This window comes from Micromonospora sp. NPDC047467 (assembly GCF_040643095.1).
Taxonomy (GTDB): Bacteria; Actinomycetota; Actinomycetes; order Mycobacteriales; family Micromonosporaceae; genus Micromonospora.
The window spans coordinates 503782-559781 of the sequence record NZ_JBEYTO010000002.1 but is presented as its reverse complement, the minus strand read 5'-3'; the positions used below and the strand labels follow the sequence as shown (position 1 = coordinate 559781).

The 56000-nt window shown below is 73.0% G+C and carries 56 protein-coding genes and 1 riboswitch (2 of these 57 only partly in view); of the genes, 33 read left to right on the top strand and 23 right to left on the bottom strand.

Annotated features, from left to right (window positions below; translation table 11 throughout):
* From ABZ780_RS06835 to ABZ780_RS06815, 5 genes are all read left to right on the top strand, one after another.
* Positions 1-682, top strand: partial view of a hypothetical protein gene (locus tag ABZ780_RS06835; protein ID WP_357004434.1) — the 3' portion only. The gene continues 233 nt to the left of window position 1, outside the view; only the last 682 of its 915 coding nucleotides appear in the window; the start codon falls outside the window, past its left edge; the stop codon is at positions 680-682.
* Positions 683-693: 11 nt separating this feature from the next.
* Positions 694-1314 carry a bifunctional 4-hydroxy-2-oxoglutarate aldolase/2-dehydro-3-deoxy-phosphogluconate aldolase gene (locus tag ABZ780_RS06830; protein WP_357484821.1) on the top strand — a complete coding sequence of 207 codons (621 nt, stop codon included), beginning with the start codon at positions 694-696 and terminating at the stop codon, positions 1312-1314.
* Positions 1311-2252, top strand: coding sequence for a sugar kinase (locus ABZ780_RS06825; protein WP_357484818.1), 942 nt, complete (start codon positions 1311-1313; stop codon positions 2250-2252). The genes ABZ780_RS06830 and ABZ780_RS06825 overlap by 4 nt, the downstream gene beginning before the upstream one ends.
* Before the next feature lie 48 nt (positions 2253-2300).
* A complete protein-coding gene (locus tag ABZ780_RS06820) occupies positions 2301-3185 on the top strand; it encodes an SMP-30/gluconolactonase/LRE family protein (protein ID WP_357484815.1) in 885 nt (294 codons plus the stop codon).
* A gap of 135 nt (positions 3186-3320) precedes the next feature.
* Positions 3321-3845 carry a YetF domain-containing protein gene (locus ABZ780_RS06815; protein WP_357485326.1) on the top strand — a complete coding sequence of 175 codons (525 nt, stop codon included), beginning with the start codon at positions 3321-3323 and terminating at the stop codon, positions 3843-3845.
* A 30-nt stretch (positions 3846-3875) separates the two neighbouring features.
* Here the strand turns inward: ABZ780_RS06815 and ABZ780_RS06810 are convergent, their stop codons facing one another.
* Positions 3876-4631: a dienelactone hydrolase family protein gene (locus tag ABZ780_RS06810; protein ID WP_357484812.1), complete on the bottom strand. Its 756-nt coding sequence runs from the start codon at positions 4629-4631 to the stop codon at positions 3876-3878.
* Positions 4632-4793: 162 nt separating this feature from the next.
* On the opposite strand from ABZ780_RS06810, the gene ABZ780_RS06805 reads away from it, so the two are divergent.
* Genes ABZ780_RS06805 through ABZ780_RS06795 form a run of 3 tightly spaced genes read left to right on the top strand, consistent with a single transcriptional unit; the run spans position 4794 to position 6150 of the window.
* The gene (locus tag ABZ780_RS06805) at positions 4794-5228 is read left to right on the top strand and encodes a hypothetical protein (protein ID WP_357004420.1); all 435 of its coding nucleotides are present in this window, start codon (positions 4794-4796) and stop codon (positions 5226-5228) included.
* Complete coding sequence (locus ABZ780_RS06800; RefSeq protein WP_357484809.1) at positions 5225-5728, top strand: universal stress protein; 504 nt, start codon at positions 5225-5227, stop codon at positions 5726-5728. Before ABZ780_RS06805 ends, ABZ780_RS06800 begins: the two co-directional genes overlap by 4 nt.
* Positions 5725-6150, top strand: a complete 426-nt coding sequence (locus ABZ780_RS06795; protein WP_357484806.1) for an SAV_915 family protein — start codon at positions 5725-5727, stop codon at positions 6148-6150. Before ABZ780_RS06800 ends, ABZ780_RS06795 begins: the two co-directional genes overlap by 4 nt.
* On the opposite strand, the gene ABZ780_RS06790 is transcribed toward ABZ780_RS06795, so the two are convergent.
* The 7 genes from ABZ780_RS06790 to ABZ780_RS06760 all read right to left on the bottom strand — a co-directional run bounded on the left by ABZ780_RS06790 (position 6113) and on the right by ABZ780_RS06760 (position 15658).
* Positions 6113-6793: a response regulator gene (locus ABZ780_RS06790; RefSeq protein WP_357004413.1), complete on the bottom strand. Its 681-nt coding sequence runs from the start codon at positions 6791-6793 to the stop codon at positions 6113-6115. The genes ABZ780_RS06795 and ABZ780_RS06790 overlap by 38 nt on opposite strands.
* Positions 6790-9339 carry a DUF4118 domain-containing protein gene (locus tag ABZ780_RS06785; protein WP_357004411.1) on the bottom strand — a complete coding sequence of 850 codons (2550 nt, stop codon included), beginning with the start codon at positions 9337-9339 and terminating at the stop codon, positions 6790-6792. Before ABZ780_RS06785 ends, ABZ780_RS06790 begins: the two co-directional genes overlap by 4 nt.
* A gap of 95 nt (positions 9340-9434) precedes the next feature.
* Positions 9435-10316: a potassium-transporting ATPase subunit C gene (locus ABZ780_RS06780; RefSeq protein WP_357004408.1), complete on the bottom strand. Its 882-nt coding sequence runs from the start codon at positions 10314-10316 to the stop codon at positions 9435-9437.
* Entirely contained in the window at positions 10316-12511 is a 2196-nt protein-coding gene (gene kdpB / locus ABZ780_RS06775) for a potassium-transporting ATPase subunit KdpB (protein ID WP_357484803.1), read from the bottom strand. The genes ABZ780_RS06780 and kdpB overlap by 1 nt, the downstream gene beginning before the upstream one ends.
* A gap of 20 nt (positions 12512-12531) precedes the next feature.
* Positions 12532-14187 carry a potassium-transporting ATPase subunit KdpA gene (gene kdpA, locus ABZ780_RS06770; RefSeq protein WP_357484800.1) on the bottom strand — a complete coding sequence of 552 codons (1656 nt, stop codon included), beginning with the start codon at positions 14185-14187 and terminating at the stop codon, positions 12532-12534.
* On the bottom strand, positions 14187-14276 hold the full coding sequence (gene kdpF / locus ABZ780_RS06765) for a K(+)-transporting ATPase subunit F (protein WP_036390805.1): 90 nt from the start codon (positions 14274-14276) through the stop codon (positions 14187-14189). The genes kdpA and kdpF overlap by 1 nt, the downstream gene beginning before the upstream one ends.
* A gap of 341 nt (positions 14277-14617) precedes the next feature.
* Entirely contained in the window at positions 14618-15658 is a 1041-nt protein-coding gene (locus tag ABZ780_RS06760) for an SAM-dependent methyltransferase (RefSeq protein ID WP_357484797.1), read from the bottom strand.
* A gap of 72 nt (positions 15659-15730) precedes the next feature.
* Between ABZ780_RS06760 and ABZ780_RS06755 the strand changes: the two genes are divergently transcribed.
* Positions 15731-16549: a zf-HC2 domain-containing protein gene (locus ABZ780_RS06755; protein WP_357484794.1), complete on the top strand. Its 819-nt coding sequence runs from the start codon at positions 15731-15733 to the stop codon at positions 16547-16549.
* 9 nt (positions 16550-16558) lie between these two features.
* Here the strand turns inward: ABZ780_RS06755 and ABZ780_RS06750 are convergent, their stop codons facing one another.
* Positions 16559-17197 carry a TetR/AcrR family transcriptional regulator gene (locus ABZ780_RS06750; RefSeq protein ID WP_357004394.1) on the bottom strand — a complete coding sequence of 213 codons (639 nt, stop codon included), beginning with the start codon at positions 17195-17197 and terminating at the stop codon, positions 16559-16561.
* Positions 17198-17377: 180 nt separating this feature from the next.
* Between ABZ780_RS06750 and ABZ780_RS06745 the strand changes: the two genes are divergently transcribed.
* The 10 genes from ABZ780_RS06745 (at position 17378) to ABZ780_RS06700 (ending at position 25771) form a co-directional block, all read left to right on the top strand.
* The gene (locus ABZ780_RS06745; protein ID WP_357004391.1) at positions 17378-18538 is read left to right on the top strand and encodes an acyl-CoA dehydrogenase family protein; all 1161 of its coding nucleotides are present in this window, start codon (positions 17378-17380) and stop codon (positions 18536-18538) included.
* A complete protein-coding gene (locus ABZ780_RS06740) occupies positions 18528-19673 on the top strand; it encodes a CaiB/BaiF CoA-transferase family protein (RefSeq protein WP_357484791.1) in 1146 nt (381 codons plus the stop codon). Before ABZ780_RS06745 ends, ABZ780_RS06740 begins: the two co-directional genes overlap by 11 nt.
* A gap of 109 nt (positions 19674-19782) precedes the next feature.
* Positions 19783-20232, top strand: a complete 450-nt coding sequence (locus ABZ780_RS06735; protein WP_357484789.1) for a YbaB/EbfC family nucleoid-associated protein — start codon at positions 19783-19785, stop codon at positions 20230-20232.
* Positions 20233-20236: 4 nt separating this feature from the next.
* The gene (locus tag ABZ780_RS06730; RefSeq protein ID WP_357484786.1) at positions 20237-20578 is read left to right on the top strand and encodes a hypothetical protein; all 342 of its coding nucleotides are present in this window, start codon (positions 20237-20239) and stop codon (positions 20576-20578) included.
* A gap of 257 nt (positions 20579-20835) precedes the next feature.
* Positions 20836-21111, top strand: coding sequence for a hypothetical protein (locus tag ABZ780_RS06725; RefSeq protein WP_357004381.1), 276 nt, complete (start codon positions 20836-20838; stop codon positions 21109-21111).
* A gap of 282 nt (positions 21112-21393) precedes the next feature.
* A complete protein-coding gene (locus ABZ780_RS06720; RefSeq protein ID WP_357484784.1) occupies positions 21394-22638 on the top strand; it encodes a DUF2786 domain-containing protein in 1245 nt (414 codons plus the stop codon).
* A 148-nt stretch (positions 22639-22786) separates the two neighbouring features.
* The gene (locus ABZ780_RS06715) at positions 22787-23143 is read left to right on the top strand and encodes a YciI family protein (protein WP_357485325.1); all 357 of its coding nucleotides are present in this window, start codon (positions 22787-22789) and stop codon (positions 23141-23143) included.
* Complete coding sequence (locus ABZ780_RS06710; protein ID WP_357484782.1) at positions 23140-24384, top strand: DUF6596 domain-containing protein; 1245 nt, start codon at positions 23140-23142, stop codon at positions 24382-24384. Before ABZ780_RS06715 ends, ABZ780_RS06710 begins: the two co-directional genes overlap by 4 nt.
* Before the next feature lie 35 nt (positions 24385-24419).
* The gene (locus tag ABZ780_RS06705) at positions 24420-25046 is read left to right on the top strand and encodes a dihydrofolate reductase family protein (protein ID WP_357484780.1); all 627 of its coding nucleotides are present in this window, start codon (positions 24420-24422) and stop codon (positions 25044-25046) included.
* Positions 25047-25129: 83 nt separating this feature from the next.
* Complete coding sequence (locus ABZ780_RS06700) at positions 25130-25771, top strand: class I SAM-dependent methyltransferase (RefSeq protein WP_357484778.1); 642 nt, start codon at positions 25130-25132, stop codon at positions 25769-25771.
* A 59-nt stretch (positions 25772-25830) separates the two neighbouring features.
* On the opposite strand, the gene ABZ780_RS06695 is transcribed toward ABZ780_RS06700, so the two are convergent.
* The 4 genes from ABZ780_RS06695 to ABZ780_RS06680 all read right to left on the bottom strand — a co-directional run bounded on the left by ABZ780_RS06695 (position 25831) and on the right by ABZ780_RS06680 (position 29531).
* Positions 25831-26004 carry a CsbD family protein gene (locus ABZ780_RS06695; protein WP_357004367.1) on the bottom strand — a complete coding sequence of 58 codons (174 nt, stop codon included), beginning with the start codon at positions 26002-26004 and terminating at the stop codon, positions 25831-25833.
* Positions 26005-26079: 75 nt separating this feature from the next.
* Positions 26080-28329 (bottom strand): heavy metal translocating P-type ATPase, encoded by a 2250-nt coding sequence (locus ABZ780_RS06690; RefSeq protein ID WP_357484775.1) that lies wholly within the window; start codon positions 28327-28329, stop codon positions 26080-26082.
* A gap of 12 nt (positions 28330-28341) precedes the next feature.
* Positions 28342-29307, bottom strand: coding sequence for a hypothetical protein (locus tag ABZ780_RS06685; RefSeq protein WP_357485324.1), 966 nt, complete (start codon positions 29305-29307; stop codon positions 28342-28344).
* A 14-nt stretch (positions 29308-29321) separates the two neighbouring features.
* Positions 29322-29531, bottom strand: coding sequence for a copper ion binding protein (locus tag ABZ780_RS06680; RefSeq protein WP_357004361.1), 210 nt, complete (start codon positions 29529-29531; stop codon positions 29322-29324).
* 151 nt (positions 29532-29682) lie between these two features.
* Here ABZ780_RS06680 and ABZ780_RS06675 point away from each other — a divergent pair, with 151 nt between their 5' ends.
* Positions 29683-29979, top strand: coding sequence for a metal-sensitive transcriptional regulator (locus ABZ780_RS06675; RefSeq protein WP_252416044.1), 297 nt, complete (start codon positions 29683-29685; stop codon positions 29977-29979).
* 6 nt (positions 29980-29985) lie between these two features.
* Here ABZ780_RS06675 and ABZ780_RS06670 read toward each other — a convergent pair whose 3' ends face one another.
* The gene (locus ABZ780_RS06670; protein ID WP_357485323.1) at positions 29986-31944 is read right to left on the bottom strand and encodes a heavy metal translocating P-type ATPase; all 1959 of its coding nucleotides are present in this window, start codon (positions 31942-31944) and stop codon (positions 29986-29988) included.
* 436 nt (positions 31945-32380) lie between these two features.
* Between ABZ780_RS06670 and ABZ780_RS06665 the strand changes: the two genes are divergently transcribed.
* Complete coding sequence (locus ABZ780_RS06665) at positions 32381-33748, top strand: YibE/F family protein (protein WP_357484772.1); 1368 nt, start codon at positions 32381-32383, stop codon at positions 33746-33748.
* A gap of 166 nt (positions 33749-33914) precedes the next feature.
* A riboswitch (cyclic di-AMP (ydaO/yuaA leader) is annotated at positions 33915-34045 on the top strand.
* 4 nt (positions 34046-34049) lie between these two features.
* The gene (locus ABZ780_RS06660; RefSeq protein ID WP_357004355.1) at positions 34050-35069 is read left to right on the top strand and encodes a hypothetical protein; all 1020 of its coding nucleotides are present in this window, start codon (positions 34050-34052) and stop codon (positions 35067-35069) included.
* A 73-nt stretch (positions 35070-35142) separates the two neighbouring features.
* On the opposite strand, the gene ABZ780_RS06655 is transcribed toward ABZ780_RS06660, so the two are convergent.
* Positions 35143-35856: a carbonic anhydrase gene (locus ABZ780_RS06655; RefSeq protein ID WP_357485321.1), complete on the bottom strand. Its 714-nt coding sequence runs from the start codon at positions 35854-35856 to the stop codon at positions 35143-35145.
* A 211-nt stretch (positions 35857-36067) separates the two neighbouring features.
* On the opposite strand from ABZ780_RS06655, the gene ABZ780_RS06650 reads away from it, so the two are divergent.
* A complete protein-coding gene (locus ABZ780_RS06650) occupies positions 36068-36409 on the top strand; it encodes a MarR family winged helix-turn-helix transcriptional regulator (RefSeq protein WP_357484769.1) in 342 nt (113 codons plus the stop codon).
* A 50-nt stretch (positions 36410-36459) separates the two neighbouring features.
* Positions 36460-37695 carry a type VII secretion-associated serine protease mycosin gene (gene mycP, locus ABZ780_RS06645; protein WP_357484766.1) on the top strand — a complete coding sequence of 412 codons (1236 nt, stop codon included), beginning with the start codon at positions 36460-36462 and terminating at the stop codon, positions 37693-37695.
* A 60-nt stretch (positions 37696-37755) separates the two neighbouring features.
* Here mycP and ABZ780_RS06640 read toward each other — a convergent pair whose 3' ends face one another.
* The 6 genes from ABZ780_RS06640 to eccCa all read right to left on the bottom strand — a co-directional run bounded on the left by ABZ780_RS06640 (position 37756) and on the right by eccCa (position 46084).
* The gene (locus ABZ780_RS06640; RefSeq protein WP_357484763.1) at positions 37756-39093 is read right to left on the bottom strand and encodes a WXG100 family type VII secretion target; all 1338 of its coding nucleotides are present in this window, start codon (positions 39091-39093) and stop codon (positions 37756-37758) included.
* A gap of 15 nt (positions 39094-39108) precedes the next feature.
* Positions 39109-39672 (bottom strand): hypothetical protein, encoded by a 564-nt coding sequence (locus ABZ780_RS06635; RefSeq protein WP_357004343.1) that lies wholly within the window; start codon positions 39670-39672, stop codon positions 39109-39111.
* A 40-nt stretch (positions 39673-39712) separates the two neighbouring features.
* Positions 39713-41209: a S8 family serine peptidase gene (locus ABZ780_RS06630; RefSeq protein ID WP_357484760.1), complete on the bottom strand. Its 1497-nt coding sequence runs from the start codon at positions 41207-41209 to the stop codon at positions 39713-39715.
* A gap of 83 nt (positions 41210-41292) precedes the next feature.
* Positions 41293-41571, bottom strand: a complete 279-nt coding sequence (locus ABZ780_RS06625) for a WXG100 family type VII secretion target (RefSeq protein WP_357004337.1) — start codon at positions 41569-41571, stop codon at positions 41293-41295.
* A 25-nt stretch (positions 41572-41596) separates the two neighbouring features.
* Positions 41597-41905: a WXG100 family type VII secretion target gene (locus tag ABZ780_RS06620; protein WP_357004334.1), complete on the bottom strand. Its 309-nt coding sequence runs from the start codon at positions 41903-41905 to the stop codon at positions 41597-41599.
* Positions 41906-42118: 213 nt separating this feature from the next.
* Positions 42119-46084, bottom strand: coding sequence for a type VII secretion protein EccCa (gene eccCa / locus ABZ780_RS06615; RefSeq protein WP_357004331.1), 3966 nt, complete (start codon positions 46082-46084; stop codon positions 42119-42121).
* 164 nt (positions 46085-46248) lie between these two features.
* On the opposite strand from eccCa, the gene eccD reads away from it, so the two are divergent.
* On the top strand, positions 46249-47646 hold the full coding sequence (eccD, locus tag ABZ780_RS06610) for a type VII secretion integral membrane protein EccD (RefSeq protein ID WP_357004328.1): 1398 nt from the start codon (positions 46249-46251) through the stop codon (positions 47644-47646).
* 16 nt (positions 47647-47662) lie between these two features.
* Here the strand turns inward: eccD and ABZ780_RS06605 are convergent, their stop codons facing one another.
* Positions 47663-48850 (bottom strand): type VII secretion protein EccE, encoded by a 1188-nt coding sequence (locus tag ABZ780_RS06605; RefSeq protein WP_357004326.1) that lies wholly within the window; start codon positions 48848-48850, stop codon positions 47663-47665.
* A 159-nt stretch (positions 48851-49009) separates the two neighbouring features.
* Here ABZ780_RS06605 and eccB point away from each other — a divergent pair, with 159 nt between their 5' ends.
* The 8 genes from eccB to ABZ780_RS06565 all read left to right on the top strand — a co-directional run bounded on the left by eccB (position 49010) and on the right by ABZ780_RS06565 (position 55708).
* On the top strand, positions 49010-50596 hold the full coding sequence (gene eccB, locus ABZ780_RS06600; protein ID WP_357004324.1) for a type VII secretion protein EccB: 1587 nt from the start codon (positions 49010-49012) through the stop codon (positions 50594-50596).
* A gap of 87 nt (positions 50597-50683) precedes the next feature.
* Positions 50684-51052 (top strand): hypothetical protein, encoded by a 369-nt coding sequence (locus tag ABZ780_RS06595; RefSeq protein WP_357004322.1) that lies wholly within the window; start codon positions 50684-50686, stop codon positions 51050-51052.
* A complete protein-coding gene (locus ABZ780_RS06590) occupies positions 51045-52334 on the top strand; it encodes a WXG100 family type VII secretion target (protein ID WP_357004320.1) in 1290 nt (429 codons plus the stop codon). Before ABZ780_RS06595 ends, ABZ780_RS06590 begins: the two co-directional genes overlap by 8 nt.
* A 171-nt stretch (positions 52335-52505) precedes the next feature.
* Positions 52506-52859, top strand: a complete 354-nt coding sequence (locus ABZ780_RS06585) for a hypothetical protein (protein ID WP_357004318.1) — start codon at positions 52506-52508, stop codon at positions 52857-52859.
* 249 nt (positions 52860-53108) lie between these two features.
* A complete protein-coding gene (locus ABZ780_RS06580) occupies positions 53109-53906 on the top strand; it encodes a hypothetical protein (protein ID WP_357004315.1) in 798 nt (265 codons plus the stop codon).
* 153 nt (positions 53907-54059) lie between these two features.
* A complete protein-coding gene (locus ABZ780_RS06575) occupies positions 54060-54401 on the top strand; it encodes a YkvA family protein (RefSeq protein ID WP_357004311.1) in 342 nt (113 codons plus the stop codon).
* Between the two features lie 31 nt (positions 54402-54432).
* On the top strand, positions 54433-54840 hold the full coding sequence (locus ABZ780_RS06570) for a TIGR03618 family F420-dependent PPOX class oxidoreductase (RefSeq protein ID WP_357004308.1): 408 nt from the start codon (positions 54433-54435) through the stop codon (positions 54838-54840).
* Between the two features lie 223 nt (positions 54841-55063).
* On the top strand, positions 55064-55708 hold the full coding sequence (locus tag ABZ780_RS06565) for a C39 family peptidase (protein ID WP_357004305.1): 645 nt from the start codon (positions 55064-55066) through the stop codon (positions 55706-55708).
* 9 nt (positions 55709-55717) lie between these two features.
* On the opposite strand, the gene ABZ780_RS06560 is transcribed toward ABZ780_RS06565, so the two are convergent.
* A protein-coding gene (locus ABZ780_RS06560; RefSeq protein ID WP_357004302.1) for an FUSC family protein crosses the window boundary here: on the bottom strand, positions 55718-56000 show its 3' end. 971 nt of this gene lie beyond the right edge of the window; the window shows 283 of its 1254 coding nt (coding positions 972-1254); its start codon lies off the right edge, out of view — the gene reads right to left on this strand; it ends in the stop codon at positions 55718-55720.

Genomic DNA, 56000 nt, shown 5'->3' with positions numbered 1-56000 from the left:
AACCGCCGGTCCCGACAGCGCCGGTCCCGACGCCGCCGGTCCCGACACCGCCGGCCCCGACGCCGCCGGCCCCGACGCGGCCGGGCCGGACAGCGTGGTCATCGAGCGGCCGACGTTCACCCTGACCCGCCGGATCAGCGAATCCGGCGGCGTGGTGGTGGCCGACTACCGACTGGCCGCCGACCCCGGTTACCGGTTCGTCTGGGCCGCGCACGCCCTGCTCGACCTCTCCCCCGATGCCCGCCTCGACGCACCCGCCGGCACCCCCACCCGACTGCACCCGGAGGCCGCGGCCCTGCTGCCGCCGGGCACCTGGCCCGGTGACGACCCCTGGCTGACCGGGCCGTGGCCGGCTCCGGCCGGGCTGCCGCTGGACACGTTCGGCCCGGCCGACGGCACCGCGCTCGGCGCGGTGCTGCTCGACTGCCCGGTGGTCCGGGTGACCGACGGCCCCGACCGGCTGACCCTGGCGCTGGAGTGCGACGGGCAGCCCCGCAGCACCGCGCTCTGGCGCAACCTGGGCGGCTGGCCGGCAACCGCCCCCTACCGCAGCCTCGGCGTCGAGCCGATGCTCGGCGCCGCCTTCGACCTGGCCGACGCCGGCCCGGCCGACGCGGCGATCGTTCCACCCACCGGTGAGGTCGCCTGGCGGCTCACCATCTCCGCCCACCGCATCCACTGAGGACATCCGCGATGAACCTGATCGACGAGCTGCGTACCCACCGGTTGCTGGCCATCGTGCGCGGCCCGGACCCGGCGGCCGCGCTGGCCTCGGTGCTCACCCTGGCCGAGAGCGGCGTCGCGCTTGTCGAGGTCTCGCTGACCAGCGCCGACGCGCTCGGCATCATCCGGAGCGCCCGGGTCGCGCTCGGGCCCGACTTCGCCCTGGGCGCGGGCACCGTGCTCACCGTCGAGGACGCCCGGGCGGCGGCCGACGCGGGCGCCGGCTTCCTGGTCACCCCGGCGCTGGCGCCGAGTGTCACCGAGGCCGGCCGGCTCGGCCTGCCGGTGCTCGCCGGTGCCCTCACCCCCACCGAGGTCGTGCAGGCCGCCAGTGCGGGGGCCACCGCGGTCAAGCTGTTCCCGGCCTCCCTCGGCGGGCCCGGCTACCTGGGCGCGCTGCGTGACCCGTTCCCCGACACCGCGTTCGTGCCGGTCGGTGGGGTCGACGCGGACAGCGTCCGGGGCTATCTGGACCGGGGGGCGGTCGCGGTCGGCGTCGGCTCCCCGCTCCTCGGCGACGCCGTCCGCGGCGGCGACCTGGCGGCGCTGCGCGAGCGGGCGGCCACCTTCCTCGCGGTGGTCCGCTCGTGACCGACCTGCTCACCCTCGGCGAGACCATGGCGGCCTTCCGCACCACCGGCCCGCTGCGACTGGGCGGCACCGCCGGGATCTCCGTCGCCGGGTCCGAGTCGACTGTGGCGATCGGGCTGGCCCGGCTCGGCCATCGGGCGGCCTGGGTCGGGGTCACCGGTGCCGACGAGCCCGGCGAACTGATCCGCCGCACGCTGCGCGCCGAGGGCGTCGACCTGACCTGGGCCCGGGTCGATCCGGCGGCCCCCACCGGGCTGATCCTCTTCGAGGCCCGGGTCGCCGACATCAACCGGGTCACCTACCACCGCGCCGGGTCCGCCGGCTCGCGGCTGCGCCAGGCCGACGTCACGCCCGCGTTCGACCCTTCGGGCCGGCCACCCCGGCTGCTGCACGTCACAGGCATCACCTGCGCGCTCGGCGTCGAGCCGTACGACGCGGTGGTCACAGCGGTGCGGCTCGCCCGCGCGGCGGGCAGCACCGTCTGCCTGGACGTCAACCACCGCAACCGCCTCTGGTCGGTCGACGAGGCAGCGGCCGCGCTGCGACCGCTGCTGCCCTCGATCGATCTCGTGGTCGCCTCCGACGACGAGCTGGCCGTCCTGACCGACGCCGCCGACCCGGTCGCCGCGCTGCGCGAGGCCGGCGTGACCGAGGTTGTCGTGAAGCACGGTGCCGGCGGGGCCACCAGCCACAGCGCGGCCGGCACCGTGCACCGGCCGGCCCGGCAGGTGCCGGTGGTGGACACCGTGGGCGCCGGCGACGCCTTCGTGGCCGGTCTGCTCTCCGGCTGGCTGGACGACGCCGACGTGCCGGCCCGGCTGGACCGGGCGGTCACCACCGGCGCGTTCGCCGTCGCCACCCGGGGTGACTGGGAGGGCCTGCCCGACCGGACGGAGCTGGGGCTGCTCGACCACGGCCCCGGCGGTACGGTCCGCTGACCGGTGCGGCGGCCGGCCTCGGCCGCCCGAGATCGTTGGAGGAGCACGATGGAGCTGACCGAGCCGACCGTCTGGAGCACCGACCGGTTGGAGCTGGGTGAGGGGCTGCGCTGGGTCGACAACCGGCTGGTCCTGGTCGACCTGCTCGCCGGCCGGCTGTTGGAGACCGACGGCGGCGCGCCGGCCCCGCTGCGGGAGCTGCGCCGCCTCGACGTGCCACTCGGCGCGATCGCCCCGGTGGCCGACCGACCCGGTGAGTGGTTGGCCGCCGCCGGCACCGGCGTCACCCTGCTGCCCACCACCGGTGACCCTCGGCCGGTCGCCGACCTGGTCGGCGACGCGTCCGAGCCGACCCGGATGAACGACGCGGTCGCCGACCCGCACGGCCGCTTCTGGGCCGGCAGCATGACGTACGCCGGGCTGCCCGGCAGGGGCACGCTGTACCGGCTTGCCCCGGGCGCGACGCCGGTGCCTGCGGTGACCGGAATGACCATCCCGAACGGGCCGGCGTTCGACACCACCGGCACCACCATGTACCTGGCCGACTCCCCGCGCGGCGAGGTCGACCGGTTCACCGTCGACCCGGCCACCGGCGACCTGCACGGGCGGGAGCCGTTCCTTCGACTGGACGACTCCGACGGCAGCCCGGACGGGATGACCGTCGACGCGGCCGGGCACCTCTGGGTCGCGCTGTGGGGCGGCTCGGCCGTACGCCGCTACCGGCCCGACGGGACGCTGGACCGCCAGATCCGTCTCCCCGCCCGCCAGCCGGCCGGCATCTGCCTGGGCGGCCCCGACCTGCGGCGGCTCTTCATCGGGACCGCCCGGCTCGGGCTCGCGGAGGCGAGCGCGGTCGACGGTGCGCTGCTCGCGATCGACGTCGAGGTCCCCGGCCTGCCCACCGCGACCGCAGCCGCACCCGCCGCGAGCTGAGCCGACCACGGTCGGCCCGCCGTGCTCGCCGTCGAGCAGCGCGGTGGGCCGACCGATCCCCGGCCCACCCGTCCTGCTCCCGGCGTTTCCGGTGGTGGGCAGGCATGGCTGGTCGGCCGGCGGGTAGCCGGTCAGGTGGCCGACTGGGGCAAGGTGTTCATCCCGGACACCCCGCTGTTGGAGATCGTGATCCGGGGCAGCGTCATGTACCTCGCCCTGTTCACGCTCCTTCGGGTCATCCTCAAGCGGGAGAGCGGCACCACCGGCGTCACCGACCTGCTGGTGATCGTGCTGCTCGCGGACGCCGCACAGAACGGCATGTCCGGCGGCTACAACTCGATCACCGACGGGCTGCTGCTGGTCGGGGTGATCATCGGCTGGTCGTACCTGTTGAACGCCGTCGCGTACCGCTGGCAGGCCGCCGCCCGGCTGATCCGGCCCAGCTCGCTGGTGCTGGTGCGGGACGGGCAGGTCATGCGGGAGAACATGCGCCGCGAGCTGATCACCAACGAGGAGTTGCACACCCTGCTGCGGCAGCAGGGCGTCACCGAACTCGCGGACGTCCGCGAGGTGCGGATGGAGCCCGACGGCCGGTTCAGCGTCACCACCCGTACGCCCGGCCGGCACCGCAACGGTCGCAGCGCGAGCGGCTTCGGCTGACGGTCGAACGATTCGGGAGCAGAGGCAGCGTCAGCCGGTCGGCAGGTTCCGGTCCAACAGGTCGAACAGGGCGACCCAGTGCCGTTCGGTGGCCTGCTCGTCGTACGCCGGCGTGTCGGCCATGGTGTAGCCGTGGTGGGCGCCCGCGTACACCTCTGAGCCGTACCGGACACCGGCGGCGTCGAGCGCCTTCTCCAGCGTCGCGATCTGCTCGGGCGTCATCGACTGGTCCGCGTCCGCGTGCCCGAAGTACACCTCGCCGGTGATCGAGCCGACGCCCAGGTGTGGGCTGTCCGGTGCGTCGGTGACGATCCGCCCGCCGTGGAAGCTGGCCGCCGCGGCGATCCGGTCCGGGTGCGCCTCGATGGCCAGCAGCGCGTTCGTGCCACCCATGCAGTAGCCGGTGATCGCGACCGGGCCGGGTCGGACGTCGTCGCGGGCCGCCAGGAAGTCGAGGTACGCGGCGGTGTCCCGGTTGATCACGTCGGCGGTCAACGCGCGGATCAGCGGCATGACCTTCTCGATGATCGCGCCGCGCTGGGCGGGGTCGCCGAGGCGGGACAGGTCGGCAAGTGGCGCCCGGCCCGCCCGGTAGAGCAGGTGGGGCGTCAGCACCAGGTAACCCCGGGCGGCGATCCGCTCGGCCATCTCCACCAGGCGCGGGCGCGGCCCGAAGGCGTCCATGAAGAGGAGCACCGCCGGGAACGGTCCGTCCCCGTCCGGCCGGGTCAGACACGCGTCCGCCACTCCGTCGCTGGTCGGGATGTCCACCGTCGTCGTCTGCACCGGGCCTCCTCGTACGCGATCTTGGTCCGTCCCGAACGTTACCCGCCAGGTCGGCGGGCCCGCCGAGCGCCCGCGTGAACAGGCCGTCAAGAATTCGCGGCGACCCGTCAGAACGACGTATCGGCGGGCGCTGGGCCGCCGCCGGGTGGTGACGATGGGGCCATGAGTCCTTGGCGGATGACGCGCTGGGAACGTGGCAACCTGACACCCGGCGCCGACGACGAACTCCCCGCCCGCGATGGCGGAACCGGCCCGGCGCGACCTCCCGCGTTCGGGACGGACGAGCCGGCCCGCCGGCACGAGGCGCTGGTCAGCGTCCGGCTCGGCCCGTCCGCGCCCGGCAGTCACCTGGTCGAGTACCTGCGGCACGAGCCGTGCGCCGTCGCCGCGTGGTGGATCGCCGCCGACGTCGACGCCGTGGTGCGGCTCTCGGCCGACAGCATGACCGTGCTGCACCGCGCCGTGGCCGACCTGCGCCGCCGCGCCGGGGTGGAGGTGGTGGTCGCGCACTCGATCCTCCGCGCGCTCGACCTGACCACGCCGGCGGACCCGCGGACCCCGCAGGATGCCCCGGCCTGGGTGGTGTCCGCCGCATGAGCCGCCCAGACGTTGCCCGCCGGATCGTGGTGGGCGTCGACCGGTCGTTCGCCGGGATGCAGGCGCTGCGCCGCGCTGTCCAGTTGGCCCGCCGCGACGGCGCGCACCTGGACGCCGTACGCGCGTGGGTCTTCGCGCCGACCTGGCGGCCCGGCACGCTGACCTGGCGCTGGCAGGACGAGTGCGACAGGGCTGCCCTGGTCTACCTGCGCGGTGTCTTCGACGCGGCGCTGGGTGGCATGCCCCGGGACGTGGCCGTACGGCTGGTGGCGACCCAGGGGTACGCCGGGCAGGTGCTGGTCGACCACGCACACCGGGAGTCCGACCTGCTCGTCGTCGGCAGCCCCGAGCGCGGCCGGTTCGGCCGGTCGCCCGGCCACGTCACCCGGTACTGCGTGGAACGGGCCACCGTGCCGGTCGTCGCGGTCCCCGCGCCGTCCTGGGCGCGGGCCGCGACGATCCGCCGCTTCGCCCGTGACCTCGAACGTTTCAGCCGATGACCGCCGCACGTGCGGCACGAATGGAAAGGACCAACCCGACCATGGACGAGGCCCCGATAATTTACGCCGTTCCGGTGCGCGATCTGCCGGGACGGATGGTGCGGACGGTGCGGACCGGCCGGTCACCGCAGGGCCAGCGGGTGGGGATCGCCTTCACCCGGGTCGAGCTGCTGGCCGCTGCCATGGGCGCGGACCAACCGTGGGAGGAACTCTGCGAGTCCGCGCTGCGCGGCATGTTGCGCCCGCTCGGCATCGACCGGATCCAGGTCGACCCGCTGCTGGTGGCGCCACCGCTCGGGGAGGGCGTCGGCGACCGGACGGCACCGACCGCGCCGGGCCGGATTCCTCCCGTACCCGCCCTGGCGGCCGTCGGAGGCGACCGGGTCAGGGGCGGTAGCGGTATCCCATCCCCGGCTCGGTGATGAGGTGGCGGGGGCGGGCCGGGTCGTCCTCAAGCTTGCGCCGTAGCTGGGCGAGGTACTGCCGCAGGTAGTTTGTCTCGTTCTGGTATTCCGGCCCCCACACCTCCTGGAGGAGCTGCCGTTGGCTGACCAGCTTGCCGGGATGCCGGAGCAGCTTCTCCAGCACGCTCCACTGGGTGGGCGTCAGCTTGACCTCGGTGCCGTCGTCCCGCCGTACGCTGTGGTCGGCCAGATCAACGGTGTGCTGGCCGATGCGCAGCGCGGGCACCGCCTCGCTCGACGTGCCGAGCCGCCGGGTCACCGCGCGGATGCGGGCCAGCAGCTCCTCCACCCCGAAGGGCTTGGTGACGTAGTCGTCGGCCCCGGCGTCGAGCGCCGCCACCTTGTCCTCGCTGCCGGCCCGGCCGGAGAGCACGATGATCGGCACGGCCGTCCATCCTCGTAGGCCACGGATCACCTCCACCCCGTCGATGTCGGGCAGGCCGAGGTCCAGCACCACCAGGTCGGGCGGGTGGGTGGCGGCGGCCTTCAGGGCGGCGGCACCGGTGCCGGCGACGTCCACGTCGTACCGGCGGGCACGCAGGTTGATCCGCAGGGCACGCAGGATCTGCGGTTCGTCGTCGACGACCAGGATGCGGGTCATTCCTGCGGCCCCTCCGAGCTGGTCTGCGCGGCGGGCAGCCGCAGCACAAGGGTGAGCCCACCACCGGGGGTGGTCTCGGGGGTGATGCTGCCACCCATCGCCTCGACCAACCCCCGGGACAGGGCAAGACCGAGACCGACACCGGTCTGGTTGTCCCGGTCGCCGAGGCGTTGGAACGGCAGGAAGACGTTCTCCCACTGGTCCTCCGGGATGCCCGGCCCCCGGTCGATCACCCGCAGCTCGACCTGCCCGGCGTGCGCGCTGGCGGTGATCGTGGGTGGCTCGTCGGGCGGGCTGTAGCGCAGCGCGTTGGCGACGATGTTGACCAGCACCCGTTCCAGCAGGCCCGGGTCGGCGGTGGCGGCCGGCAGGTCGGCCGGGATGTCCGTCCCGACGGTCGCGGCCGCCGGGCCAAGTTCGTCCAGCGCCAGGGGTACGGCGTCCTCCAGGCCGATCGCGGTCGCCGTGATGCCGAGGACGCCGGCCTGGAGGCGGCTCATGTCCAGGAGGTTGGCGACGAGCCGGGCGAGACGGTCCAGCGACTCCTCGGCGGTCTCCAGCAACTCCTCCCGGTCCTGCTCGTCGAACTCGATGTCCTGGCTGCGCAGACTGGTCACGGCCGCCTTCGCCGACGCCAGTGGCGTACGCAGATCATGGCTGACCGCGGCGAGCAGCGCGGTGCGCATGCGGTCGGCCGCGGCGAGGGGTTTGGCGGTGGCGGCCTCCTCGGCGAGTCGCTCCTGACGCAGCGCCACGGCGGCCTGGGCGGCGAACGCCTCGACGATCCGCCGGTCGGCGGCCTCCAGTCGTCGGCCGCTGAGCACCACGGTGATCCGCTCGTCGACCGGTACCGCCGTCTCACCACTGTCGGGCGTGCAGGCCGGCTGCTCGCCGACGCTGGCCACGACGCACCAGGCGTGCTCCTCACGGGCGCGCTCGGGGCGCCCACTGGCCTCCTCGGCCAGCTCCAGCACGCTCACCGCCCGCAGCCCAAAGGTCTCCCGGAGCTGGTCCAGCAGGGCGGGCAGGGGACGTTCGCCGCGCAGCACGCCACCGGCGACGGCGGCGAGGGTCTGCGCGTCGGCGGCGGCGCGGGCGGCCTCCCGGGTACGTCGGGCGGCCACGTCGACGACCCAGCTCACCGCCAACGCCACGCCGACGAAGACGGCCAGGGCGAGCAAATTGTCCGCCTCGGCGATGGTCAGCGTGCGAAACGGCGGGGTGAAGAACCAGTTGAGCAGCAGCGATCCGCCGAGCGCGGCGACCAGGGCGGGCCACACCCCGCCGACCAGGGCGACCCCGACGACCCCGGCGAGGAACAGCAGGATGTCGTTGGTCAGCGTCAGATCGGGCAGGGTCCTCAGCAGCAGGGTGAGCAGCGGCATCCCCAGCACGGCCAGGGCGAACCCGAGCAGCCGCCGACGCCGCGACAGCGCCGCCGGCACCGCCGCTGCCCGGCGGCCCTTGCCGGCCTGCTTGTGGGTGACCAGGTGCACGTCGATCGACCCTGAGAGCGCGGTGGTGGTCATCCCGACACCCCGGGCGAAGAACTGCGCGAAGCGGCCCCGTCGGCTGGCACCGAGCACCAGTTGGGTGGCGTTCACGCCACGGGCGAAGTCCAGCAGCGCGGCCGGCACGTCGGTGCCGAGCACCTGGTGGTAGGTGCCACCGAGGCTCTCCACCAGCACCCGCTGGCGGGCGAGCTGGGCCGGGTCCGCGCCGGCCAGGCCGTCGCTGCGCGAGACGTGCACGGCGAGCAGGTCGGCGCCCTTGCTGCGGGCCGCGACGCGGGCCGCGCGACGGATCAGTGTCTCGCCCTCCGGGCCGCCGGTCAGGGCCACCACGACCCGCTCCCGGGCCTCCCAGGTGGCGGCGATGCCCTGCTGGCTGCGGTACCGGTCGAGCTGCTCGTCGACCTTGTCGGCCAGCCAGAGCAGCGCCAGCTCGCGCAGCGCGGTGAGGTTGCCGACCCGGAAATAGTTGCCCAGCGCGGCGTCGATCTTGTCGGGGCGGTAGATGTTGCCGTGTGCCATCCGGCGGCGCAGCGCCTCGGGGGTCATGTCGACCAGCTCGACCTGCTCGGCGGCGCGGACGATCTCGTCCGGCACGGTCTCCCGCTGGGTGGTGCCGGTGATCTGCGCGACGACGTCGTTGACGGACTCCAGGTGCTGCACGTTGACCGTGGACAGCACGTCGATGCCCGCGTCGAGCAACTCCTGGACGTCCTGCCAGCGCTTGTCGTGCCGCGAGCCGGGCACGTTGGTGTGTGCCAGTTCGTCGACCACCGCGATCTCCGGCCGGCGGGCCAGCACCGCGTCCAGGTCCATCTCGGTGAACTCGGCGCCCCGGTAGGTCATCGCGCGGCGGGGCACCTGCTCCAGGTCGCCGAGCATGGCGGCGGTGTGCGGACGGCCGTGGGTCTCCACGAAACCGATGACCACGTCGGTGCCGCGCGCGGCACGCCGCTGGGCCTCCTCCAACATGGCGTACGTCTTGCCGACGCCGGGGGCGGCTCCGAGGTAGATGCGCAGTTCTCCGCGTGGCACGGGAACATCCTTCCTGGTGGGGATCGCCGATGCGGGAGACCGGGCGAGGCCGTCCCCGTGGAACGGCCTCGCCCGGTGTCGTGCTCAGAGCCTGCTCAGCGTGCCGGGAACTGCTTGTCCAGCGCGATGTTCAGCTCCAGCACGTTCACGCCCGGCTCGCCCATGAAGCCGAGCCCTCGTCCGCCGGTGTGCTCGTCCACCAGCTTGCGGACCGCTGCCGGGTCCGCGCCGCGCTCCCGCGCGACGCGGTTGACCTGCAACTCGGCGTACGCCGGGCTGATCTGGGGGTCGAGGCCGCTGCCGCTGGCGGTGACCGCGTCGGCGGGCACAGCCGGGTCGGCGGGGGCGTTGCCGCGGATCGGGGTGACCAGCCCGCCGGCGGCCACGTAGTCCTCGCCGGGTTGGGCCAGCTCCACCGGCACCCCCTCGTACGAGGACACGAACGGGGTGGCCGGGGCGGTCTGGTTGACGCTGACCACGCGGGTGACCGGCCCGGTCAGACCGTCGGCGCGGAAGACCGCGAGCACGGCACCCACCCCGTCGTCGGTGCAGAAGGGGCGACGGCCGTCGACGCCGTCCAGCTCGCCGACGGACTTGCTGCGCCCGCACACCTGGGTGAGCAGGCTCTCGCTGGACTCCTCCGGGTCGGTGGCGATGGTGTCGACCACGCTCTCCGGGCCGAGGTTGCTGGCCGAGGTGGAGGTCGGGTCGTAGCCGTCACCGGCGGCCGAGGGGCGGGACTGGAAGTAGCGCGGGACGGGGTTGCCGTCGGCGTCGGTGAAGGACTGGCCGATCAACGAGCTGCCGATCGTCGTCCCGCCCGAGGTGATCAGCGAGCCGTCGGCCTTGTGGTTGAGGCCGGGCAGCTGACCAACCGCTACCAGGGCCAGCGGGTAGACCAGGCCGAGCAGCACCGTGAAGACGAGTACGGCGCGCAGGGCGGCGAGGTGTTGGGCGATCCAGGTGGGTAGGCGCATCACGAAATCCCCGGGATGAACTGGATGAGCAGGTCGATGAGCTTGATCCCGATGAACGGCACGATGATGCCGCCCAGTCCGTACACCAGCAGGTTGCGGCTGAGCAGCTTCGACGCGGCGGCCGGCCGGTACCGCACACCCCGCAGGGCGAGCGGGATCAGCGCGATGATCACCAGGGCGTTGAAGATGACCGCGGACAGGATCGCCGACTCCGGGCTGGACAGCCGCATGATGTTCAGCGCGTCCAGGCTCGGGTAGAGGCCGGCGAACATGGCCGGGATGATCGCGAAGTACTTCGCGATGTCGTTGGAGATGCTGAACGTGGTCAGCGCACCCCGGGTGATCAGCAACTGCTTGCCGATCTCCACGATCTCGATCAGCTTGGTCGGGTCGGAGTCGAGGTCGACCATGTTGCCGGCCTCCTTGGCGGCCGACGTGCCGGTGTTCATGGCCACGCCGACGTCGGCCTGCGCGAGCGCCGGGGCGTCGTTGGTGCCGTCACCGGTCATCGCGACCAGCCGGCCGCCCTCCTGCTCCCGCTTGATCAGCGCGAGCTTGTCCTCCGGCGTCGCCTCGGCCAGGAAGTCGTCCACCCCGGCCTCGTCGGCGATGGCCTTCGCGGTACGCGGGTTGTCGCCGGTGATCATCACGGTACGGATGCCCATCCGGCGCATCTCGTCGAACCGCTCCCGCATGCCGGACTTGACGACGTCCTTGAGGTGGATGACGCCCAACGCGCGGGCGGGCTCACCGTCGATGTGCTCGGCGACGACCAGCGGGGTGCCGCCGGTGCCGCTGATCGCGTCGACGATCTCGCCGACCTCCTCGGTCGGGTGACCGCCGTTCTCCCGTACCCACTTCATGACCGCCGCGGCGGCGCCCTTGCGGACCCTCCGCGCCGTCTCGACCGCCCCGCCGTCGACGCTGGCGTCCGGCGTCAGGTCGACGCCGCTCATCCGGGTCTGCGCGGTGAACGGTACGAAGGTGGCGTGCGGCATGACGCCGGGCTCGCGCTCGCGCAGCCCGAACTCGTTCTTGGCCAGCACCACCACCGAGCGCCCCTCCGGGGTCTCGTCGGCCAGGCTGGAGAGCTGTGCGGCGTCGGCCAGGGTCGCGGCGGTGACCCCTTCGACGGGTACGAACTCGGCGGCCTGCCGGTTGCCCAGCGTGATGGTTCCGGTCTTGTCCAGCAGCAGGGTGTTGACGTCGCCGGCAGCCTCGACGGCCCGGCCGCTCATGGCCAGCACGTTGCGCTGCACCAGCCGGTCCATTCCGGCGATGCCGATGGCGGAGAGCAGCGCGCCGATGGTGGTGGGGATCAGGCAGACGAGCAGCGAGATCAGCACCACCCCGGTGACACCGGAGTCGGTGATCGCCCCGCTGTCCGGCGCTGCCGCCTGGTACGCCTTGGAGAAGATGGCCAGCGGCTGAAGGGTGACCACGGCCAGCAGGAAGATGATCGTGAGCGCGGCGAGCAGGATGTTCAGCGCGATCTCGTTCGGCGTCTTCTGCCGGTTGGCGCCCTCGACCAGGGCGATCATCCGGTCGATGAAGCTCTCCCCCGGCTTCTGGGTGATCTTCACGATGATCTGGTCGGAGAGCACCTTCGTGCCACCGGTGACCGCGCTGCGGTCGCCGCCGGACTCGCGGATGACCGGGGCCGACTCGCCGGTGATGGCCGACTCGTCGACGCTGGCGATGCCCTCGACGATGTCACCGTCGCCGGGGATGATGCCGCCCGCCTCGACCAGCACGATGTCGCCCTGGCGCAGTTGCGGCGCGGGCACCGCCTCGTCGCGGTAGGTGTTGGCGCGAGCACCGGGCTTCCAGTCGAGCAGCCGGGTGGCGATGGTGTCCTGCTTGGCCTGCCGCAACGCGGCGGCCTGGGCCTTGCCCCGGCCTTCGGCGACCGCCTCGGCCAGGTTGGCGAAGAGCACGGTCAGCCAGAGCCAGACGGTGATCGCCCAGGCGAACACCGACGGGTCGGTCACCGCCAGGACGGTGGTGAAGGCCGCGCCGACTTCGACGATGAGCATCACCGGGTTGCGCCACATGGTGGCCGGGTTGAGCTTGCGTACGGCGTCCGGCAGGGACCGGACCATCTGCTGGGGGTCGAGCAGGCCCCCACCGACCCGGTTGCCCTGTCTGGCAGGGGTGCCGGGGAGTTGCTCTGTTGGCGCGGACGTGACGGACATGTCCTCGTTCCTCATGATGGTCAGAGCCCTTCCGCCAGCGGGCCGAGCGCGAGCGCGGGCAGGAAGGTCAGCGCGACGAGGACCACGGTGACGCCGACGACCATTCCGATGAACAGCGGACGGTGGGTCGGCAGGGTGCCCTCGGACGCGGGGGTGGGTGCCTGGCGGGCCAGCGAGCCGGCCAGCGCGAGCACGAAGATGATCGGGAGGAAGCGGCCCAGCAGCATGCACAACCCGAGCGCGGTGTCCCACCAGGTGGTGTTCACCGTGATGCCGCCGAAGGCGGAGCCGTTGTTGTTGCTGGCCGAGGTGAACGCGTAGAGCACCTCGGAAAGGCCGTGCGGCCCGACGTTGAGCGCGGTGGAGTTGTTGCCGGTGGCGAACGCCGCCGCCGTGCCGACCAGCACCAGGATCGGCGTGATCAGGAAGTACAGCGAGGCGAACTTGATCTCCCGCGAGCCGATCTTCTTGCCCAGGTACTCCGGGGTGCGGCCCACCATCAGGCCGGCCACGAAGACGGTGATCACCGCGAGGATGAGCAGGCCGTACATGCCGGAGCCGGTGCCACCGGGGGCGACCTCGCCGAGCATCATGTTGAACATCGGCATCATGCCGCCGAGCGGAGTGAACGAGTCGTGGAACGAGTTCACCGCACCGGTCGAGGTCAGCGTGGTGGCGGCGGCGAAGGTGGCCGAGTTCGACACGTCGAACCGGACCTCCTTGCCCTCCAGCGCGGCGCCGACCGCCTGCGGCACCGTGCCGTGGCCGGCCAACTCGAAGACGTTGGTGATGACCACGCTGGCGAACGCCAGGATGCCCATCACCGCGGCGATCGCGTAGCCCTGCCGGTTCTGCCCGACCATCCGGCCGAAGACCCGGGGCAGGCTGAACGGGATCAGCAGGATCAGGAAGATCTGCAACCAGTTCGTCCAGGTGGTGGGGTTCTCGAACGGGTGGGCGCTGTTGGCGTTGTAGAAGCCGCCGCCGTTGGTGCCCAGCAGCTTGATCACTTCCTGGCTGGCGACCGGACCACCGGTGATGGTCTGGGTGCCGCCGGTCAGGGTGGTCACGTCGGTGCCGGCCGAGAGGTTCTGCACCGCGCCGCCGATCATGAACGCGATGGCGCCGAGCACCGCGACCGGCAGCAGGATCCGCAGCGTGATCCGGGTCAGGTCGACCCAGAAGTTGCCGAGCTGCCCGGTGCGGCTGCGGGCGAAACCGCGCACCAGCGCGACCGCCACCGCGATGCCGACCGCCGCCGAGACGAAGTTCTGCACCGCCAGGCCGGCCATCTGCACCAGGTGGCCCATCGTCGACTCACCCGAGTACGACTGCCAGTTGGTGTTGGCCACGAACGACACGGCCGTGTTCCACGCGCCGTGCGGCACCACCGGGTCGAAGCCCAGCGACAGCCACAGGTGGTTCTGCACCCGCTGGAGCAGGTACAGGAACAGCAGCGAGATGGCCGAGAACGCCAGCACGCTGCGGGCGTACACGCCCCAGGTCTGCTCGGCGGCCGGGTTGACCCCGACCAGTCGGTAGATCCCCCGCTCAACCCGGGACTGCCGGGTGCCGGAGACCACCCGGAACATGTAGTCACCGAACGGCTTGTAGACGGCGACCAGGGCCGCCACCAGCGTCAGCACGAAGATGACGCCCGCTGTTGTCATGGTCATCAGAAGCGCTCCGGAAACAACAGGGCGAACACCAGGAACGCGCCCAGGACGATCGCGAGCACCAGGCCGACGGCATTGACCGCGTTCACAGCTTCTCCACCGCCCGGACCACCAGGGCGAGCGCTGCGAACAGCGCCACCGTCAGGACCACGAACACCACGTCAGACACGCTGACTCCTCAGACCGGAAAGGTTCGTCGCGACCGCCTCCCGGTCGCGCCGGGCAATCAAAGCCCCGCCACACGCCGAACGGCAGGGGTCATGACGCGACCATGACGGAGGCGAACCGTTTCTTGACGCGGTTTTCACGCCAGCCCATCAAATGGGTGGAAAACGACACAAAGCACCCACGGAGCCGGGCGCGGGAGATTCGGTGCGAAGCGGGCGGTCAGCCCGGGCGTGCGGGGGGGCGGGGTGTTGCGGCGGGCCGGTCAGGCCGGGCGGCGGGCCACCAGCACGTCACGCATGATCGACTGGTCCACCCGGTGCCGCAGCGCGCGGTAGGGCTCCGCGTCGACCACGCTCAGGCCGGCGTCGGCAAGCGCCGCCGCCGCGTCGTCCCGGCTCGCGACGTGGGTGTTCCAGGAGATGCCGAGCGCCCCGCCGGGGCGCAGCAGCCGCGCCCAGACCGGCGCGGCGTCCGCGAGCAGCGCCAGCGGATCGCGCGAGAGACCCTGATCGGCGGTACGACTGCCGTGCTGTACGCCGTACGGCGCGTCCGCCACGATCAGGTCGACGGTCTCCGGGCGGAAGAACTCCGCCGACCGGGCGGTGTCGGCGTTGACCACGTCCAGCAGTTGCGTCCGGCCCGCCTTGTGCTCCTCGCGGGTCGGTGCCAGCTCGATCCGCACCCGTCGGCCGACGACCCTGCGCTCCCGCCGCACCGGCCCCGATTCCAGCACCCGGTGCTTGACCCGCTTCTGCTTCAGCCAGGTGGTGATGAACGCCCGGTACGCCTCGACGTCCTTCTGGTCGCGCTCCACCCCGGCGGCGTCGAAGCCGTACATCAGGGCCTGGTTGAGGGTGGTGCCGCGACCGCACAGCGGGTCTAGCACCCGGAACCGCCGGCTGGTCAGCTCGCCGGCCCAGTCCGAGGCGAGCAGGGTGACGTTGAGCAGCAGCTTGGTGAACTGCTCGTTGGTCTTGCCCGGGTACTTCTGGATGGTGAGCAGGTCGTCGTCGTAGCGGTCCAGCCGGCTCCACTCGATCGGGCGCAACAGCTCGCCGACGATCTCGAACAGCGCGTACCCGGCGGAGAGATTGCCCAGCGCGGCCAGATCCCGGTCGGTCAACCCGTCACCGGTGAAGGTGACGTAGTTCGCCCCGCCGACGATCGTGGTGTCCAGTTCACCGATCTTGCCGTCGAGCGCCGACCGGCCGAAGATCTCCAGCTCGGCCCGGGTGAGGTCGATGGCGGAACGGGCGTACACCCGGTTGGTGGCGGGCAGGATCAGCAGGCCGTAGCGCGTCATGGTCCGGCGAGTATTCCACAACCGGCCCTGGTCGCCGGGAACCGGAGCGGCGGCCGGACCGACTATCCGTACATGGGGTGTGAGCAGTGGCGGGAGGTTCTGTCCGCGCAGTTGGACGGCGAGGAGACCGCCGCCGAACGGACGGCGGCGCAGGGGCACCTCGACGGGTGCGCCGAGTGCCAGGTCTGGTTCACGGCGGTGGCCGCGGTGACGCGCCGGGTGCGTACCCGGTTGGTCACCGACGTGCCCGACCGGACCGAGGCGATCCTGGCCGCCGCCGTGGCGCCGGCCCGCCAGCCGTGGTGGCGGCGCATGGTGGGACGCGGCCGACTGGTCGCCGGGCTGCGCGCGGCGCTCGGGCTGCTCGGCGCGGTGCAGTTGGTGCTCGGCCTGGCCCAGGTGGGCCGGGGCGCGGCCGCCGACCACCTGCACCCCACCGGCCAGCACCTGTGGCACGAGTCGGCCGCCTGGAACGTGGCGGTGGGTGCCGGCTTCCTCTTCGTGGCGGTACGCCGCAGCCCGCCGGCCGGCCTGCTGCCGATGCTCAGCGCGTTCGTCGGCACCCTGCTGCTGCTCTCGGTCAACGACCTGGCCACCGGCTCGGTGGGTGGGGAGCGGCTGGTCAGCCACGGCTTCCTGGTGGTCGGCTACCTGATCACCGTGCTGCTGTCCCGGCCCGGCCTGCGCCCCGGTGGGCCCGCGCCGCAGCGGCAACCGGCGCCGTCACGCTGGCGGTTCCGCGCCGACGAGGTGGATCAGCCGCTGCGGGTGGTCCGCTCCGAGCCGCACCCGGGGCAGGCCGCCAACCGATTCGCCGCACCGGCGGCGCGCACCGGTCGGGCCGCCCCGGCGGCGCGCACCGGTCGCGGCGGCGACCGGCGCGCGGCCTGAGCGGGGCCCTCAGCCCGGCGGTCGAGCCGGCCCGTCGATGACCTGCGGGATGACCTGTTCGACGATGGTCAGCAGCGTGGTGGTGAGCAGCAGGTGCACCTGCTCGCGGGTGAGCGCGCCGCGCTGGAGCCACTCCCGGGCGGTCGACGTGGCCAGACCGCAGTACGCCCGGACCATCCCGCGCAGCTCCTCGTGGTGCTCCGCCTCGCCGGCCAGCCCGACGGCGACGAGCATCCGGTCCGCGGCGACCTCCTCGGCCTCGGCGAGCACCCGCTCCACGTCGGCGTCGCCGCCCATCCCCCGGGCGGTGACGGCGGCCAGCCAGGAGGTGCTGTGCCGGGACACCACGTCGAGGAACCAGGTGACGCTGGCGTCGACCCGGGTCCGCAGGTCACCCTTGGGCAGCCGCTCCAGGGCCACCTCGGGGATGGTCACCATGACCCGGACGACCTCCAGGTAGAGGTCCTTCTTCGCACCGAAGTAGTGGTTGACCAGGCCCCGGGCGACGCCTGCCTCGCGGGCGACGTCGGTGGTCGACACGTCCGCGTACGGGCGCTCGCCGAACAGCCGGACCGCGCAGGCCAGGATCTGCCCGCGCCGGGCGTCCGGCTCCAGACGGCGGCGGCGCGGAGCCGTCTCGACACTCATCTGCCCGACCTTATCGGCAGCTCACGGCGTCGACACGCGACGCGAACCATCGCCGTACCTTGATCGACTCGCCGTCCCTGAAATCGGGGTGTCCCCATGCCGCTGATAGCCCGATATCAGGGAAGCCGAGTGGATCAAGAGTTGTTGACATGCTGCCAACAGCGCGCGAGGGTGATGGACATGCCGACGCCCGACGGTCCCCCCTCGCCCTGGCGGCAGCCGGAGCACGACGACCTGGCCGACCTGGCCCGCACCTTCTTCACCAAGGAGGTGCTGCCGCACACCGAGCGCCTGCTGGCCCAGGGCCACCCGGACCGCGAGCACTACCGGCGCGCCGGGGCGCTGGGGCTGCTCGGCCTGTCCGTCCCGGAGGAGTACGGCGGCGGGGGCGGCGGCTTCACGCACGAGGCGGTGCTGCTGCACGAGCAGGCGTACACCGGGGAGAGCACCCTCGGGCTGGCCGTCCACAGTGGCATCGTCACCGGTTACCTGGTGGCGTACGGCAGCGAGGAGCAGAAGCGCCGCTGGCTGCCCGGCCTGTGCAGCGGTGAGCTGGTCGGCGCGATCGCCATGACCGAGCCGGACGGCGGCTCCGACCTCCAGGCAATGCGTACCCGGGCGGTGCGCGACGGCGACGACTACCTGGTCACCGGCGCGAAGACGTTCATCACCAACGGCGGCCTGGCCGACCTGATCATCATGGCCGTGAAGACCGACCCCGACCAGCGGGCCTCCGGCATCTCGCTGCTGGTCTGCGAGGTCGGCGGCGACCCGGAGGGCTTCCGCCGGGGACGGCTGCTGTCCAAGATCGGGCTGCACGGCAACGACACCGCCGAGTTGTTCTTCGACGACTTCCGGGTGCCGGCGGCCAACCTGCTCGGCGGTGCCGAAGGGCTGGGCTTCATCCAGATGATGCAGCAGCTTCCGCAGGAGCGGCTGGTCATCGGCGTCGGCGCGGTCGCCGCCATGGAGCGCGCGGTCGAGCTGACCGTCGCGTACGCCAAGGAACGCACCGCCTTCGGCAAGCCGCTGATGGGGCACCAGAACACCCGGATGGTGCTCGCCGAGTGCGCCACCCGCGCCCGGGTCAGCCGGGTTTTCCTGGACGACTGCATCGTCCGGCACAACCGTGGTGACCTGGACGTGGCGACCGCCGCCATGGCGAAGTCGTGGCTCACCGACGGCCAGTGCGAGGTCATCGACCGGTGCCTGCAGATCTTCGGCGGCTACGGCTACACCACGGAGTACCCGATCGCCCGGATGTACGCCGACGCCCGCGTCCAGAAGATCTACGGCGGCACCAACGAGATCATGAAGGAGCTGATCGCCCGTGTCCTCTGAGGCGCATGGCGGGCCGGGCGCTTCGGGGCGCGGGCCGCTCGCCGGGGTGCGGGTTGTCGAGCTGGCGAGTCTCGCTCCCGCGCCGTTCGGTTGCATGGTGCTGGCCGACCTGGGCGCGGACGTCGTGCGGGTGGACCGGCCGGGTGGCCCCGGCGCGGGGCGGCTGGCGGCGTTGACCGGCGGCCCGTTGCAGCGCGGCCGGCGGGTCACCGCACTGGACCTGAAGTCTCCGGCCGGCGTGGCGGACCTGCTGCGCCTGGTGGACTGCGCGGACGTGCTCGTCGAGGGGTACCGGCCGGGCGTGGCCGAGCGGCTGGGTTTCGGGCCGGAGGTCTGCCAGGCCCGCAACCCCCGACTGGTGTACGCGCGGATGACCGGCTGGGGCCAGGACGGCCCACTGGCGTCCCGGGCCGGTCACGACATCGACTACATCGCGGTGGCCGGGGCGCTGGAGCCGCTGGGTCGGGCCGGCGAGCGCCCCCACGCGCCGATGAACCTGCTCGGTGACTTCGGCGGCGGCGGCATGCTGCTCGCGGTGGGCGTGCTCGCCGCGCTGCTGGAACGGGAACGCTCCGGTGTCGGCCAGGTGGTCGACGCGGCGATGGTCGACGGGTCGGCGCTGCTCACCTCGTTCCTGCACGGGATGCTCAACGCCGGCACGTGGTCCGCCCCGCGCGGACGCAACATCTTCGACGGCGGCGCGCCGTTCTACGACACGTACGCCACCGCCGACGGCGGGTTCATGGCCGTCGGCGCGGTGGAGCCGGCCTTCTACGCCGTGCTGCTGACGGCCCTCGGCCTCGCCGACGAGCCGGACCTGCCCGCCCAGTACGACCCGAGCGGCTGGGACGAGCTGCGCGGGCGGTTCACCGAGCGGTTCGCCGAGCGGACCCGGGACGAGTGGACGGCGGTCTTCGCCGACCTGGACGCCTGCGTCGCTCCGGTGCTCGCACCCGGTGAGGCGTACCGGCATCCGCACAACGCGGCCCGGGGCACATTCGTGGAGGTGGGCGGCGAAGTCCAGCCGGCCCCGGCGCCGCGCTTCGGTCGGACGCCGCTCGGTCGGCCCGCTCCGGCACCGGACCCGGAGCGCGACACCCTGCCCGTCGACACGATCCTCGCCGACTGGCGGTGACTCCCGCAGCTCGGTCATCCACAGGGGACATTCGCAGCCTCGCGAGCGCGATGACCACGTTGGTACTGTCGCTCCCCGGGGAAGGACTGCGAGTCGCAGGGGGACGAGCATGGCGAGTGGGATCGATCCGTCCGGCCTGAGCCGGTCGCTCGAAGAGGCGATGCGTCTGCTGAGCCAGGCCACGGCCGCCACGTCGGCGCAGCCGGACGCCGACGACGACCGGGCCACACCGACCGCCGAGCAGATGGTCGGTCGGGGCGTCGGCGGCAACGGTCTCGTCCAGGCCGAGGTCTCCGCGTTCGGTGGCCTGCGGAGCCTCGTAATCGACCCCGGCCTGTCCCGCGCCGGCACCAGCGCGATCGCCGAGTACGTCCTGGAGGCGGTCCAGGCGGCCCAGGCCGACGAGCGCGCCCGCCGAGCCGAGCTGACGGCGGCGGCGAGCGCCGACGGCGCGGCCCTGTCCCAGCAGCTCGAACGGGTCTCGGAGGACGCGTTCCGCGGGTTCCAGCAGATGATCGGCGACCTCGACGCGGTGACCCGCCGGACGGATCGACGCTGAACCGATGGCGGACGGGATTGAGGTCGACCTCGAGGCTCTCCGCAGCGCGGCGGATGCGCTCGCCGCCACCGGCCAGCAACTGGGCGCGGAGGCCAGCGGGCTTGAGTCCACGGTGAACGGTGCGGGTAATCCGTGGGGCGCCGACGAAGCGGGGTCCCTCTTCGGCGCCGTGTACGTCGAGGTGCTGACGCACGCGCTGGACGTGTTCCGGTCGATGGGCGACCAGTTGCTGGAGGCCGCCGCCAACCTCGACCAGGGTGCCGACGCGCACGAGGCGACCGAGACCGCCAACGCCGAACTGTTCACCAGGATGGAGCTGCCCCGTGGGTATGCAGCTACCTCCTGAGCTCGCCGAGGCTCTGGGCTGGGTCGGTTTCACCTGGCCGACTGGCCGACGAGGAGCTGCTGTTCGAGGCGTCGCAGCTGTGGTTCGCGTTCGCCGGTCGGCTGCGTACGGCGACGGGTGAGGCGGAGGCGGGTGCCGCGACGGTTGTGGCGACCAACCCGGGCGCCGATGTCCGCGCGTTCGAGCAGGCCTGGCACGGTGAGGAGGGCGCCCCGCGTCCCGATCCTGGCCAGATCTTCTAGGGGAGCAGATCGAGCATGGGTACGGACAGTTGGAAGGGCCACGTCAACGGGATCCTCTACGGGATCCAGTTCGACCGGACGCTCGACGATTCGGTGGTGTCCCGGGTCGCCGACGGGGTGGTCGGCGGGCTCTACCCGGGCGACCGGGCCGAGACGGTGGAAGCGCTCGACCAGGCGCTGCGCTACTCGGGCCCCCTCAACGACCAGGCCGAGACGCACCACAGCGAGGAGAGCATCCGCGCCTTCCTGACCCGGCTCTCCACCGCCCTGTCGGCCCGCGCTTCGAGTTGATCGGGAAGTTCGCGCGCCAGGGACGCGCGCCTCTTGATCGGCCGGCGGGGAACGTCGGTCGTGCCAAGGTCAACACGAGGTCGGCGACATCGCGGTATCCGGCTCGTGGGATACCGCAACTTCGGGGAACTGGTGTTGATCACGTCCCGCGAGTCCGGGCGGGCGGGCGGGCGGGCGGCAACATCCCCCGTTTCGTGCCTTCGGCACCGCTCGCGGCATGATCATGGAGCTGGGGCGGGCCGGAAAGCCCCGTCGGCAGCGGACCCAGAAAAGGAGGTGCCCGTGCCGGACGCGGACGAACTCGTCGCCAACGCGCTCGCGGCGGTGCGCGGCACCGACGTACGACAGGCCGAACGGCAGCTGGACCAACTGATGGTCGGCACCGGCGCGGCGGACGGCACCACGGCGGTGGATGCCGCCCTGCTGCGTCGCCTGCTCCGTGGCCTGGGGCGACTCTGGCCGCGTGGCTGGCAGCCGGTCGACCTGGACCGGATCACCACCCGGCGGCTCGACGCCCGGGCGGCCCGGCTGCTCCGTGACGCGATGGCCGCGCAGCGGCGCGAGCAGGCCGAGCCGGTCCCGGCCTGGTGGGACGAGCAACTGAGCGAGCTGACCGCCGGGGCCGACGACCGGGGCGTGCTGGCCGGCTGGTCAGCGCGGGAAGGGCTGGACCGGGCCGACGCGCTCCGCACGGCCGTGGACACCCTGGCGCTGGTGGAGAGCCTGCCGCCGATCGCGGTGCTGCGCCCGCCACCCGGGTCGGCCGGCGCGGCGACCGCCCGGCCGGCGGGTACGGCCCGGAGCGGGTCACCGATGCTGGACCGGGTACGGGCGCTGCTGGCCAAGGCCGAGTCGACGACCTTCCCGGCGGAGGCGGAGGCGCTGACCGGCAAGGCGCAGGAGTTGATCGCCCGGCACAGCATCGACGAGGCGCTGCTGGCCGCCGGTGCGGAGCGCGGCGACCTGCCCGGTGGGGTACGCCTGGGCACCGACACCCCGTACGCGGGAGCGAAGGCTCTGCTGGTGCAGGAGGTGGCGGCGGCGAACCGGTGCGAGGCGGTCTGGTCCGATGATCTCGGGTTCACCACCGTGCTGGGCTGGCCGGCAGACCTGGTGGCGGTGGAGTTGCTCTACACCTCGCTGCTGGTCCAGGCCACCGCCGCGATGCTGCGCGGGCGCGCCGAGCGCCGGCCGGGGTCGGGGCGACGCACGAAGGTGTGGGACGAGTCGTTCCTCAACGCGTTCGCGCTGCGGATCGGTGAGCGGCTGCGTACGGCCACCGAGGCGGCCGATCAGGCGGCGGCCGAGGCGACCGGGCCGGAGCGGTTGCTGCCGGTGCTGGCCGCGCGGAGCGAGGCGGTCCAGGAACGGCTGGACACCCTTTTCCCCGGCGTAACCCGGCACCGGCTCAGCGTCCGCGACGCCGAGGGCTGGTCGTCCGGCACCTCGGCCGCCGACCGCGCGTCACTGGACGTCGGCGGTGCCCGCAAACCCCGCCAGGTGCCCGGCCGACCCGACCCGCGCTGACCTCACCCGGCGTGGGACCGCCACCGGCGGGACTTTCTGCGATTTTCTTCGGTACGCGGTAGGGAACGGAGCGACGGCTCCGACCCTCCGGTGAGCCGCACCCCGATCGGGGTGCGACCAGGACGCGAGGAGCATCGCCGTGAAGTACATGCTGCTGATCTGGAACCGCCCCGGCTTCACCGAGGAGCTTTCCGAGCAGGACCGCACCGCCCTGTTCGGCGAGGTCGACGAGATCATGAAGGAGCTGGCCGAGACCGGCGAGTGGGTCGCCGGCCAGGCGCTGGCGGACCCGTCGCAGACGTTGACGGTCCGGGCCGTCGACGGCGCCACCGAGATCATCGACGGGCCGTTCATGGAGAGCAAGGAACAGTTCGCGGGCTACCTGATGGTCGACTGCGACAGCCCGCAGCGGGCCGCCGAGATCGCCGCCCGCTGGCCGGACGTCCGCTTCGGCGGCGCCATGGAGGTCCGCCCGATCATGGACGAGGCCGGGACGGAGATGTGACCGACGACCGGACGGTCGAGGATCTGCTGCGCACGCTCGCGCCGCAGGTCCTCGGCCTGCTGGTCCGTCGGCACGGCCAGTTCGACAGGTGCGAGGACGCGGTCCAGGAGGCCCTGCTCGCCGCCGCGACGCAGTGGCCCGAGCAGGGCGTACCGGACAATCCCCGCGCTTGGCTGCGCACCGTCGCCACCCGCCGGCTCACCGACGAGTGGCGCAGCGAGAGCGCCCGCCGGGACCGGGAGTTGGCGGTGGCGCTGCGCGAGCCGACATACGCGCCACCGGCCGACGCGGAGCCGGCGGTGACGGACGCCGACGACACGCTCACCCTGCTCTTCCTCTGCTGCCACCCGGCGCTGACCGGATCGGCGCAGGTGGCGCTCACCCTGCGAGCGGTCGGCGGTCTCAGCACCGCCCAGATCGCCCGGGCGCACCTCGTGCCGGAGGCGACAATGAGCCAACGGATCCGCCGCGCAAAGCAGCGGATCGAGGCGGCCGGCGCCCGGTTCACCATGCCCGCGCCGGGTGAGCGGGCCGAGCGGTTGCGCACGGTGCTCCGCGTGCTCTACCTGATCTTCAACGAGGGGTACACCGCGTCCAGTGGCCCGGACCTGCACCGGGCGGAGCTGACCGGAGAGGCGATCCGGCTGGCCCGCATCCTGCGCGGGCTGCTGCCCGACGACGGTGAGGCGGCCGGGCTGCTGGCGTTGATGCTGCTCACCGACGCACACCGGGCGGCTCGCGTCGGCCCGGACGGGGAGCTGGTGCCGCTGGCCGAGCAGGACCGCACCCGGTGGGACGCCGCCGCCATCGAGGAGGGGATCGCACTGATCACCGAGGCGTTGACCTGGTCGCCGCCCGGTCCGTACCAGATCCAGGCGGCCATCGCCGCGGTGCACGCGGAGGCGCCGACGGCCGCGGAGACGGACTGGCGGCAGATCGTCGCGCTGTACCGGCTGCTCGCCCGGATCGCGCCGAACCCGATGGTCACCCTCAACCAGGCGGTGGCGGTGGCCATGGTGGACGGGCCTCGGGCCGGGCTCGCCCTGCTCACCGCACTGGACGCCGACGAGCGCACCGCCGGGCACCACCGGCTCGCCGCCGTTCGAGGCCATCTGCTGGAGCTGGCCGGGGAGGGCGGGGAGGCGCGGGACGCGTACCTGGCGGCGGCGCGCGGCACCACGAGCCTGCCCGAACAGCGCTATCTGGAGTTGCGGGCCGCCCGACTGGCCGCGCAGCGATGAGTTCCGGCGTTGGCCGGAGTCGAAGGGACATGGGCATGGTGAGCAGTCAGCTGTCGATCTCGCTGGACGGGTACGTGGCGGGGCCGGAGCAGAGTCGTCAGGATCCGCTGGGCCGGGGCGGCCTGCGGTTGCACGAGTGGGTCTTCGGCCTGGACGCCTGGCGGGCGCAGCACGGGCTGACCGGCGGCGACCGGGGTGTCGACGCGGACGTCGTCGAGGAGATGACCCGCGACATCGGCGCGTACGTCATGGGTCGGAAGATGTTCGGCGGTGGGGACGGCGACTGGGACGAGAGCTGGCAGGGCTGGTGGGGCGACGACCCGCCGTTCCGTACCCCGGTGTTCGTGCTCAGCCACCACCTCCGGGCGCCGCTGGTGATGCAGGGCGGCACCGAGTTCCGGTTCGTCACCGACGGCATCGAGTCGGCGCTGCGGCAGGCACAAGCGGCGGCGGGCGACAGGCAGGTGTCCATCGCAGGCGGGGCGAGCACGGTGCGGCAATACCTGGCCGCCGGGCTGATCGACACCCTGCAACTGCACCTGGTGCCGATCGTGCTCGGGGCCGGCGAGCGACTCTTCGACGGCATCGCGCCGCGCCTGGAGCAGGTGGCGGTGGTGGCCGGGCCGACTGTCACGCACGTGAGCTACCGCGTCCTGCGGTGATCGGTTTGCCATTTTGGCAAGATACTTTGCGAGTCGCTCCGCCTCCGGCCACAGTCGTAGGCGACACGCGAAGGAGCAGCCCGATGGCCGAGCAGCACGAATTCGACAAGGACTACTGGGAGCGGCACTGGCACCAGGCGCACAGCGACGGCCCCGGGGCGATGGGCAGCAGCCCCGCACACCCCTATCTCGCTAAGGAGACGAGCGGCCTGGTGCCGGGTGCCGCACTGGACGCCGGGTGCGGCGCCGGCGCCGAGGCGATCTGGCTCGCCTCCCACGGGTGGCAGGTCACCGCGGTCGACATCGCCTCCGACGCCCTCGCCCGTGCCGCCGAGCGCGCGGCGGGCAGCGGGGTGTCCGACCGCGTGCGGTGGGTCGAGGCGGACCTGACGGTCTGGGAGCCGGGTGCGCGGTTCGATCTGGTCACGACGCACTACGCGCACCCCGCGATGCCGCAGCTGGCCTTCTACGACCGCATCGCCGCCTGGGTGGCGCCCGGCGGCACCCTCCTGATCGTCGGGCACCTGCACGCACCGGGCGCGCACGGGCACGGGCAGCACCCTCCCGCCGAGGCATCGGCCACCCTCGCGGACATCACGGCGGGCCTGGCCAGCACCAGGTGGGAGATCACCACCGCCGAGGAGCACCGCCGCGCGGTGACCGGCCCCGGAGGCCACGAGGCCGCGCTGCACGACGTCGTCGTACGCGCCACACGACGCCCCTGAACACACAGCACGCCGGGCCGGTGAGTGATCATCGGCCCGGCGTGCGGTTACGTCGTACGTCAGCTCTTGAAGGCGTCCTTGATCTTCTCGCCGGCCTGCTTGAGCTTGGCCGTGGACTGATCCGCACGGCCCTCGGCCTCAAGCTGCTCGTTGTCGGTGGCCCGACCGGCGCCTTCCTTCAGCTTGCCGGCCGCGTTCTCGCTGCTGTTGCTGATCTTGTCGTCGATACCCATTTGCGGACCTCCATTGCGAGCGTCGCTACGCCACCAGAAGTACCCCGGGCATCTCCGGTCCAACCATTACGACCGTCACAGATCGCCGGCGGCCGAACGGAACCGGCGCAGGCGCAGGCTGTTGGCCACCACGAACACCGAGGACAACGCCATCGTGGCACCGGCGATCATCGGGTTGAGCAGCCCGGCGGCGGCCAGCGGCAGGGCCGCCACGTTGTAGCCGAACGCCCAGAACAGGTTGCCCCGGATGATGCCGAGCGTGCGCCGGGACAGCCGGATGGCGTCCACCGCCGCATCCAGGTCGCCCCGGACCAGCGTGAGGTCGGACGCCTCGATCGCCACGTCGGTGCCGGTGCCCATGGCCAGCCCGAGATCGGCCTGGGCCAGGGCCGGGGCGTCGTTCACCCCGTCACCGACCATCGCCACCGAGCGCCCCTCGGCCTGGAGCCGCTTGACCACGTCGACCTTGCCGGCCGGCAGCACCTCGGCGATCACCTCGTCGATGCCCACCTCGGCGGCGACCGCGCGGGCCACGGTGGTGTTGTCCCCGGTCAGCAGGACCGGGGTGAGCCCCAGGGTCCGCAATCGCGCCACGGCCGCCCGGCTGGTCGGCCGGACCACGTCGGCGACCGCGAGCACGCCCCGGGCACGCCCGTCCCAGCCGGCGACGATCGCGGTACGGCCGGCGGCCTCCGCGTCGCGCACGGCCCACTCGACCTCCGGCGGTACGTCGAGCCCGCGCTCACGCAGCAGCCGGGGTCGGCCGATCAGCATGACCCGGTCGTCGACGGTGCCGGTCACGCCCAGCCCTTCCAGGTTGGCGAAGTCGGTCACCGGAGGCAGCGCGCCGGCCTCGGCGGCACCGGCGGCGATCGCGCGGGCGATCGGGTGCTCGGAGGCGGCCTCCACCGCCCCGGCGAGCCGGAGCAGCTCCGCCCGGTCCTCGCCGCTGGCCGGAACCACGTCCACCAGCGTCATCCGGCCGGTCGTCACGGTGCCGGTCTTGTCCAGCACGACGGTGTCCACCCGGCGGGTCGACTCCAGCCCCTCCGGTCCCTTGATCAGCACGCCGAGCTGGGCGCCCCGGCCGGTGCCCACCAGCAGCGCGGTCGGGGTGGCCAGGCCGAGCGCGCAGGGACAGGCGATGATCAGCACGGCCACGGCGGCGGTGAACGCGGCGGTCGAGCCGGCCCCGGTGCCGAGCCACCAGCCGAGCGTGCCGACGGCCAGGGTGATGACGATCGGCACGAAGACGCCGGAGATCCGGTCGGCGAGCCGCTGCACGGCCGCCTTGCCGCTCTGCGCCTGCTCGACCAGGTCGGCCATCCGGGCGAGCTGGGTGTCCCCGCCGACCCGGGTGGCGGTGACGACCAGCCGTCCGCCCGCGTTGATCGTCGCGCCGACCACGCCGTCACCAGGGCCGACCTCGACCGGCACCGACTCACCGGTGAGCATGCTGGCGTCGACGGCGGAGGTGCCCTCGTCGACCACCCCGTCGGTGGCGATCTTCTCGCCGGGGCGGACCACGAACCGGTCACCGACGGCGAGCCGGTCCACCGGGATCCGGGTCTCCACGCCGTCCCGCAGCACCGCCACGTCCCGGGCGCCGAGTTCGAGCAGGGCCCGCAGGGCGGCACCGGCGGTCCGCTTGGATCGGGCCTCGAAGTAGCGGCCGGCCAGGATGAACACGGTCACCCCGGCGGCCGCTTCCAGGTAGATGTTGCCGGCACCGTCACTGCGGGTGATGTCGAAGCGGAACGGGTGCGTCATCCCGGGCATGCCGGCGTCGCCGAGGAAGAGCGCCCAGAGCGACCAGCCGAACGCGGCCAGGGTGCCGAGTGAGACCAGGGTGTCCATGGTCGCCGCGCCGTGCCGCAGGTTGGTCCACGCGGCCCGGTGGAACGGCAGCCCACCCCAGACCACCACCGGGGCGGCCAGGGTCAATGACAGCCACTGCCAGTAGTCGAACTGCCAGGGCGGCACCATGGCCAGCACGATCACCGGCACGCTGAGCGCCGCCGAGACCCAGAGGCGGGTACGCGGCCCGCGCAGCGGGTCCACCGGCTCCTCGGTGGTGGCCGGCGGCGACGGCAGAGCCGCCGTGTAGCCCGTCTTCTGCACGGTCTCGATCAGGTCGTCCGGCGTGACGTCGTCGACGTACCGGACGGTCGCCTTCTCGGTGGCGTAGTTGACGGTGGCGCTGACCCCGTCCATCCGGTTGAGCTTCTTCTCGATCCGGGCGGCACAGGCGGCGCAGGTCATCCCGCCGATGGCCAACTCGATCCGGTTCGGCGCCTCGGGCAGCGGTCTGCTGGTGGTGGTCATCGTCTGGTCCCGTCAGTTGTGCCCGTGGCCGGGGGTGCCGTGGTCGGCGCCGTCGGTCGGTGCGGGTCCGCTCGGGTCGCCGCCGTTGGGCGGGGCGTCGGCCGGTGGGGTGCCGGCCACGACGGTGAACTCGGCGGTGTGCACACTCCCGCCGTGCCGGAAGTCGAGGTAGAGCCGGTAGCTGCCGGCCGACGGCACCTCGGCCAGGAAGGTGACGGCGGGGCCGGGTTTGGTCCGCCCGTCGCCGGGTGTCCCGTCCGGGTGCACGTGCAGGTACGCCAGATCACCCCGGCGCAGTGCCACCAGATGCCCGTACGCGCCCAGGTAGGGCTCCAGGTCGGTGACCGGCTGCCCGTTTCGGCTGATGGTCAGGGTGAGCGGTGAGGTGCGGCCGGGCTGCGGCTCACCGGTCAGCGTGACCGTGTAGCCGTCGACGGTGGTGCTGGTGGCCGGGGCGGGCAGGGGCCGTTCGGTCAGCGCGCCGGGGACTGTCACGTCCACCCCGAGGGTCAGCGGCTCACCGCCGGTCGGGGTGAAGTCGGCGAACGCCCGCCACTGCCCGGGGCCGGCCAGCGGGTTGTCGACCCGCCAGGTGCCGTCCGGTGCGAGGTCGGGGTGGACGTGGCGGAAGCCGGACAGGTCGCGCCGGGCCACGATCAGGTGCATCCGCTTGTCGTGCGCCACGTCGTACCGGGTCACCGGGCGGCCGTCCGGCCCGGCGATCCGGAACGCGAACTCGCCGGCCGGCGCGGCGACCGGTTCGAGGGTGTAGCCACGGTCGGAGACGAGCAGGCCACCGGGGAGCAGACCGGCCGCCTCGTCGTGCGCGGTGGGGCCCGAGGTGTGGGCGGCGCCGCCGTCGTGCCGGCTCTCGGCGCTCGGAGCGGCCGGGTCGGCGACCCGGCCGATCCCGTACGCCGCGCCGAAGACCGCCGCGAGACCGAGGGCGAAACCGCCCAGCCTGGTCACCGTGTTCATCCCGGGCCGCCCGATCACGCCTCGACGAGGTCGTAGCCGGCCTCGTCGACGGCGGCCCGGACCGACTCCACGGCCACCGGCTGCTCGCTGCTGACGGTGACCTGGCCGGTGCCGAGGTCGACCTGAACGTCGTGCACGCCCGCGATGGCGCCCACCTCGGCGCTGACCGCGCTGACGCAGTGCCCGCAGGTCATGCCCTTCACCTGGTACGTCGTGCTGACCATCGAATGTCTCCCTCTGTCATCTCCGAGCCTATACCCCCCGGGGGTAAGTCGGAGACGGATCCGTGCCCTTGTCATGTACCGGTACCCGGTGGGGGTATCCCGGCGAGAGCGACAGTACCATACCCCCCAGGGGTACGCTATCCTGGTCGCCATGACCGCACCGACCCCGATCCGCGGATACACCGCCAGCAAGGACCAGCTACTCACGCGACTTCGGCGCGTCGAGGGGCAGGTCCGGGGCATCGAGAAGATGGTCGACGAGGACCGCTACTGCATCGACGTGCTCACCCAGATCTCCGCGATCCAGGCCGCACTCGACAAGGTGGCCCTGGGCCTGCTCGACGGGCACGCCCGGCACTGCATGCACGAGGGGGCGGCCGAGGGCCGGGCCGACGAGATGGCCACCGAGATGATGGCGGCGGTCGGCCGGCTCATGAAGCGCGGCTGACGACCCTCAGTCCGGTGCCGGGTCGAGACGGACCCGGCGCAGCAACTGCGCGTTGAGCGCCACGACGATGGTGGACGCGGACATCAACAGCGCGGCCACCGCCGGGCTCAACGCCACACCCGCCCAGGCCAGCACTCCCGCCGCCAGCGGCAGCGCCACCACGTTGTAGCCCGCCGCCCAGGCCAGGTTCTGCCGCATCTTCCGGTACGACGCCCGGGACAGCCGGACCACGGCACCCACCCCGCGCGGGTCCGACGACGCCAACACCACCCCGGCGGACTCGATCGCGACATCGGTGCCCGCCCCGATCGCGATGCCCACGTCCGCTCGGGCCAACGCGGGCGCGTCGTTCACTCCGTCGCCGACCATCGCCACGGTCAGCCCTCGCCCCTGGAGCTCGGCCACCCGGCTGTCCTTCTCCGCTGGCAGCACCTCGGCGAAGACCTCGTCGACTCCGGGCCGGAAGCCGAGTTGGGCCGCGACCGCCTCGGCCACCGGACGGGCGTCACCCGTGATCATGGCGATCGTCCGTACGCCCTCGGCACGCAGCTCGCCGATGGCCCGCTGAGCCTCCGGACGCACCTCGTCGGTCAACGCGAACGCGCCGAGCACGGTCCCCGGCAGCCGCACCAGATGCAGCACCGCCGCGCCCCGCGCCGACCACCGCCCGGTCGCCTCCTCCAACTCCGCCGGGAGCGACAGGCCCAGCTCCCGCAGCAGCGCCGGCCCGCCCACCGCGTACTCCGTACCGTCGACGGTGGCCTGCACACCGCGGCCCGGCAGCGATCGGAACTTGGCAGCCGAGGCCGGGCCGGCACGCCCGGCCGCCGTCACGATCGCCCGGGCCAGCGGATGCTCGCTGTCCGACTCGACGCCCGCCGCGATCCGCAGCACCTCGCCCCGCTCGGTGCCCGCCGCCACCACCACGTCGGTGACCACGTGCTCGCCTCGGGTGAGGGTGCCGGTCTTGTCGAAGAGCACCGCGCCGACGGTCCGCATCCGCTCCAACGCCAACCGGTCCTTGATCAGGATTCCGGACCGCGCGGCCAGCGCGGTCGAGAGCGCGACGACCAGAGGGATGGCCAGACCGAGCGCGTGCGGGCACGCGATCACCAGAACCGTGACCGCGCGGACCACCGCCTCGTCGGGCTGACCGAGCGCGGTCCAGACCAGCACGGTCAGCACAGCGGTGCCGGTGGCCACGTAGAACAGCGCGGCGGCGAACCGGTCGGCCAACAGTTGCGCCCGGCCACCGGAGGCCTGCGCCTGCGCGACCATCCGCTGGATGCCGGCGAGGGCGGTCTGCTCACCGAGCGCCTCGACACGGACCCGGACAGCCGAGTCGGTGGCCACCGTACCGGCCACCACCCGATCGCCCGTCGACCGCGCTACCGGCCGGGACTCACCGGTGATCATCGATTCGTCCAGTTCGGCGTCACCCTCGACGATCCGGCCGTCCGCCGGCACCCGACCCCCCGGGCGGACCAGCACCACGTCGTCGATCCGCAGGTCGGTCACCGGCACCGCCTCGACCCGCCCGTCCGCAGCCACCCGCTCGGCCTCGTCCGGCAGCAGCGCGGCCAGCGCCGCGAGCGCGCCCCGCGCCTGCCCGATGGCCTTCATCTCCTGCCAGTGCCCCAGCAGCATGATGGTGACCAGCGCGGCCAACTCCCACCAGAAGTCCAGGTCGAAGGCGCCCACGCTGGTGGCCAGCGATGCGGTGTAGGCCACGGTGATCGCCATCGCGATCAGCAGCATCATGCCCGGTGCCCGGTCCCGTACCTCCCGGACCGCGCCGACCAGGAACGGCCAGCCGCCCCACCAGAACACCACCGAACCGAGCACCGGGCCCACCCAGGATCGGCCCGGTACGTCGCTCAGGCCCAGCTGATCCGAGACGAGATGGCTGGTCAGGACCACCGGGATGGTGAGCACCAGGCAGACCCAGAAGCGGCGACGGAACATCGCCGGATCGTGCCCGACGTGCTTGTCATGCCCCGCGTGCTTGTCGTGCTCCGCGTGCTGCGTGGGCGCGGCGGGGGTGGCGTGCCGCTGGCGGTCGGGGTCGGGCGCTGACGGAGCGGGCATTCCTCCAACATGCCCCGCCGGTGGCCGCCACGCGAGTGGTTCGCCTATCCGACACCCCGTCACGAACTGCAAGCCCGCTGTGGCCTGGTTAGCATTTCCCAGGATGACTCTCCATACGACGCCGCACACCCAGGCTGCGGCGCCACCACGTCGTGGCGCCACTGCCGGTCAACCGTGCCGGGCGATTACCGTCCGTGATCGAACGATCGTCAGTCGGCGGTCCATCGCGCCTCTCGCAGCCGTTTCCCTGTCAACGGTGAACCGACCGGTCCGCTGACACGTACCCCGCACCGGATCGTTGGGAGTTCTCGCATTGGGTTCCGACCACAGCCGTTCCGCTCCGCCCGCCCCGCCGGGGGTGCGACGGATCCTCGTCGCGACGGTGGTGCCGCTCTTCGTGGCCACCGTCCTCGCCGCGGTGGTGCTCTGGCCGCGCGACGGGTCACCGCGCGCCGGTGGCGAAGCGGACGTGCCGCGATACCACGGCACGGTGACCCGGGTGGTGACCGAGCCCTGCCCGCCGGCGGCGAACCCCGAGGGCACATCGGCCGCCGGGGACGGGCCGTGCGGCACGGTGGACGTACGGGTGGAGGACGGGCCGAGCGCTGGGCAGCAGGTCCAGACCCCGGTCCCCGCCGGGCCCGGAGCGCCCCGGGTGGCGGTGGGCGACGAGGTCATCATGGTCGAGTTGACCGATCCGACCGATCCCGCCGCCAGCAGTTGGAACATCGCCGAGCACCAGCGGGGAACGCCGCTGCTGTGGCTGGCGGTGGTCTTCGCCGCCGCGATCGTCGCGTTCGGCCGATGGCGGGGCCTCGCCGCGCTCGCGGGGCTGGCGGCCAGCTTCGCGATCCTGCTCACCTTCGTGCTGCCGGGCATCGCCGCCGGGGGGTCACCGCTGCTGGTGGCGGTGGTCGGCGCCGCGCTGATCATGTTCGTGGTGCTCTACCTGACGCACGGGGTCACCGCGCAGACCTCGGTCGCGGTGCTCGGCACCCTGGGCAGCCTCATCCTCACCGGCGTCCTCGCCACCATCGCCACGGCCGCCACCCACCTCACCGGCTTCGGCAGTGAGGAGGCGACGACGCTGTCGATGTTCCAGGGCGACGTGGACCTGCACGGTCTGCTGCTCGCCGGGATCATCATCGGGTCGCTCGGCGTGCTCGACGACGTGACGGTCACCCAGGCGGCCACCGTCACCGAGTTGGCGAACGCCAACCCGGGGCTGACCCGGTTGCAGCTCTACCGGGCGGCCACCCGGGTCGGCCGCGCCCACATCGCCTCCACGGTCAACACCATCGTCCTGGCGTACGCGGGCGCGTCACTCCCCCTGTTGCTCCTGCTCACCGCCGACTCGCGGCCGATCGCGCAGATCCTCACCAGTGAGTTCCTCGCGCAGGAGATCGTTCGCAGCGCGGTAGCCACACTCGGCCTGATCGCCGCCGTGCCGCTGACCACCGGGCTGGCCGCGGTGGTGACCGCGGCCGGGCGGTCGGATGCCACCCCGTCCGCCGATGCTCCCGCCCCGCGCCCCCGACCGGACCGGGCAGAGGCACTGGCGGCACTCGGCTCACCGCGAACGGGTCGACCCGACGGGCCGGACCAGACGCGGACCCCACCCCCACCCACCGCCACCGATCCGTGGCCGCAGTCGAACAGGAGCACAGATACGGCATGGTGACACTCCTCAGCGTGACCGGATCGGGCAGTCGTCCTGGAGGCCACGTCACTGGTCACTCAACGCCATGGCGAAATGACGCTTTTGGTGGGCATCCAGGCGTAGCTCACCCGGTCGACTCTCGGGTAACCTCGCTGCCGGTTACCGATGTAGGCGCGAAGCGGCGCCTGCGGTGCCACCGCCCAATCGCCAACCGGCGAGCCGGGGACCCAGGCACGTGGGGTGAATCCGCAGCAGCGGTAGGGGCCACTTCCGCCCCGAACCCGTCAGCTAACCCGGTCGGCGGTCGACGGAAGGGAACATTGTGACGGCACCCCTACGCCGCTGGTTGACACCCGTGGTGGCCGTGATCGCCGCACTGACCGTGCTTGCCGGGCCCCTCCCAGCCCACGCCGCCCCGGCGACCCCCACACCGTCCGGGCACGAGGAGGACAGCGAGCCAAAGCTGCTCAACGACGTCATCGAGCAGGCCAACCGCGACTACTCCGCCGCCAAGTCCAAGTTGGACAAATCCAAGAAGCGGCAGTTGGAGCTCGCGATAGAGGTCGACCGGGCCAAAGCCGACCTGGAGGCGCTGGCCCCGCAGGTCGGGCAGATCGCCGCCCAGTCGTACCGGACCGGCCGGATCGGCGCGATCGCGATGCTGCTGGAGAGCGACGCTCCCGACTCCTTCGTCCAGCGCGCCGCGACGCTCGACGAGATGAACATGGTCAACGAGAAGAAGCTCGCCGAGGTCAACACGGTCAAGGCCCGCGCCGAGCAGGCCAAGCTGGCCCTCGACACGGAGGTCCGCGAGCAGCAGAAGCAGACCGCACTGATGGCGAAGCGCAAGAGCGAGGCGGACAAGGCGCTCTCCCTCGTCGGCGGGAAGGGCTTCACCGGCGGCCTGGTGGATGCCACCTCGCGGGTCGCGAAGATCGGCCCGGGTCGCACCGCCGACGGTGACTGGAAGCCGCAGTCGTGCAGCGAGGACGACCCGACCACCTCCGGCTGCGTCACGCCCCGCACGCTGCACGCGTACAAGGAGGTCAAGCTGGCCGGCTTCAACCGCTTCGTCGGCTGTTACCGCCCCGGCGGGCCGTGGGAGCACCCGAAGGGCCGCGCCTGCGACTGGTCGCTGCAGAAGAGCGGCTTCGCCCCGTGGCACAACGAGGACACCCGCAAGTACGGCAACAACGTCGCCGCGTTCCTCATCCGTAACGCCGACCGACTCGGCATCTACTACGTGATCTGGAACCGACAGATCTGGTTCCCGGCGACCGGGTGGAGTTCGTACAGCGGGCCGTCGAACCACACCGACCACGTCCACATGTCGCTGCTCTGACCACGCCTACAGCAGTCGACGAGGGCCGCCCCACATCGCGCGGGGCGGCCCTCGTCGCGGGTCTCGGGCTACGTCAGGCGGCGGCGGGCGCCGCCGGGCCGTCCGGGGCGGCGGGCACGTCGAGCGTCGCGGCACCGGCCGGTACGGGGGTCACCGGACGCACTCCACCTGCGGCGAGGCGGTACGACACCCCCACCACCGCGCACCGCCCCTGCGCCACCGCGTCGGCCAGCACCGGCGACTGCCCGAGCAGCATCTCGACGGTCTGTGCGATGTGGATGTCGACGATGCCGTCGATGTCGTCCACTCCCTCGGCCGTGGCTCGCCGCAGGCTGGGCAGCACCGCGTCGACCACCGTGCGCAGATGCCCTCCGGGTGAGGTGCCGGTGGCGGCCGTCTCACGGGCCGCCTGCACGGCACCGCAGGAGTCGTGGCCGAGCACCACCACCAGAGGGGTGCCGAGCACGGTCACCGCGTACTCGACGCTGCCCAGCACCTCCGGGCCCACGATGTGCCCGGCGGTGCGGACCACGAAGAGGTCACCCAGGCCCCGGTCAAAGATGATCTCGGCGGCCAACCGGGAGTCGGAACAGCCGACGATCACCGCGAACGGGTGCTGGCCGTCGGCCACCGCGGCCCGATGCTCGGCGTCCTGGTTGGGGTGGCGCGGAGCCCCGCTGACGAAGCGTCGGTTGCCGTCGGCCAGCTCGGCGTACGCTCGGGCCGGCTCGCTGAGCGCCGATGCCCGCTCGGTGGCCCGCTGCGGGCCCGGCTGCCCACCGGGCATAGCGGAACGGCTCATCCCCGCACCTCGTCTCCACACATTTGACCTGCTCAACCCGCACGTCGGCCGGACCGGCGGCGGGCGCTGGCTCCACGTTCACACGCACCGCAAGATGCGTCAAGATATGCGTGATTTAGATTTCATACGTTGGCCCTCGGCTCGGGCGCAGATGACGCGCGGGAGACGGGGCGGACAACCGGAGAGGCGATCCACCATGACGAACACGGCAACGGCCGGCGACAGCACCGGCAGCGGCCGGAACTGGACATTCCTCACGAACCACGGCCATGTCCTGCTGGCCATCGCCCGTGATCCCACCGCTCGGCTGCGGGACGTGGCGGCCGAGGTCGGCGTCACCGAACGAGCCGCGCAGGCCATCGTCGCCGACCTGGAGGCGGGCGGTTACCTGCACCGCACCCGGGTCGGACGCCGCAACGAGTACACCCTCAACCCGGCCGGTCGATTCCGGCACCCCGCCGAGGCCTACCGCCAGGTCGGTGACCTGCTCGCGCTCTTCGCCGACGCGCCCGCCGCGGACGTCGCGCACCAGCCCTGACCGTCGCCGCCGGGCCGCTGCCCGATGCGACGCGGCGGTAACCTTTGCGAGTGCGCGAGAGCCTGCCGTTGAGCGCGACCGACCGGTCCCGCCACGGCGTCCGAGCAGTCCTCAGTGGAACGCTGGCGGCCCTGCTCGGCGCCGCCCTGGTGGTCCCCGCCTCCCCTGCCGTCGCGGCACCGCCCACCTGCGGCCCGGCCGGGGAGGACGGCCTGGTGGAGATGCCCTGGGGGCTGCGCCGGCTGGACCCGGCGTCCGCGTGGCCGCTCTCCCGGGGCGCCGGGGTGACGGTCGCGGTGATCGACTCCGGGGTTTCCGCCATCCACCCCCTGCTGAAGGGCCAGGTCCTCGCGGGGCGCGACTTCAACGACCTGCCGGCCAACCAGGGCCAGTGCGACCTGGCCGGTCACGGCACGATGGTGGCCGGCATCATCGCCGGCCAGGAGGGCACGGGGGCACCCTTCAGCGGCGTCGCCCCGGCGGCCCGCATTTTGCCGATCCGGGTTCTGCCGGACGCCAAGGGCACCAACGACGAGGCCCTGCCGGGGCAGATCGCGGCGGCCATCAACTGGGCGGTCGACAACGGCGCCGACGTGATCAACCTCTCCCTGGTCACCCTGCCCCGCCCCGAGTTGGCGGAGGCCGTCGAGCGCGCCCTCGCCAAGCGGGTCGTGCTGGTCGCCGCAGCCGGAAACCGGCAGGAGCAGCAGGAGGACAAGCCGGCCTACCCGGCCGCGTACCCCGGGGTGATCGCGGTCGCCGGTGTGGACGAGCAGGGCGGCCACGTGGGCACCTCGGTCAGCGGCGCCTACGTCGACGTCGCCGCGCCAGGATTGAACATCGTCGGCCCGGCACCGGGCGGGTCCGGCTACCGCGCCGAACCGACAGGCGGCACCAGCTTCGCCGCCGCGTACGTCTCGGGGGTGGTCGCGCTGGTTCGGGCCGCCCACCCGGACCTCACCCCGGAGCAGGTCGCCGACCGGCTGGAACGGACGGCGGACAACCCACCGGAAGGGCACAACACGGAGATCGGCTACGGCGTGGTCAACCCGTACCGGGCGGTGTCGAGCCTGCTGGGCACCCGCTCGAACCCGCCGGCCGACGCGCTCCCGGCACCCGCCGGCACGGCCGACCCGCTGGGCTGGCAACGCACCGCCGCGCTCTGGGCCGCCGTGGTCGGCGGTCTGCTCGCTGGGCTGCTGCTGATCGCGCGACCGATCGTGGCGCGGGGCCGCCGACGCGGCTGGCGCCCCGGCCGACGCCCCGACACATCGGTCACCGGCTGACCGGACGACAGCGCCGGTGCCGATGCGGTGGAGCGCATCGACACCGTGGCGCCCAAAGCTTCAGCGCAGGACGCCGGAGGTCCCTCCGCCGTCCGCACCCCACACGTCCTCGTCCTCCTCCAGCCAGGTGTTGCGGGGAGCCTCCTCCTCGCCGTAGCCGGCACCGCCGCCGCCCATCCCGGCCATTCCGCCAGCGCCTCGGGCACCCGCACCCCGACCGCCGGCACCGGCACCCGCGGCGCCCCGACCGGCACCGCCCCGACCGGCACCGGAGCCGCCCGCGACGCCACCCATTCCGGGTGCCATGCCGCCGCCGCCCAGCTTGCCGCCCGCGCCGAGCCGGCCACCGGAGCCTCCGCCGCGACCGGCACCCGCCGCGCCGCCGCCCATCATCGGGCCCATGCCCGGGGCGACCGGCCGGCCGATCGCGCCGCCGCCGGCGAGAGCGCCGGCACCGGCCCCGGCGCTGCCCAGGCCGCCGCCGCTGCCGAGCCCGCCGCCGGCGGACCCGAGGCCAGCCGAGCCGAGGCCACCGCCACCGGAGCCCAGGCCGGGCGTACCGCCGCCGGCACCCGCGAGGCCGCTGCTGAATTCCTCATCCAGCCCGCCCGTGCCGGGTACGCCGCCGGTGCCCGGGTAGCCGCCCGTGCCGGGGCCGTACTCGCCCGTGAGGGCGGGGTGGACGCCGGAGCCGCCGGGCGGGTTGCCGGTGTCGAACGCACCGAGCGACGGCTTGGCGTTCGTGCCGCCGATGTCCGGGCTGCCGCCGATGTCCGGCACACCACGGACACCGCCGCCACCCCCGCCGCCGGTGTCCAGATTCGGCTGCTGACGGGTCGGGTCCCCGGCGATGTTCGGGGTGGCGCTGCCGGGTGTGCCCGGCGCGATGGCCTGATACTCGCCGCTGACCCGCTGGTAGACGTCGGCCGCATCCTTGGACCTGTCGTTGATCCAGTCAGCGACCGCGCTCACCGGGTCGAGCCAGCCGAGGAAGTCCGGTGCGACCTTCGCCTCGAAGAAGCCGACGCTGAGGGTCAGCTTGGCGTTGCGCGCCTCCAGTACGTCGTTGACGCAGGTCGCCGGGATCGGGAAGTCCCGCTGGGCGGCGGTGAGCTTGTCGGCGGCGGTCTTGAGCGACTGGACGATGCCGGTGCCCTTCTCGGCGTCCGTCACGAGTTGGCCGGTGTCCTTGGCGATCTGCTCGACGTGAGCCTTGAACGCCTCGTACGCAGGGCCCTTCCAGGTCGTGCCCAGGTCCTTGATGTTGGTATCGAGACTCTGCTCGATGTTGTTGAGATTCTTGATCAACTGTTCCCAGCCGAGGGCGGCGCTCTCCACATCACCCGGCCGGCCGTCGATGACGACCTTCTGGCACATCTCTTCCCAGCTCAGGCCCATCTACCGTCCCCCGTCCTAACGGCCGTCGCCGCGGCCGGCCACATCGCCGAAGACCCGCTGCATGTCGGCGGCGGACATCCGGTTCTGCTCTTCCGCCGTCTCGTAGTTCTGCTTGACCTGACGCAGCGCCTCGGCCGCGTCGTAAAGACTTTGGGCGAGCTTCTGCACGCCGGACTCGGTGTCCCGGTAGAGCCCCTGGTGCTTGGCCGCCAACCGGCCCGCCCAGTCGAACCCGCCGAGTGGGCTGGCCTGGCCGCCCACCCCGCCCGCCACGCCGGCGGTCGCACCGCCCATCAGGTCCTGGATGTCGACCATGTTGTAGGAGAGCTTGTTCAGGTAGGCCGCGTGGGTTTCCAGCCATCCGATCGCCGAGTCGAGACTTGTCGCATCCCACTCGGTCTTGACGCCGGCCTCGCTGGGGGCGGTGACCAGACCCTCCGGCGTCGCGGCGTGGTTGACGTTGTCGATCTCGAAGCCGGTCACGGCCAGACCCGACGTCGGCATCCCCGCCACCGGGACCGGGATGTAGATGTCGTCGTTCTTGAACCGTTCCGGCTGGCTGGTCCTGTCGTCCGTCATCGGTCCCCTCCCCGAAACCCTGACTGGTGGTCTGCGCTCACTACTGCTGCGTGCCCGGTGGCGGAGGCGCCTGGCCCGGCCCCGCCCACCCTCCCGGCGGCGGCGCGGCCTGCACCGGAGGGTGCCCCGATGCCGGCTGACCCGGCGGCGGGTAAGCAGGCTGGCCCGGCGGCGGACCGTACCCCGGAACGGGTTGCTGCGGCGCGACGTGCCCCGCCGGGGTCTGCCAGCCGGCCGGGCCGGCGGGCCAGCCCGGCGGCTGCGGCGGACCGGGTGCGCCGGCGGGCCAGCCCGGCGGCGGCGGACCGGTTGCGCCGGCATACGGGCCGGTCACGGCGGGCGTACGCCGCTTGCGGCGCCTGAGCACCACCAGCAGGACGACCAGCGCGATGATCGGCAGGGCCAGGCAGAGCACGACCTGGACGATGGCACCGACCTTGTTGGACACCCCGAACTCGACCGCCGGACCGTCGTCGTCGGCGGGACGGGCCGCGCCACCGGGACGGGTCGACTCGGTCGAACCCTCCAACAGCGGGTTGGCCGTCACCGGTGGCACCGAGCGGGTCAGCGCGGCGACCGGGTCGACCGCGCCGAAGCCGAACTGCGGGTCACGGCCCGCCGGCCCGGCATCGCGAGCCGTCCTGATCAGCCGGTTGATCACATTAGCGGCGTCCAACTGCGGATACTCGGCGCGGACCAGTGCCACCACCCCCGACATGACGGCGGCTGCCGAGCTGGTGCCGCTGCCCACCGAGTAGCCGTTCGACGAGACCGTCTTGGGCGCCGGCGCGATGATGCTCTCCATCGGTGCGGCGAGCACGGTCTCCGGGCCGCGCACTGAGCCGGCGAAGAAGCCGCCCCGTTTGTCCAGACCCGAGACGGCGATGACGCCGGGGATGTTGGCGGGCGTGGTGACCTGCCGGTTGCCCTGCTCCACGTTGCCGGCGGAGGCCACCACCACGGCGTCCTTGCTCAACGCGTACTGGATCGCATCCACCAGCTCCGGGGGCGGCGTGCCCTCCCCGGAGCTGATGGAGATGTTGATGACGTCGGCACCGGCGTCCGCCGCCCACCGGACCCCCAGGACGAGGTCATCGCTGTTGGACCTGGCCCCCATCGAGACCGGGAGGATCTTGGCGGCCGGGGCGATGCCCAACTGACGCATCGGGCCACCACCACGTGCGGCGACGATGCCGGCCATCGACGTGCCGTGCCCCTTTTCCCGGTCGTCGTCACGCCGCCCGTCCGGCGCGGCCCCGGCGTTGACACCGTGCCCCGCCAGCACCTGACCGCGCAGGTCGGGATGGGTGGCGTCCACCCCGCCGTCGATGACGGCGACCACGACACCCTTGCCCTGCGTGATCTTGTGCGCCTGGGGGATCTTCAGCGAGTCGAGATACCACTGCAGGCCCCGGACGGTGTCGGCGGCCCGCGCCGGTGCCGGTGCGACAGTCGCGACGGGGGCCAACGCGGCGCAGAACGCCAGCGCGGCCGCAGCAGTGACCCGTGCCGATCGGAAACGCTTCCCCGTACGCATCGCTCTCCCAGAACCTGTGCCGACGCCAACGCAATGCGGCTCCGGCCCGGTCGAACCGGACCGGAGCCGCACCGGCGATTGTCTCAGCCCCACACCTTGGAATTGCTCATCTCGGTGGAGACGTAGTTTTCGCGGGCGATGCCGACGGCGCCACCGATCTCGTTCAGGACCCGGTTGATGTCCCGGACGGCCTGGTCCCACTTCGCCTGGTGCTGCTCGTAGGCAACCCGGTCCTCGCCGTCCCACTGGAGCTTGGACAGCATCGACCGCAGCGTGTCGAGCTTCTCGTCGATGGTCTTCGAGATGGCCTGCATCTGCTGGTTGCTGCTCTCGAGGACCGCGTAGTCAACCTTGATCGTCACGACTTCCTCCTCTGCTGGCTACGGATCACGGGTTGAGAGCGGAGTGGAACTTGTCCAGCATCTGCTGCTGCTCTTCGTCGTTGACCTGGTGCGTCGTACCCGACTTGTCGAGCAGGTCCGCGATGCTGTCCATCGCGGTCAGCAGCTTGGCGGTGTCCTCGTTCCAGCGGGTCATGAGCCCCTGGAAGCCCGTGGACGCCTGACCCTTCCACGCCATGGCCAGGTCGTCGACTACGTTCCACAGCTTCTTCAGCTCGCCGTCGACCTCGCTGCGCGTGGACCGCACGTCACTCGCGGCAGTATGCAGAGTCGCAGCTTCGACCTCGAACGCCATGCTTCACACCCTTCCGTCATGTTGTGGCGGCGGCTTTGCCGCGCCCCTCCCCCGCGGCAAGGCATCGACACCCCACCGACGGACACTCCAACAGAGACGGTAGCGGAGTCCGTCCAGTCCTCGCAGCCCTGGTCGGCGGCAGTCGATGGATAGTGACGAATCAGCCAACATGAGTGGAGCAGCTGAGCCGACGCCCGCTGCCGCGCCGCCCGATCAGGACGGCTCGGACCAAGCGGTCTGGATGAGCTGTTGGCCGTCGCGGCGACGGACCAGGGTGCCCCGGCCGGGCGGCTGCGGGCTCGGACGCAACGTGCCGAAGACCGCGCCCTCCTCCCGGCTACCGGACATCAGCAGGCCGGGCGAATCCAGCTCCCGCAACCGTTGCAGCACGGGCTCGTAGAGCGCCCGGGACACGCCACCCACCCGCCGCGTGACGATCAGGTGCAGACCGATGTCGCGGGCCTGCGGCAGCAGCTCCTGCAGGGCGCTGAGCGGGTTGCTGCCACCGGAGGCCACCAGGTCGTAGTCGTCGACCAGGATGTACAGGTCCGGACCCTTCCACCAGCTGCGATCGCGCAGTTGGGCGGTGGTCACGTCGGGGCCGGGCAGCCGGTTGGACAGGGCGCTGCGAATCGAGCCGAGCCCCTGGGCGAACGCCTGGTTGGACGGCGCGTAGTCCAGCAGGTGCTCGCCCTCCACCGCGCCCAGCAGCCCACGCCGGTAGTCGGCGATCACCAGCCGGGCCTGCGCGGGCGTGTACCGCTCGGTGATGCCCCGGGCGATCAGCCGCAGCAGGTTGGTCTTGCCGCACTCGGCGTCACCGAAGACCGTCAGGTGCGGCTCGCTCGCCAGGTCCAGGTAGACCGGCGCGAGCGCCGACTCGTTGACACCGATCGGCAGGCCGGGCGCCGACCGGTCGATGATCCGGGCCAGCTCGGCCACCGCGAGTCGGCGCGGCAGCAGCCGCACCTTCGGCGCCGGGCGTCCCGGCCAGTTGGCCGCCACGTGCCCGGCCAGCGCGATCGACGCCTCGCTCAGATCCTCGATGTCCCGACGGCCGTCGATCCGCGAGATGGCCGTGAGGAAATGCAGCTTGTCCCGGGTCAGACCGCGGCCGGGCGACTTCTCCGGCACGTTCATCGCCGACCGGCGGTCGATCTCGGATTCGGCCGCGTCACCCAGGCGCAGTTCGAGTTTGGTGCCGAGCAGGTCCCGCATGTTGATCCGGATCTCCGCCCACCGCACCGCGGTGAGCACCACGTGCACGCCGAAACCGAGGCCCCGGTTGGCGAGCGTCGTGATGGTCTGCTCCAGCTCCTCGTACTCCTGGCGCAGCGTGTTCCAGCCGTCCACCACCAGGAACACGTCGCCGAACGGGTCGTCGGCGAACTCACCGGCCGCCCGGCGACGGCGGTAGCTGGCCACCGAGTCGATGCCGTGCTGGGCGAAGCGCGTCTCCCGCTCGTCCAGCACGGCGACCACCTCGGCCACCGTCCGGCGCACCGCCTCGACGTCCCGCCGGCCGGCCACCCCGGCCATGTGGGGCAGCCGCTCCAGGCTGCGCAGCGCGCCGCCGCCGAAGTCCAGGCAGAAGAACTGCACCTCGCGCGGCGTGTGGGTGAGCGCCAACGAGGCGAGCAGCGAGCGCAGCATGGTGCTCTTGCCACTCAGCGAGCGACCGACGATGACCACGTTGCCACCGGCCCCGGCCAGCTCGACCATCATCGGGTCACGGCGTTGCTCGTACGGACGGTCCACCACGCCGACCGGCACCGTGAGTCGACCCCGGCCCGGCCAGGACGCGGTGCACAGCCCGTACGTCGGGTCGACGGCCAGCGGGCCGAGCAGCTCACCCAGGCCCGGCGGGTCCGCCAACGGCGGCAGCCACACCTGGTGCGCCGGGCGGCCCCGGCCCTTGAGCTGGTCGATCAGCACGTCCAGCATGGCGACGGCCTTGCCGTCGGCCGGCTGCTCCGGCTCCGGTGCGGTGTCCAACGGCACCTGCGGGGCCTGCGCCGGCAGGAAGTCGACGCCGTACGGCACGATCCGGCGCTGCACCAGGGCCTGCGACGCGGATGCCTGCTGGCCGGGCACCCGGTACGGCCCGGAGACGTACGCGGCCCGGAACCGCAGCATCGTGCTCGTGTCGGTCTTCAGGTAGCCGTGCCCCGGCGCGTTCGGCAACTCGTACGCGTCCGGCACGCCGAGCACGATCCGGCTCTCCACCGCCGAGAAGGTGCGCAGACCGATCCGGTACGACAGGTGGGTGTCCAGGCCGCGCAGCTTGCCCTCCTCCAGCCGCTGGCTGGCGAGCAGCAGGTGCACGCCGAGCGACCGACCCAGCCGGCCGATCATCACGAAGAGGTCGATGAAGTCGGGCTTGGCGGCGAGCAGCTCACTGAACTCGTCACAGATGATCAGGAGGCTGGGCATCGGCGCGAGCGGCTCGCCGGCCGCGCGGGCCTTCTCGTACTCGAAGCGGGAGACGTAGTTGCCGGCCGCCCGCAGCAGCTCCTGCCGGCGCACCATCTCACCGGCGAGCGCGTCGCGCATCCGGTCGACCAGCGGCAGCTCGTCGGCCAGGTTGGTGATCACCGCGCTGGTGTGCGGCAGCGCCTCCAGCGAGGCGAACGTGGCACCGCCCTTGAAGTCCACCAGGACGAAGTTCAGCTCCTCCGACGAGTGGGTCACCGCCAGCGCGGCCACCACCGTACGGAGCAGTTCGCTCTTGCCGGAGCCGGTCGCACCGATCACCAGACCGTGCGGACCCATGCCCTCGTGCGCCGACTCCTTGAAGTCCAGCTCGACGACGTTGCCGTCCGGCCCGACGCCGAGCGGGATGCGCAGCCGGTCACGGTGACCGCGCGGCCGCCAGGTCTGGTGGACGTCCACGGCCGCCGCGTCGCCGACGCCGAGCAGGTCCGGCAGCTCCATGCTGCGGGCCAGCGGCTCCTCGCTGCTGGTCTGCTGCTGGGAGAGCCGGTACGGGGCGATCTGCCGGGCCAACCCCTCGGCGGCCTCGGCGGTGAGCCCGTCCGGTCGACCCAGCCGCGACGACGACTTGCCCCGGACCAGGTCGAGTGAGCTGCCGTCGCCGACGTCCAGACAGAGCAGCCAGCGACCGGCGTCGCGCGGCACCGTCCCCGAGAGGTCGATCGTGGTGGCGCCCAGCAGGCCCTGGCCCACCAGCTGACAGGTCGGTGCGATCTCGCCGCCGTCGATCACCACGACGAGGTGCGGCGCGGTGGTCAACGGCTTGGCCTCGGCCGCGAACCGGGGACGCCCGGCCAACTCCCCGGCGAGCGACTCCTCGGCCTCGGCCAGGCTGGCGAAGACCAACCGGCGGGCACCGGCCGCGTCCGTCCGGCCACTGTGGTGGGCGTGCGGAAGCCACTTCACCCACCCCCAGGCCGACTGCCGGTCGGGCGCGGCGACCACCGCGATCACCAGGTCGTCGGGGGCGTGGAAGGTCGCCAGCTGCCCCAGGGCCGCCCGGGTCAGGTCCAGCACCGGCTCCCGGTCGCCGCGCAGCACCACCCGGCTGAACGCGCGGACCGAGAGCGCGGTCGGCAGCTCGGGCACGGTGGAGTGCGCCCGTACGAACCGGCGCAGCGCGATGGCGCTCATCGGTTCCAGGTCCTCGACCGGCTTGGTCTCCGGCGGGACGATCTCGACCGCCAGCCGCTGCGGGCCGAGCGCAATGCGGGTCTCGCCGAAGTCGTCCTCGGTGATCCGCCGCTCCCAGAGCCGGCGCGACGCCGCGATCGACCAGAGCGCGTCCGGCTCCGGGTGTCGCCAGGCCATCGCCGCCCGCTGCTGCTCGGCCGCCCTGCGGGTGCGCTTGCGCATCTGGGCCAGGTAGCGCATGTAGTCGCGGCGGTCGGCGTTCAGCTCGGCCTTGTCGTTGCCGCCGCCGTTGGCCAGCGAACCGATCGCCATGCCGAGCATCGAGACGCCGAAGAGCCCACCGGCGACGTACGTCATCATGCCGCCGCCCCGGCCCGCGTAGAGGAAGGCCATCGCGCCGACACCACAGACCATCGGCAGGATCATGAGCAACTGCCCCATCCCGCGGGGTGTCGGCTCAGGCAGCTCGGGCGGCGACTCCAGCAACACCTCGCCGCGTGGCAGGGCCGGCCCCGGCTGGCGCGGGAGTCTGCGGAACACCACCGTGCTCACGGCTGTCTCCTCCCCAGAAGCGGCCTGATGACGTGCCGTCGCGGATCGAAGCCCGCGGGTGGGCACTGTACGTGCTCGTCATCGTAGGTAATCTCCCGTGGGCGCGGTGCACCCGCACTGCGGCACCGCGGCCCGCCGATCGTAGATGGACCCAGGAGGCCACTGTGGCGACGAAGACGGCGACTGGTGGCTTGAGCCGGATCACCATTGTGGCTCCCCGTACCCGGATGGATCTGGCCCTTCCGTCGGACGTACCGATGGCCGATCTGCTCCCCACCCTGCTGCGCTACGCCGGTGAGGACCTGGCCGACGAGGGGGTGCGGCACGGCGGCTGGGCGCTGTCCCGGCTGGGCGGCGCACCCCTGGACGGCGGGCGCACCGCCGCGCAGCTGGGCGTACGCGACGGCGAGGTGCTGTACTTCAACCCCCGGTCGGCCGCCGCGCCGGAGATCGTCTTCGATGACGTGGTGGACGCGGTCGCCACCGCGACCAACCAACGCCCCGGCTCCTGGCAGGTCGGCGCGACCCGGTCCTTCGCGGTGCTGTTCGCCGCGGCGGCGTTCGGCGCCGGCGCGTTGGCCGCTCTCTTCGCCGGCCCTCCGCACCTGCCCGGCGCGCTGGCGGCCCTGCTGGTCGCGGTGGCGCTGCTGGTCGGCGCGGCGGTGCTCTCCCGCGCCGCCGGTGACAGCCGGACCGGCGCGGTGCTGGCCGTGGTCGGCCTGGTGTACGCGGGCGCCGGCGGCCTGCTGCTGCTCGCGGGCGACCGGCGGCTGACCGAGCTGGCCAGCCCGCACGCCCTGCTCGCGGCCACCGCCGTGGTGGTCTTCGGGGCGGTGGCCGTGCTGGCTGTCGGTGACCGCTATCCGCTCTTCTTCGCCGCGCTCGGGGTGGGTGCGGGTGCCGGGCTGGGCGCGTTGCTCTGCCTGGCCTTCGGCCTCGACGCCGCGGCAGCGGCAGCCGTGGTGGCGACGATCGCGTTCGGCGCGGTGCCGGCGCTGCCGATGGCGGCCTACCGGCTGGCCCGGCTGCCGGTGCCGTCGATCCCGACCGGCCCGGAGGACCTGAAGACCGACAGCGAGTCGGTCGACGGCCGTCAGGTGCTCGAACGCAGCGACCGGGCCGACCAGTTCCTCGCCAGTCTGCTGTGGACGGTATCGGTGCTGGTGCTCGGCGCGGAGTTGGTGCTGGCCCTGGACGGCCGCCTGCCGGCGGTGCTGCTGTGCCTGGTGCTGGCCCTGCTCTCGCTGCTGCGGGCCCGCCCGCTCCTCGGCCGGGCCCAGCGCATCCCGGTGCTGCTCGCCGGCACGGTCGGGCTGGGCCTGACCGCCGCGGCCACCTTCGCCGGCGGCTCGCTGCTGGTCCGGCTCGGTCTGATCCTCGGCGGCCTGCTGCTGGCGGCCGTGGTCAGCCTGATCTACGGCCTGACCGTCGCCGGCAAACGCATCTCACCGGTCTGGGGCCGGCTGCTCGACATCGTCGAGATCATGCTGATCATCTCGCTGGTCCCGCTCGCCTTCTGGGTCTGCGGCCTGTACGGCTGGATCGTCAACCTGCGGCCCTGACCCGCCGACAACCTCGTCAGCGTGGCTGCCGGCGGGCGGTGTCGCCCGGCGCCGACGCGACCGGCGCACTGGCGTACACACCCGGGCCGTGCTGCCCGTCCAGCGGCCGGGCCGGGACGCCGGCCCGCTGTGCCACGTCCCGCACGACCTTGACCAGCGCCTCGACGTGGTTGTCCATCGCCGCGACGCGGAGCAGCGGCGCCGCCACGCGGCCGTTGGACGAGACCGCCGCAGCCACCGTGTGGGACGGCGCCGACGTGGCGGTGATCGCGTCCACCAGCGGGCCGAGCGGGGTGTCCGGCCGACCGCGCAGGGCCAGGCAGCGGTGCGTCCAGCCGCCGCCGCGCAGCCCCAACCAGGTCTCCGTCGGCGGCTCCGGGACCAGATCGAGACCGGCGGCCGAGACCACGGCCGCGCGCAGCTCGTCGCGGCCCAGCGCCCGATGGGCGAGCCCGGCGGCCGTCAGCGCCTTGCCCAGCCGGCCGATCCCGGCGGCCAGCGTCCGGTGGACGCCGGGCAGCCCGCCGCCCCGACTGACCGTCTCCACCCGGGCGTCGCGGACCGTGAGCCGCAAAGCCACCCAGACGGTCCGGTGCGCCGCCGGCGGCGCACCGGGGGCCGGGTACCAGACCAGGGTGTGCGCGACGACCTGAGCCCGGGAGACCGGCGCCGAGAAGTCGGCGAGCACCCGCATCGCCCGGTCCACGGTGGACGCCTCGACCGAACCGACCGCCGCGCCGGTCGCGGGTTGCAGGGCGACCGCCGCGAACCAGCCCTGGTCGTCCTGCCCGATGCCCAGCCGGGTGCCCCGGTCGGTCAGCTCGATGACGCTCAACTCCGGCGCGAGCGCGGCCAGCCGGGGATCGGCGGTCGCACCGCCGGCCAGCGCCGCCGCGGCGCGTTCGCGGCGTCGACGCAACCGGCGGCGCAGCAGCACGTCCTCGAACCACCAGCGCCCACCCCGCCGGGCGAACACCGCCACCACGACCAGCGCCGCCACGGCACCCACCACGGCGAGCAGCCAACTCGGGCCGGCCGTCGCGGCCCAGACGGCGACCGCGCACACCTCCAGCACGACGAGCTGGCCGACCAGCACCGGGCCGATGCGGCCCCGGCCCGGCCGGTCGGCGGTCGGGGCCACCCGCGCCGGGACGTCGGACGGGCTCGTGACCGCTCGGGCGGGTCGCGCCTGAACCTGCGTCATCGCTGACTGTCCCTCCTGCACGATGTGGCTCTGCGCCGGAAGGCCCGGCGCCGACCAAGGCGGCGGGCCCGAGGGCCGGCCGTCGGCCCCTTATCGTAGGGAAGTCCGCGTCGGCACCCCGACCTGATCGTCGCGGATCCACCCCGCCGGAGGTAAGTCATGCGGACCCGCCGCGATCAGGTGCAGGCGTACCGCTTCGTCACCCGCCGGATCGTCTCCGCTCTCCTGTCGGGCGACCCGGAGACCACGAACCTGCCGATGCGACGGCTCGGGATGGCCGTCTTCGGCAGTGCGATCGCCGCGGCCGTGGTGCTCGGTGGGGTGGGCGCCTACGGCCAGTTGACCGGGAACACCGCGCCGCTGGACGAGAACACGCTGGTCATCGAGCGTGAGACGGGCGCGACGTACGTGTTCGTCGAGGGCAAGCTCCACCCGACGCTCAACTACACCTCCGCCCGGCTGATCCTCAACGAGCCGGCCCCGGCCGTCCGGACGATGTCCCAGGCCTCGTTGCGGGACCGGCCGCGCGGTCGCACGGTCGGCATCGTCGGTGCCCCGGACGCGTTGCCCGACCGCAAGTCGTTGACCGGCCTGCCATGGTCGGTCTGCGACGTGCCCGATCCCGTCGACCCGCGCCGCTCCACCACCCGCGTCGTGATCGACCGCGCACTGCCCGGAGGCGCGCCGTTGGGCGACCGCGCGGTCCTGGTCACCGTGGACGGTCAACGGCACCTGCTCACCGGCAACTCCCGACTCGAGGTGCTCGGCGGGGATCAGTCGATCGCGGCGCTGCGGATGACCGGCACCGCGCCGCTGCCGGTCGGGCAGCAACTGCTCAACGCCCTGCCAGCCGGGCCGCCGCTGCGCAAGCCGTCACTGCCGGGCATCGGTGACCGCAGCGGGCTGATGGTGGCCGACCGGCCGGCCACCATCGGGCAGGTGTTCCGGGCGGCCGGGCAGCATTACGTGCTGACCCGGGAGGGGATCGCCTCGATCAGTGAGATCACCGCGCTACTGATGATCAGCGGCGGCGGTCAGATCACCGACATCACGCCGGATCAGGCCGGCCGACTGCTGACCGACCAGCGGGTGGACCCGGACGGGATGCCTCGGGCGCTGCCGACCCTGCACCAGGCCCGGGCCGGACAGACGCTGCTCTGCGCTACGTACCGGGCCAGCAGCGGAGGCGGCCCGCCGACCACCACGCTGGAGGTCTTCGACCGGGCACCGGCCGAGTTGACCGCCAACGAACCGGACTCGGTGCCAGTGCGGCAGACCAACCGGGACGCGGTCCGTACGGCCGAGTCGGTGCTGTTGCCCGGCGGCAAGGGCGTGCTGGCCCAGGCCGCACCCGGGGCCGGGACCAGCGGCTCCGGCGCCGCCGGGTCGACGGTCTACCTGATCAGCCCGCAGGGCATCCGCTATCCGCTCGGGTCCGGCGAGACGCTGGGGGCGCTCGGCTACGAGGGCGTCACGCCGCTGGCGGTGCCCGGCTCGCTGCTCGCACTGATCCCCACCGGGCCGACGCTGGACCGCCGGGACGCGCGTGCGCACTTCTCGCCCGGCGGCACGCCGGCGACCGACCCGGTTCCGCAATCGACCTCGTCCGCGCCCGCCTCGTCCGCACCCGCCTCGTCCGCGCCCGCCTCGTCCGCACCCGCCTCGTCCGCACCCGCCTCGGGTGCCCCGACGAGCGGCGGGACGGGCGGCGGGGCCCCCGGGGAATCGACCGACGCCGACGGCTGAGCGGCCAATACGGGTCGCCGAGGCTTGGTGCGGTGGACTAGCCTGGTTTCGCTGACGGTTGTCAACCAGAACGACGGGGATGTTGCCATGACCGGGCGTACGGAAGTCGATCTGCTGTCCCTTGAGGACTTCCACCAGCACCTGGCGGCGCGGCTGAGTCAGGCCGAGGCGGTGCTGCGCAAGCTCAACACCGAGATGCAGTGCAGCCCTCCGGCGTTGGGCCTGTTCACCGACGCCACCCAGAACGCCCGCCGATACAGCGCCGTGCACCAGTCCTACGTGGAGCAGGCTGAGCGACTCCGGCAGGCGCTGCTGGCGGCACAGCAGGCGACCAGCACCATCTTGGCCAACTACCGCACCGCGGAGGCGCGCAACGCGGCCAACGCCACCGACATCACCGCCGCGCTGACCGGGGTCGATCGGGCGTTGCAGCCGAAGGGGGATGGGCGTGTCTGAATACACCCAGCGTTACCAGGGCAACAGCCACCAGCAGCTGTACGACGCGGTGATGGCCGGTGAGCCCGAGCAGATCGAAGCGCTGGCCGCCAAGTGGGCCACGCTCAAGGGCATCCTGGACAGCCTCAGCCGGGAGCTCAGCGGCGACCTCGCGAAGCTCGGCAACAGCTGGACGGGCTCGGCGGGCCGGGAGTTCCAGCGGCGGCTGACGCTCATCGTCGACCACACCGACGCGCTCAGCGAGGGGATGTCCGGCGTCCAGCAGGGCCTGACCATGATGGCCGGCCAGCTTCGCACCGCCCACAAGAAGGCGGAGAGCCCGGACGAGACCGACGACAACGACCGCGCGATCTCCGGCGCGCTCAAGGGCGCCGTCTTCGGTCTGCCCGGTGCGGTCGTCGGGGGCGTCATGGGCCACCAGCAGGACAAGGCGGAGCAGGAGAAGGCCCACCAGCGGATGGTGAACGTGGTGGCCGAACTGGCCGCCGGTTACGACCTCTCCGCCTACGACCGCGTGGTCGATCCGCCGCATCCCCACGCCGAGACGCCGAAGACGACCAACCAGGACCAGACGACGCCCCGCGGTGTCCCGGCCACCGACACGCCGTCCGCCGCTCCCACCGCCACCAAGTCCACCGCGCACACCGGCGGCGCGACCGTCGCGCCGACGCACTCGTCCGCCTCGCCGGTCCCCGGCGGCGGGACCGTCACCGGCGAGGTGGGCGGCACGACCACCGGCGGCACGCCGGGCGTCGTCACCGGGCCGGGCGGCTCCGAGGGCACCACCTCCCTCGCCGGGGCGGACCCGCTGCTCGGCGGGGCCCTGCTCGCCGGCGGCACGGCCGGGCTGGTCGGCCTGTCCGGGCCGACCACCGCGCCCGCCAGCGCCGGGTCCGGCCCGGGTCTGCTCTTCGGGGCACCGGGTGGGGCACCGGCCGGCGGCGTGCTGCGCACCTCCGCGCTGGCCGGTTCGAGCAGCACGCCCACCGTCTCGGCCCGACCGGCCGGTGGTGCTGCCGCAACCGAGGCCCGTTCCGCCAGCGGAGTCGGGCGCGGCATCGACGGTCGGCGCGGTGAGGCCACCGGTCGGTCGGCCGCTGCCGGTAGCGGCCGGCCGGGTTCCGGCCGCGCGGCGGGCGCCAACCGCCCCGGCATTCTCGGCGGGCACGGTCAGCCGACCGACGACGAGTCCGACGAGCGGCTGACCTGGCTGACCGAGGACGAAATGGTGTGGCGGGACAGCGGGGACGCCGCGCCGCCGGTGCTCGGCACAGCGGGCTGACCGCTCCGCCGTCGGCGAGGCCGCACACGACGCCCCGGTGACCCCTGCCGGACCCGGTCCGCCAGGGGGCACCGCGGTTCGGTCCATCCACAGTAGGCACAGTGGCGGCGGTCACTCTGATCGCACGGCTTTCATGCGGCACCACGCCGAGTCGGACGATAGGTTTGTCGGGTGCCGTCCGCGAACCTGGTCCACCCAACTCGGTGGGTCACCCTGCGGTCACTGCGGGAGCTGACCCGGCTGGCGTTCACCGCGCTGGTGCTCGCGGTCGGCCTCAGCGGCGCCCTCGCCGCGACACCGCCTCCCGCCCCGACGCAGCCGAGCGCCGTGAGCAGCCGGGTGGACACCCTCCGGCCCGAGGCCGCTCCGACCGCCGACCACGCGAGCCGGCCGATCCCGTCCCGCCCGGCCGACGGAATCGTCACCGCCACGGCAGCCGGCCCGGTCACCGCAGCGCTGAGGCACGCGCCGTCCGTCGAGCCCGGCCGGGGCACACCGCCCCGACGCGGCCCACCCACCCGCTGACCCAGGCCGCCCGACGATCCGCGCGACCCGACCCCGGGTCGCGCGTCCGGGCCCTCGGTGCGCGGTACGACCCGCAGCCTGAGGTCACCGGGCCGCACATCCGCCCAGCGATGATCGTCCTTGGCCGGCCATCCGGACAGCCCCCTCCCGACCGCTCGGAGCCGACCGCGTCGACATCAGTCGATCAGCGGCCCGGCGCGCTCAGGACCCATCCGTCGATACCCGTTGTTCGACCGCGAGGTGCTGATCATGCAGACCGTCCTCTCCGCCCTCCAACCCGACGTGCCCCGGGCCGCCGCCATCTGGCTGGGCCTGCTCGGGGTGGTCGTGGTCGCTGTCTCCGTCCTCCTGCTGCGACCCGGCCGGCTCCGCCTCGACCCGGCCGCCCGGATCCGCGACGCCGCCATGCCCAGTCAGGTCGAAGAGGCGCACGAGGAGCGGGAGCAGAGCCGCTACGCGCAGGAGGTCGGCGTGGCCGCCGAGCGCGCCACCACCACCGCCCAGCGCCGACGGGCGGAGTGGCTGGCCGCTCAGGAGACGGCCGAGGCCGCCTGGCAGGCTCGTGAGGCGGCCGAGGCCGGCGTCCGTCGGCTCAGCGGCGCGGCCGCGATGCCGCTGCCGTACACCGCACAGACCCCCTCCGAGTACGCCGACCGCGAGCGCTTCCTGCATCGGGCCGCGCTGACCGCGTACTGGCGGCAGGAGCTGTCGGTGGAGCAGCTCAGTGACGTCTTCGCGCACCGCGACGGCTGGGATCCGCGGCTGCACCCGGTCGAGCAGGAGCTCGTGTTGCAGCGGGCGATCCGCGACAATCTGGCGGCCCGGCACGTCGCCGCCCAGGAGCGGGAGCAGGCCGCCTGGCGGGCCGCCGAACTGGCCGTGGCCGCGGCCCGCAGCCTCCGCGAGGAGGCCCACGCCGCGACCGGACGACGGGTGGCGGAGTCGGCCTCGGTGCTGCCGCTCAGTGAGGTCGTCCGGCCGCCGGCCGAGCCGACCCGGGAGAACGTCGTGGTCGCCCGTGGTTCGGCGGCGGTTCCCGCGTTCTGACCGGACGGCCCGGCGACCCAGCCCGGCGACCCAGCCCGGCAGCCCGGCAGCCCGGCGTTCTGTGCAGTCGACACCGGATGCCTCCGCTCTGAGCTGAGAGCGCGCCGGTGCCGACAGCCGGCCGGGCGGACGTCGGTGCGTTAGCGTGACCGCATGTCCCGAGAGGCGTGGGTTCTCGTGGTGATCGCCGGCATCCTGGCGATCGCCACCCTGGTCGGCGCGGTGCTGCTGGCGGTACGGGTGGTGCGTACCCGGCGGATGCTGACCGGCCTCGGCGCGAGCGGCAAGGTCGTCTTCTACGGGGCGCTGATCTACACGATCTTCCCGGTCGACGTCCTTCCGGACCCCATCTACCTGGACGACATGGGCGTCCTGGCCGGCGCGCTGATCTATCTGACCCGGCTGGTCCACCAGCGCCGGGCGGCGAGCCACCGGCTGCCCGGGCAGCTCGACGCGCCACCCGCGTCGGAGAGCGCCCGCCGCTCCGTACGATGATCGAGATCGGTTCGGCGGACGGGGGACGGGCATGGCGGGCGATCACCGGCTGGACGTACGCGACGACCGGGTGGCCGCCTTCTGCGCGGAGCGGCACCTCGCGACGCTGACCACCCCGCGTGCCGACGGCACCCCGCACGTGGTGCCCGTCGGCGTCACTCTCGACCCGGCGGCCGGGCTGGCCCGCGTGATCACCTCCGGTACGTCCCGCAAGGCGCGTCACGTGGCCGATGCCGGCGCGGCGGGCCTGCCGGTGGCCGTCTGCCACGTGGATGGCCGACGTTGGCTGACCATCGAGGGCCGGGCGGTGCTCCGGTCGGATCGGGCCTCGGTGGCGGAGGCGGAACGCCGCTACGCCGAGCGGTATCGGACCCCGCGTCCGAATCCGGAGCGGGTGGTCATCGAGATCACCGTGACCGGCCTGCTCGGGAGCCTCTGACCCACCGTCTCCCCCCTTCGGGGAAAGCTGAGTGGTTTGTGCCCATCTGGGGTCCGAGGGCGACCCCGGCAGCGGGTGGAATGCGGGCCGGACCAGGGCCGTTACACCAGTACGCCCACGGCCGTGACCGCCGCGGGCCGCCCCCTGATGAGCCGAGCGCCATTCCCGGTGCTGCTGCCCTCCGCCAGTCGGAGGCTCCAACCCCTCGAACGGAGACTCGACCATGAACCCGATCATGCAGAAGAGCGGTCTGTCCGTCGTCGGCCTGCTGGTCGCCGGCGGTTGCGCTCTCGGCCCCGCGGTCGCCGCGCAGGCCGCCCCCGCACCGGCTGCCGCAACCTCGTCGAACCAGGGCAACCGGAGTGGCGAGCGGGTGCTCGACATCGACTACCAGGCGCAGCCGAACTTCTACTACTGCGGGCCGGCCGCGACCCGGATCGCACTCTCCGCCCAGGGCAAGGCGCTGCCCCAGGACGAGGTGGCCAAGCTGCTCGGCACCACCGAGGCGGGCACCCCGTCGGCCCTGGACACGACCCGGGTGCTGAACGAGCTGACCGGCGGCAAGTACCGGACGACCGAGATCAGTGACTCGGCGGCCCGCCCCGACCAGGTCGAGCAGTTGCGGCGGGACGTGTTGGCCGCGGTCGACGCCGGACGGCCGGTGGTGGCCAACATCAAGGGCACGACCGTGGACGTCGACGGCAACCCGCACTCGTACGAGGGCGGCCACTACGTGACGCTTGTCGGCTACCGCGACGGTGGGGACACCGTCCGGGTCGCCGACCCGGCCGACCCGGCGCTGGGCGAGTACTGGGTGACTCTGCCGAAGGTCGCCAACTGGGTCGCGGAGCGCGGCTACTCCTCCTGATACGGCGGTTCACCGGGCCGGCCTCCCCCGATCGGGGGGGCCGGTCCTGCCGTCTTCACGTTGGCGGGCGGCGAGGTCCGCCCGCCGTCGGGTCCGCGCGGCGCGGGTCGGCCGGGTCCGGTACAGGTGTCGCCGGGGCGGCGGATGCACGGTGGCCTCCCCGGCTCCGGCGGCACCGCGCACGATCCGGTTGGCGTCGTCCGGTTCGCAGCCGGTGGCGCGGAGCAGGTCGCTGGCCGCGGTGCGCAGGCCGGTGACGAGGGCGTCACCGAACGACCTGACCCCGCGGGCG

Coding starts and splice junctions, on each gene's coding strand:
- ABZ780_RS06830 (WP_357484821.1), top strand. CDS start 694: ATGAACCTGATCGACGAGCTGCGTACCCACCGGTTGCTGGCCATCGTG.
- ABZ780_RS06820 (WP_357484815.1), top strand. CDS start 2,301: ATGGAGCTGACCGAGCCGACCGTCTGGAGCACCGACCGGTTGGAGCTG.
- ABZ780_RS06805 (WP_357004420.1), top strand. CDS start 4,794: ATGAGTCCTTGGCGGATGACGCGCTGGGAACGTGGCAACCTGACACCC.
- ABZ780_RS06800 (WP_357484809.1), top strand. CDS start 5,225: ATGAGCCGCCCAGACGTTGCCCGCCGGATCGTGGTGGGCGTCGACCGG.
- ABZ780_RS06795 (WP_357484806.1), top strand. CDS start 5,725: ATGACCGCCGCACGTGCGGCACGAATGGAAAGGACCAACCCGACCATG.
- ABZ780_RS06790 (WP_357004413.1), bottom strand. CDS start 6,793: ATGACCCGCATCCTGGTCGTCGACGACGAACCGCAGATCCTGCGTGCC.
- ABZ780_RS06780 (WP_357004408.1), bottom strand. CDS start 10,316: ATGCGCCTACCCACCTGGATCGCCCAACACCTCGCCGCCCTGCGCGCC.
- kdpB (WP_357484803.1), bottom strand. CDS start 12,511: ATGTCCGTCACGTCCGCGCCAACAGAGCAACTCCCCGGCACCCCTGCC.
- kdpA (WP_357484800.1), bottom strand. CDS start 14,187: ATGACCATGACAACAGCGGGCGTCATCTTCGTGCTGACGCTGGTGGCG.
- ABZ780_RS06760 (WP_357484797.1), bottom strand. CDS start 15,658: ATGACGCGCTACGGCCTGCTGATCCTGCCCGCCACCAACCGGGTGTAC.
- ABZ780_RS06755 (WP_357484794.1), top strand. CDS start 15,731: ATGGGGTGTGAGCAGTGGCGGGAGGTTCTGTCCGCGCAGTTGGACGGC.
- ABZ780_RS06750 (WP_357004394.1), bottom strand. CDS start 17,197: ATGAGTGTCGAGACGGCTCCGCGCCGCCGCCGTCTGGAGCCGGACGCC.
- ABZ780_RS06745 (WP_357004391.1), top strand. CDS start 17,378: ATGCCGACGCCCGACGGTCCCCCCTCGCCCTGGCGGCAGCCGGAGCAC.
- ABZ780_RS06735 (WP_357484789.1), top strand. CDS start 19,783: ATGGCGAGTGGGATCGATCCGTCCGGCCTGAGCCGGTCGCTCGAAGAG.
- ABZ780_RS06730 (WP_357484786.1), top strand. CDS start 20,237: ATGGCGGACGGGATTGAGGTCGACCTCGAGGCTCTCCGCAGCGCGGCG.
- ABZ780_RS06725 (WP_357004381.1), top strand. CDS start 20,836: ATGGGTACGGACAGTTGGAAGGGCCACGTCAACGGGATCCTCTACGGG.
- ABZ780_RS06715 (WP_357485325.1), top strand. CDS start 22,787: ATGCTGCTGATCTGGAACCGCCCCGGCTTCACCGAGGAGCTTTCCGAG.
- ABZ780_RS06705 (WP_357484780.1), top strand. CDS start 24,420: ATGGTGAGCAGTCAGCTGTCGATCTCGCTGGACGGGTACGTGGCGGGG.
- ABZ780_RS06700 (WP_357484778.1), top strand. CDS start 25,130: ATGGCCGAGCAGCACGAATTCGACAAGGACTACTGGGAGCGGCACTGG.
- ABZ780_RS06695 (WP_357004367.1), bottom strand. CDS start 26,004: ATGGGTATCGACGACAAGATCAGCAACAGCAGCGAGAACGCGGCCGGC.
- ABZ780_RS06690 (WP_357484775.1), bottom strand. CDS start 28,329: ATGACCACCACCAGCAGACCGCTGCCCGAGGCGCCGAACCGGATCGAG.
- ABZ780_RS06685 (WP_357485324.1), bottom strand. CDS start 29,307: ATGAACACGGTGACCAGGCTGGGCGGTTTCGCCCTCGGTCTCGCGGCG.
- ABZ780_RS06680 (WP_357004361.1), bottom strand. CDS start 29,531: ATGGTCAGCACGACGTACCAGGTGAAGGGCATGACCTGCGGGCACTGC.
- ABZ780_RS06675 (WP_252416044.1), top strand. CDS start 29,683: ATGACCGCACCGACCCCGATCCGCGGATACACCGCCAGCAAGGACCAG.
- ABZ780_RS06670 (WP_357485323.1), bottom strand. CDS start 31,944: ATGTTCCGTCGCCGCTTCTGGGTCTGCCTGGTGCTCACCATCCCGGTG.
- ABZ780_RS06655 (WP_357485321.1), bottom strand. CDS start 35,856: ATGCCCGGTGGGCAGCCGGGCCCGCAGCGGGCCACCGAGCGGGCATCG.
- ABZ780_RS06650 (WP_357484769.1), top strand. CDS start 36,068: ATGACGAACACGGCAACGGCCGGCGACAGCACCGGCAGCGGCCGGAAC.
- ABZ780_RS06640 (WP_357484763.1), bottom strand. CDS start 39,093: ATGGGCCTGAGCTGGGAAGAGATGTGCCAGAAGGTCGTCATCGACGGC.
- ABZ780_RS06635 (WP_357004343.1), bottom strand. CDS start 39,672: ATGACGGACGACAGGACCAGCCAGCCGGAACGGTTCAAGAACGACGAC.
- ABZ780_RS06630 (WP_357484760.1), bottom strand. CDS start 41,209: ATGCGTACGGGGAAGCGTTTCCGATCGGCACGGGTCACTGCTGCGGCC.
- ABZ780_RS06620 (WP_357004334.1), bottom strand. CDS start 41,905: ATGGCGTTCGAGGTCGAAGCTGCGACTCTGCATACTGCCGCGAGTGAC.
- ABZ780_RS06605 (WP_357004326.1), bottom strand. CDS start 48,850: ATGACGCAGGTTCAGGCGCGACCCGCCCGAGCGGTCACGAGCCCGTCC.
- eccB (WP_357004324.1), top strand. CDS start 49,010: ATGCGGACCCGCCGCGATCAGGTGCAGGCGTACCGCTTCGTCACCCGC.
- ABZ780_RS06595 (WP_357004322.1), top strand. CDS start 50,684: ATGACCGGGCGTACGGAAGTCGATCTGCTGTCCCTTGAGGACTTCCAC.
- ABZ780_RS06580 (WP_357004315.1), top strand. CDS start 53,109: ATGCAGACCGTCCTCTCCGCCCTCCAACCCGACGTGCCCCGGGCCGCC.
- ABZ780_RS06575 (WP_357004311.1), top strand. CDS start 54,060: ATGTCCCGAGAGGCGTGGGTTCTCGTGGTGATCGCCGGCATCCTGGCG.
- ABZ780_RS06570 (WP_357004308.1), top strand. CDS start 54,433: ATGGCGGGCGATCACCGGCTGGACGTACGCGACGACCGGGTGGCCGCC.
- ABZ780_RS06565 (WP_357004305.1), top strand. CDS start 55,064: ATGAACCCGATCATGCAGAAGAGCGGTCTGTCCGTCGTCGGCCTGCTG.